The 57,671-nt window shown below is 48.1% G+C and carries 54 protein-coding genes (2 of these 54 only partly in view); 10 read left to right on the top strand and 44 right to left on the bottom strand.

Features of this window, described 5'->3' with window-relative positions:
- The 22 genes from K1558_RS11775 to K1558_RS11670 all read right to left on the bottom strand — a co-directional run.
- Window positions 1-577: the 5' portion of a BtrH N-terminal domain-containing protein gene (locus tag K1558_RS11775; RefSeq protein WP_238651764.1), read on the bottom strand. Its footprint begins 437 nt before the window's first position; the window shows 577 of its 1,014 coding nt (coding positions 1-577); the start codon lies at window positions 575-577; its stop codon lies beyond the left edge, outside the window.
- An 18-nt stretch (window positions 578-595) separates the two neighbouring features.
- On the bottom strand, window positions 596-1,489 hold the full coding sequence (locus tag K1558_RS11770) for a hypothetical protein (protein ID WP_238651763.1): 894 nt from the start codon (window positions 1,487-1,489) through the stop codon (window positions 596-598).
- A gap of 2 nt (window positions 1,490-1,491) precedes the next feature.
- Window positions 1,492-1,746 (bottom strand): phosphopantetheine-binding protein, encoded by a 255-nt coding sequence (locus tag K1558_RS11765; RefSeq protein WP_238651762.1) that lies wholly within the window; start codon window positions 1,744-1,746, stop codon window positions 1,492-1,494.
- Between the two features lie 23 nt (window positions 1,747-1,769).
- A complete protein-coding gene (gene abc-f, locus K1558_RS11760; protein ID WP_238651761.1) occupies window positions 1,770-3,482 on the bottom strand; it encodes a ribosomal protection-like ABC-F family protein in 1,713 nt (570 codons plus the stop codon).
- Between the two features lie 4 nt (window positions 3,483-3,486).
- Window positions 3,487-3,726, bottom strand: coding sequence for an acyl carrier protein (locus K1558_RS11755; RefSeq protein ID WP_238651760.1), 240 nt, complete (start codon window positions 3,724-3,726; stop codon window positions 3,487-3,489).
- Window positions 3,727-3,739: 13 nt separating this feature from the next.
- Complete coding sequence (locus tag K1558_RS11750) at window positions 3,740-5,035, bottom strand: radical SAM protein (RefSeq protein WP_238651759.1); 1,296 nt, start codon at window positions 5,033-5,035, stop codon at window positions 3,740-3,742.
- A complete protein-coding gene (locus K1558_RS11745) occupies window positions 5,036-6,436 on the bottom strand; it encodes a glycosyltransferase (protein ID WP_238651758.1) in 1,401 nt (466 codons plus the stop codon). It abuts the gene before it with no gap.
- A gap of 37 nt (window positions 6,437-6,473) precedes the next feature.
- The gene (locus K1558_RS11740) at window positions 6,474-7,286 is read right to left on the bottom strand and encodes a hypothetical protein (RefSeq protein ID WP_238651757.1); all 813 of its coding nucleotides are present in this window, start codon (window positions 7,284-7,286) and stop codon (window positions 6,474-6,476) included.
- A gap of 5 nt (window positions 7,287-7,291) precedes the next feature.
- Window positions 7,292-8,239: a peptidase U32 family protein gene (locus tag K1558_RS11735; RefSeq protein ID WP_238651756.1), complete on the bottom strand. Its 948-nt coding sequence runs from the start codon at window positions 8,237-8,239 to the stop codon at window positions 7,292-7,294.
- Between the two features lie 15 nt (window positions 8,240-8,254).
- Window positions 8,255-9,157, bottom strand: coding sequence for a glycosyltransferase family 2 protein (locus tag K1558_RS11730; RefSeq protein WP_238651755.1), 903 nt, complete (start codon window positions 9,155-9,157; stop codon window positions 8,255-8,257).
- Window positions 9,150-9,410, bottom strand: a complete 261-nt coding sequence (locus K1558_RS11725; protein ID WP_238651754.1) for an acyl carrier protein — start codon at window positions 9,408-9,410, stop codon at window positions 9,150-9,152. The genes K1558_RS11730 and K1558_RS11725 overlap by 8 nt, the downstream gene beginning before the upstream one ends.
- Window positions 9,411-10,457 carry an HAD-IIIC family phosphatase gene (locus K1558_RS11720; RefSeq protein WP_238651753.1) on the bottom strand — a complete coding sequence of 349 codons (1,047 nt, stop codon included), beginning with the start codon at window positions 10,455-10,457 and terminating at the stop codon, window positions 9,411-9,413. It abuts the gene before it with no gap.
- A 21-nt stretch (window positions 10,458-10,478) separates the two neighbouring features.
- Window positions 10,479-12,437 carry an alpha-amylase family protein gene (locus tag K1558_RS11715; protein WP_238651752.1) on the bottom strand — a complete coding sequence of 653 codons (1,959 nt, stop codon included), beginning with the start codon at window positions 12,435-12,437 and terminating at the stop codon, window positions 10,479-10,481.
- A 44-nt stretch (window positions 12,438-12,481) separates the two neighbouring features.
- Window positions 12,482-13,273, bottom strand: coding sequence for an ABC transporter permease (locus K1558_RS11710; RefSeq protein ID WP_238651751.1), 792 nt, complete (start codon window positions 13,271-13,273; stop codon window positions 12,482-12,484).
- Between the two features lie 5 nt (window positions 13,274-13,278).
- A complete protein-coding gene (locus tag K1558_RS11705; RefSeq protein WP_238651750.1) occupies window positions 13,279-14,073 on the bottom strand; it encodes an ABC transporter permease in 795 nt (264 codons plus the stop codon).
- A 13-nt stretch (window positions 14,074-14,086) separates the two neighbouring features.
- On the bottom strand, window positions 14,087-15,061 hold the full coding sequence (locus K1558_RS11700) for an ABC transporter ATP-binding protein (protein WP_238651834.1): 975 nt from the start codon (window positions 15,059-15,061) through the stop codon (window positions 14,087-14,089).
- Between the two features lie 130 nt (window positions 15,062-15,191).
- On the bottom strand, window positions 15,192-16,109 hold the full coding sequence (locus K1558_RS11695) for an ACP S-malonyltransferase (RefSeq protein ID WP_238651749.1): 918 nt from the start codon (window positions 16,107-16,109) through the stop codon (window positions 15,192-15,194).
- A 72-nt stretch (window positions 16,110-16,181) separates the two neighbouring features.
- On the bottom strand, window positions 16,182-16,754 hold the full coding sequence (locus K1558_RS11690; RefSeq protein WP_238651748.1) for a hypothetical protein: 573 nt from the start codon (window positions 16,752-16,754) through the stop codon (window positions 16,182-16,184).
- 42 nt (window positions 16,755-16,796) lie between these two features.
- The gene (locus tag K1558_RS11685) at window positions 16,797-17,822 is read right to left on the bottom strand and encodes a BtrH N-terminal domain-containing protein (protein ID WP_238651747.1); all 1,026 of its coding nucleotides are present in this window, start codon (window positions 17,820-17,822) and stop codon (window positions 16,797-16,799) included.
- Window positions 17,823-18,533: 711 nt separating this feature from the next.
- Window positions 18,534-19,583, bottom strand: coding sequence for a hypothetical protein (locus K1558_RS11680; protein ID WP_238651746.1), 1,050 nt, complete (start codon window positions 19,581-19,583; stop codon window positions 18,534-18,536).
- Window positions 19,584-20,335: 752 nt separating this feature from the next.
- Window positions 20,336-21,397 (bottom strand): hypothetical protein, encoded by a 1,062-nt coding sequence (locus K1558_RS11675; RefSeq protein ID WP_238651745.1) that lies wholly within the window; start codon window positions 21,395-21,397, stop codon window positions 20,336-20,338.
- Window positions 21,398-21,741: 344 nt separating this feature from the next.
- Window positions 21,742-22,329: a TetR/AcrR family transcriptional regulator gene (locus K1558_RS11670; protein WP_238651744.1), complete on the bottom strand. Its 588-nt coding sequence runs from the start codon at window positions 22,327-22,329 to the stop codon at window positions 21,742-21,744.
- Window positions 22,330-22,470: 141 nt separating this feature from the next.
- Here K1558_RS11670 and K1558_RS11665 point away from each other — a divergent pair, with 141 nt between their 5' ends.
- Entirely contained in the window at window positions 22,471-23,355 is an 885-nt protein-coding gene (locus tag K1558_RS11665; protein WP_238651743.1) for an ABC transporter ATP-binding protein, read from the top strand.
- Window positions 23,352-24,152 (top strand): ABC transporter permease subunit, encoded by an 801-nt coding sequence (locus tag K1558_RS11660; RefSeq protein ID WP_238651742.1) that lies wholly within the window; start codon window positions 23,352-23,354, stop codon window positions 24,150-24,152. Before K1558_RS11665 ends, K1558_RS11660 begins: the two co-directional genes overlap by 4 nt.
- Here K1558_RS11660 and K1558_RS11655 read toward each other — a convergent pair.
- Window positions 24,149-25,036, bottom strand: a complete 888-nt coding sequence (locus K1558_RS11655) for a LysR family transcriptional regulator (RefSeq protein ID WP_274528524.1) — start codon at window positions 25,034-25,036, stop codon at window positions 24,149-24,151. The genes K1558_RS11660 and K1558_RS11655 overlap by 4 nt on opposite strands.
- Before the next feature lie 130 nt (window positions 25,037-25,166).
- On the opposite strand from K1558_RS11655, the gene K1558_RS11650 reads away from it, so the two are divergent.
- Entirely contained in the window at window positions 25,167-26,207 is a 1,041-nt protein-coding gene (locus tag K1558_RS11650) for a YeiH family protein (RefSeq protein WP_238651741.1), read from the top strand.
- A 5-nt stretch (window positions 26,208-26,212) separates the two neighbouring features.
- Here the strand turns inward: K1558_RS11650 and K1558_RS11645 are convergent, their stop codons facing one another.
- Together K1558_RS11645 and K1558_RS11640 are read right to left on the bottom strand one after the other, a co-directional pair.
- Window positions 26,213-28,030, bottom strand: a complete 1,818-nt coding sequence (locus K1558_RS11645; protein ID WP_238651740.1) for an ABC transporter ATP-binding protein — start codon at window positions 28,028-28,030, stop codon at window positions 26,213-26,215.
- Window positions 28,023-29,759, bottom strand: a complete 1,737-nt coding sequence (locus K1558_RS11640) for an ABC transporter ATP-binding protein (RefSeq protein ID WP_238651739.1) — start codon at window positions 29,757-29,759, stop codon at window positions 28,023-28,025. The genes K1558_RS11645 and K1558_RS11640 overlap by 8 nt, the downstream gene beginning before the upstream one ends.
- Before the next feature lie 110 nt (window positions 29,760-29,869).
- Between K1558_RS11640 and K1558_RS11635 the strand changes: the two genes are divergently transcribed.
- Complete coding sequence (locus K1558_RS11635) at window positions 29,870-30,700, top strand: MerR family transcriptional regulator (protein ID WP_238651738.1); 831 nt, start codon at window positions 29,870-29,872, stop codon at window positions 30,698-30,700.
- An 85-nt stretch (window positions 30,701-30,785) separates the two neighbouring features.
- On the opposite strand, the gene K1558_RS11630 is transcribed toward K1558_RS11635, so the two are convergent.
- Window positions 30,786-31,259: a C40 family peptidase gene (locus K1558_RS11630; protein ID WP_238651737.1), complete on the bottom strand. Its 474-nt coding sequence runs from the start codon at window positions 31,257-31,259 to the stop codon at window positions 30,786-30,788.
- A 125-nt stretch (window positions 31,260-31,384) separates the two neighbouring features.
- Window positions 31,385-33,175 (bottom strand): glycoside hydrolase family 2 protein, encoded by a 1,791-nt coding sequence (locus K1558_RS11625; RefSeq protein ID WP_238651736.1) that lies wholly within the window; start codon window positions 33,173-33,175, stop codon window positions 31,385-31,387.
- 135 nt (window positions 33,176-33,310) lie between these two features.
- Here K1558_RS11625 and K1558_RS11620 point away from each other — a divergent pair, with 135 nt between their 5' ends.
- The gene (locus K1558_RS11620) at window positions 33,311-34,090 is read left to right on the top strand and encodes a helix-turn-helix domain-containing protein (RefSeq protein ID WP_238651735.1); all 780 of its coding nucleotides are present in this window, start codon (window positions 33,311-33,313) and stop codon (window positions 34,088-34,090) included.
- A gap of 24 nt (window positions 34,091-34,114) precedes the next feature.
- Here the strand turns inward: K1558_RS11620 and K1558_RS11615 are convergent, their stop codons facing one another.
- Together K1558_RS11615 and K1558_RS11610 are read right to left on the bottom strand one after the other, a co-directional pair.
- Window positions 34,115-34,672 (bottom strand): GNAT family N-acetyltransferase, encoded by a 558-nt coding sequence (locus tag K1558_RS11615; RefSeq protein WP_238651734.1) that lies wholly within the window; start codon window positions 34,670-34,672, stop codon window positions 34,115-34,117.
- A 247-nt stretch (window positions 34,673-34,919) separates the two neighbouring features.
- Window positions 34,920-35,123, bottom strand: coding sequence for a hypothetical protein (locus tag K1558_RS11610; RefSeq protein WP_238651733.1), 204 nt, complete (start codon window positions 35,121-35,123; stop codon window positions 34,920-34,922).
- A 285-nt stretch (window positions 35,124-35,408) separates the two neighbouring features.
- Here K1558_RS11610 and K1558_RS11605 point away from each other — a divergent pair, with 285 nt between their 5' ends.
- Complete coding sequence (locus K1558_RS11605; RefSeq protein ID WP_238651732.1) at window positions 35,409-35,771, top strand: ribosomal protein L7/L12; 363 nt, start codon at window positions 35,409-35,411, stop codon at window positions 35,769-35,771.
- Between the two features lie 365 nt (window positions 35,772-36,136).
- On the opposite strand, the gene K1558_RS11600 is transcribed toward K1558_RS11605, so the two are convergent.
- From K1558_RS11600 to K1558_RS11580, 5 genes are all read right to left on the bottom strand, one after another.
- On the bottom strand, window positions 36,137-36,775 hold the full coding sequence (locus K1558_RS11600) for an ABC-2 transporter permease (RefSeq protein WP_238651731.1): 639 nt from the start codon (window positions 36,773-36,775) through the stop codon (window positions 36,137-36,139).
- Entirely contained in the window at window positions 36,768-37,637 is an 870-nt protein-coding gene (locus tag K1558_RS11595; RefSeq protein ID WP_238651730.1) for an ABC transporter ATP-binding protein, read from the bottom strand. Before K1558_RS11595 ends, K1558_RS11600 begins: the two co-directional genes overlap by 8 nt.
- Window positions 37,634-38,014 carry a GntR family transcriptional regulator gene (locus K1558_RS11590; protein WP_209990105.1) on the bottom strand — a complete coding sequence of 127 codons (381 nt, stop codon included), beginning with the start codon at window positions 38,012-38,014 and terminating at the stop codon, window positions 37,634-37,636. Before K1558_RS11590 ends, K1558_RS11595 begins: the two co-directional genes overlap by 4 nt.
- A 122-nt stretch (window positions 38,015-38,136) precedes the next feature.
- On the bottom strand, window positions 38,137-38,814 hold the full coding sequence (locus K1558_RS11585) for a succinylglutamate desuccinylase/aspartoacylase family protein (RefSeq protein ID WP_238651729.1): 678 nt from the start codon (window positions 38,812-38,814) through the stop codon (window positions 38,137-38,139).
- A 207-nt stretch (window positions 38,815-39,021) separates the two neighbouring features.
- Window positions 39,022-41,574: a diguanylate cyclase domain-containing protein gene (locus K1558_RS11580; RefSeq protein WP_238651728.1), complete on the bottom strand. Its 2,553-nt coding sequence runs from the start codon at window positions 41,572-41,574 to the stop codon at window positions 39,022-39,024.
- Between the two features lie 671 nt (window positions 41,575-42,245).
- On the opposite strand from K1558_RS11580, the gene K1558_RS11575 reads away from it, so the two are divergent.
- Window positions 42,246-43,394, top strand: coding sequence for a C45 family autoproteolytic acyltransferase/hydrolase (locus K1558_RS11575; RefSeq protein WP_238651727.1), 1,149 nt, complete (start codon window positions 42,246-42,248; stop codon window positions 43,392-43,394).
- A gap of 2 nt (window positions 43,395-43,396) precedes the next feature.
- On the opposite strand, the gene K1558_RS11570 is transcribed toward K1558_RS11575, so the two are convergent.
- Window positions 43,397-43,918, bottom strand: a complete 522-nt coding sequence (locus K1558_RS11570; RefSeq protein ID WP_338019690.1) for a GrpB family protein — start codon at window positions 43,916-43,918, stop codon at window positions 43,397-43,399.
- Window positions 43,919-44,015: 97 nt separating this feature from the next.
- On the opposite strand from K1558_RS11570, the gene K1558_RS11565 reads away from it, so the two are divergent.
- The 3 genes from K1558_RS11565 (at window position 44,016) to K1558_RS11555 (ending at window position 45,929) form a co-directional block, all read left to right on the top strand.
- Window positions 44,016-44,186, top strand: coding sequence for a hypothetical protein (locus K1558_RS11565; protein WP_238651725.1), 171 nt, complete (start codon window positions 44,016-44,018; stop codon window positions 44,184-44,186).
- Between the two features lie 143 nt (window positions 44,187-44,329).
- Window positions 44,330-45,139 (top strand): glutamate racemase, encoded by an 810-nt coding sequence (gene murI, locus K1558_RS11560; RefSeq protein WP_238651724.1) that lies wholly within the window; start codon window positions 44,330-44,332, stop codon window positions 45,137-45,139.
- An 85-nt stretch (window positions 45,140-45,224) separates the two neighbouring features.
- On the top strand, window positions 45,225-45,929 hold the full coding sequence (locus tag K1558_RS11555) for a GNAT family N-acetyltransferase (protein ID WP_238651723.1): 705 nt from the start codon (window positions 45,225-45,227) through the stop codon (window positions 45,927-45,929).
- Here K1558_RS11555 and K1558_RS11550 read toward each other — a convergent pair.
- From K1558_RS11550 to K1558_RS11510, 9 genes are all read right to left on the bottom strand, one after another.
- The gene (locus tag K1558_RS11550) at window positions 45,923-47,131 is read right to left on the bottom strand and encodes a response regulator (protein ID WP_238651722.1); all 1,209 of its coding nucleotides are present in this window, start codon (window positions 47,129-47,131) and stop codon (window positions 45,923-45,925) included. The genes K1558_RS11555 and K1558_RS11550 overlap by 7 nt on opposite strands.
- A complete protein-coding gene (locus K1558_RS11545; RefSeq protein WP_238651721.1) occupies window positions 47,131-48,894 on the bottom strand; it encodes a cache domain-containing sensor histidine kinase in 1,764 nt (587 codons plus the stop codon). The genes K1558_RS11550 and K1558_RS11545 overlap by 1 nt, the downstream gene beginning before the upstream one ends.
- A gap of 91 nt (window positions 48,895-48,985) precedes the next feature.
- Window positions 48,986-49,810, bottom strand: coding sequence for a carbohydrate ABC transporter permease (locus tag K1558_RS11540; RefSeq protein ID WP_238651720.1), 825 nt, complete (start codon window positions 49,808-49,810; stop codon window positions 48,986-48,988).
- Between the two features lie 18 nt (window positions 49,811-49,828).
- Complete coding sequence (locus K1558_RS11535; protein WP_238651719.1) at window positions 49,829-50,719, bottom strand: carbohydrate ABC transporter permease; 891 nt, start codon at window positions 50,717-50,719, stop codon at window positions 49,829-49,831.
- Between the two features lie 145 nt (window positions 50,720-50,864).
- The gene (locus tag K1558_RS11530) at window positions 50,865-52,241 is read right to left on the bottom strand and encodes an extracellular solute-binding protein (RefSeq protein ID WP_238651718.1); all 1,377 of its coding nucleotides are present in this window, start codon (window positions 52,239-52,241) and stop codon (window positions 50,865-50,867) included.
- A gap of 102 nt (window positions 52,242-52,343) precedes the next feature.
- Window positions 52,344-52,784, bottom strand: a complete 441-nt coding sequence (locus tag K1558_RS11525) for a GNAT family N-acetyltransferase (protein WP_238651717.1) — start codon at window positions 52,782-52,784, stop codon at window positions 52,344-52,346.
- Window positions 52,785-53,200: 416 nt separating this feature from the next.
- Window positions 53,201-55,408, bottom strand: a complete 2,208-nt coding sequence (locus K1558_RS11520) for a DEAD/DEAH box helicase (RefSeq protein ID WP_238651716.1) — start codon at window positions 55,406-55,408, stop codon at window positions 53,201-53,203.
- Window positions 55,405-56,730, bottom strand: a complete 1,326-nt coding sequence (locus K1558_RS11515) for an ATP-binding protein (RefSeq protein WP_238651715.1) — start codon at window positions 56,728-56,730, stop codon at window positions 55,405-55,407. Before K1558_RS11515 ends, K1558_RS11520 begins: the two co-directional genes overlap by 4 nt.
- 7 nt (window positions 56,731-56,737) lie before the next feature.
- Window positions 56,738-57,671, bottom strand: partial view of a TerB N-terminal domain-containing protein gene (locus K1558_RS11510; RefSeq protein WP_238651714.1) — the 3' portion only. It continues 683 nt past the right edge of the window; 934 of the gene's 1,617 nt are visible here — the last part of the coding sequence; the start codon falls outside the window, past its right edge; it ends in the stop codon at window positions 56,738-56,740.

Raw genomic sequence — 57,671 nt, 5'->3', positions numbered from 1 at the left:
GTGGATCCATAACAACCAATTCGGGCTCCAGGCTGTAGATATTGTTTTTTTGAAAGACTGCCTTGTAGAAATCCTCCACATCCATCTCATGCCTAGCTCCCATTACGAATGCCCGGGTCGAATCTACATAATAGATTTTTTGCAGAGCCTCGGAGCATCCGTACACTACCACATAATGGTTCCACAGCAATCCGTGATAACGAAGATAGTTGCCGTAATGGGGAAAATAATATGGATCTACACTCGCGATAACCGGAGAGCCAAGCATTAATTGTGACTGGCAAGCCCGTAACAGACTGTTCTTGTCCTCCCCGATGTTCAAAGTGCGAAATTGTACTCCGAAATCTTCCTGCAGAATCCTGTAATACGGCTTGGTCACAGGACTGATATTATAGTTCGGGTACCTTCCCAACAGAAAATCTTCCGCAGGAAAATATTCGAACTGAAAATCCCAATATCTCCCTAAAAGATCGCTGAACAAGTCAATCCCATAGTAGCTAAGGCAGGTTCCAAACACACTGGTTATACAATACTGCGCAGGATAATAATTGACTCCATCAAGTTTGATCTCGCTCATACCTCCACCCCCTCCACGCTATAAGGTTGCGAAAGCATGGAACAGACGTTCCTCCGCTTTAATGATTTCCGCAACCCATGCTCCCAATTTATGCAATAGGTTCCCTGTATACATCATTTCATAATCCATGCACCAAACATCTACACAATGATTTATCTCATCCTGTATCGTCCAGTTACAGGCTTGGGACATCCATTCCTCCAAATAACGTCGGTTTCCCTGCCTCTGCTGTGATAAAATATATAATCGGCTGGATATCCATCTTCCCCAGGCGTTCATCCATTCTTCATGTCCGTGTTGGGCAAACAGCTGCAAATCCTCCAGCATGAATTTCATGCCGGCAATACCTTCACCCCGGATTACCTCAGGCTTTCTGGTAACCGTACCCGGTTGCATCCCCTGCAGCCACGCCTTGAATAGCTCAGTCTTCCGTCTATGGGTCTGCCCTGCTTCAAATCTTAACACGTACATCATCAAGGAAGAGTGATGTGTCTGTATTAACCTCTCTATCTCTGAACACGCGTAGGAGGACATATGTAGTTTAGTTCCATTTGCCTCGTAGAAGCTTTTCCACAAGCTCTCGGGATGATAAATGAAATAACGTCCTGTATCGGCAAGCATGCCTATGAAGCATGAATCAGACAGATCATCCTTTGGAAGCGTGGATACCGGGTCTAAAAACCATCCCGCCTCCATTAAGAAATCCCAGTTTTCCAATGTATTGCCCGAAATTGTAAGAATGAACGGCTTGCCTTCTTCATCGCTGTAGATGCCTCGCCAAATAACCTTTTCATATATAAATCCCCAATACTCTCCGGTGATTTCCTTATAGAAATCAATACCGATGCGAGCAAATACGTCATTCAGAATGTCCAGTCTTGTATCAGGTGGAGGAGCAAAGGACCCAAGCATAGTTAGGCCCCAACTCCTTTTTCTCTCAGGCAATGGGCAATACTGGCTACGCTATTGAAAAGCTCAACACTGATATCCTCATCGTCGAAAGTAAACTCATAACATTCTTCAAGTGCTACAATCACATCAATAATAATAATGGAATCGAGATTTAATCCACCACTAAGCAGAAACTCGTCATCCTCAATTTGCTCAATCGTCAAGCTGCTCTCTGATTTTTCAATAATAATCTCTTTAATTTTATTTTCGATTCGCATGCTTGGCCTCCATGTTAGGCATCTTATAGCTCCAGTTCTTTTTTTCTGGACACCAATTGCCGATATTCTTCATCTAACTCGCTGTAGCTTTGACCATCCCGCGATACCTTGTCGATCTTGCCCAGGATTTCAATAATTCTGTTTTCGAGGAGCATTTTTTCTTCGACAACGGATTGTATTTCATTTGCCGGTAGTTGGCGGGATTGCTCATAGCGCTTCACAATAGATCCGCGCTCAAAGACCAGGAAATAATCGCAAATATGCTCCAAAAAATAACGGTCATGGGACACTAATAACATTGTCCCTTTATATTCTGCCAACACCTTCTCCAATTGTTCTATGCTTCGTATATCAAGATGGTTGGTCGGTTCATCCATAATAATCAAGTGTTTATCATTTAAGATTAACTTGGCTAATTTCAATCTTGTTCTCTCACCCAAACTTAGCGAACGGACGGGCCGCTTAAGCATGTCTTCAGTAAATTCCAGACGGGATAATAAAGTGCGTGCCTTTTCAAGCTCAGATCTCTGAGACAGCTCAAGTGTTTCCAAGGGAGTTTGCTCTTCCTTCAAGTCACCAGCTTCTTGGCTGAAATAGGCAATATCCAAGGATGGGCTTATCCAAATCTCACCTTCGTCCAAGTGCTCCATTTGCAGGATTGTTCTGATCAGCGTTGTTTTTCCGCAACCATTTTTCCCGGTAAGAGCAACCTTATCTCCAGCCTTCAAATAAAATGAGCAATGTTCAAAAAGCTTAATCTTTCCAAAGCTTTTAGATATTCTTTTAGCCTCCAGAATCCTGCTCCCGTGCCGCTTCGTTTGTTCCAGATTAAAAACGATCTGCGCCTCATCTTTTGGCCTGTCGATTCCTTCGATCCCGATTTTCTCCAAGCGCTTAATTCTAGATTTGACCTGCCTGTCCATCTTTTTTGCCTTTGTTCTATAAAACTCTTTGGTACCTTTCCTCATATCCGCCATTTTTCCGACCTTACCCGCTTCCACATGGGCCTTTTCAGACCAGGCATCCAACCGCTTGATTTCTTCCTCTATTTTCGCCCGTTTTTTTTCCTGCATATGGTATTGATGTAATTGGGATTGATAGTTCCGCTCCTTTTCTTCTTTATAAAATGAATAATTTCCGGAGTAGATACTGATCTTTCCTTCGTTCAATTCCATGATCTGATTAACCGTTTGATTCAAAAAATAGCGGTTATGCGATATAATAATGACTGCACCTTTGAATTTTCGGATTTCATCGACCAGCCATTCAACTCCCTCGGAATCCATATGATTCGTTGGTTCATCCAGGATTACTATATCCGGCTTGGATATCCAAATCTTCAGCAATGCAATTTTCGTTTTTTCACCGCCGCTTAATCCTTGATAGCGCTGATCTTCCCAATCAATCATATTCTCAATCCCAATCCTGCTCGACAATTGAAAAAGTTGTTCGGCCTGCTCCCGGCTTTCCAGGATGGCCGGCTCGGGCGACATAGACTGAGTATAGGAGGTAGATTGTAACAGATAGCCTATCTTGAGATGAGGCTGATGATAGATGATTGTACCTTTATCCGGAGTTGCTGAACCAAATAGGAGATTAGCCAATGTACTTTTACCGGTTCCATTGTGGCCTACCAAGCCAATTCGATCTTCTGATTTGATATCAAAAGTGATACCGTCCAGAATAATCTTTTCAGCATAGGCTTTTGTAATTCCAATGCAGTTGGCTAAGATCATATTCTTAGTTCTCCCTTCTTACATTGACAATATAATTACAGATTCCTTGTAAACTTCCAAAGTTTTCATCATTAAACTCGTTATCGTGCACCTTAATACCAAAGTTGATTTCTAAAAATTGAAGAATATGAAATAAATCAAAGGATCCTATCCCCAGTTCCTGCAGCTGTTTCTCGTCAGCTTTATCCAACATTTCTGTTTCCAGAAAAAAGGCTTCTGAGACAAATGCTTTTAGCTGATTCATTACCTCCGTCTTCTCAATAAAAGATCTCCTCCATTCTGCGGTTTAGTGCAGAAATCCAGCTTTGTGTCATTTTCTTATGTTTTTCCTCGAAAAACTTGTAAGAATATTCATCCATAATCTTCATTCTTCTCAACTTCTCGACCACAGTCACTTTATCGGTCATTTTACTGGACTCCGTCCTTGGCCGGTCGGTGTACATGCTATAGCGTATAAAGTCAAAGTAATCGCACGTTAAGCTGTTCAACGTCAGATTGAAGTCTTCTTCTGTCTCTCCCGGGAAACCAATCATATAATGGGTGGAAAAGAGGACATGGGGGTATTTTTCTTTAAGATATTCCACTGCTTGGAGAACCTGCTCCAGCGTATAGTGACGTTTCATCCTTTCCAGAACTCTGTTGCTGCCCGATTGAAGCGGTACACAGATCGAAGCTATCCGCCCATCTGCTAATAATCCCTCCATTTTATCCAGATGATTGACCATCCAGAATGGTTCAAAGTTGCGCACGCTGTAATTGACCGGGAGATCAAGAGCCAGAAGCTCCTTCATTAATTCGTAGAAATCGCTATCCATGTCTTTTCCATAAGAGCCTACATCGTCACCTGCTAGGACAATTTCCGTATACCCCTCCTCAGCCCCCCGCATAATCTCTTTAACAATTTGTGCTATCGGCTTACTTTTGATTTTCCCTTTTACAAATCGTACGGCACAAAAGCTGCAAGCTCCACCGCATCCCCTGGCAACATGGACAAAATATGCTTCTTTATAGACCTCCTCAGTTATTCTTCTGAAATACATAGGACGTTCCATTTCTAATTCACTGTATACATTCTCCATTTCCCGTTCAAGTGCAACCAATGTCTTCAGCTTCCTGGTTGCCGTTGCAACCGCTCCCTGCGGATTGGGCTGATCCTGGCTAACTGAGGGGAAATATAACTGATGACCCACCGCTGAGTCATCCCAAGAAAAATCCGTGATTCCCAATATTTCTGCCAGTTTGGTAACATCCCCATGAGAGGATTTGAAGGTAAGAGCGCCTGTCTCATCCAATCGCTCCCTCTCAATTGCAGGTAAGCAACCGCAAATGATTAATCGGGACTCTTCCTTGACTTTGGAACGCAAAAATGAATATTTATCCATGGACTCATTTGCCAAATAACTTGTAACTCCGCAAGTGACTAATATCACCACATCGGCATCGGCAATTACTTCAGTCATTAAATATCCGTTCTGCTGAAGAAAATCATGATAAAGTTGTGCATCCAATAGGTTTTCTGTGCATCCTAAAGAATAAATATGCGCTTGCAGCACTTATATTCCTCCTCCTTCTGCTTCCTCAATGTAATTGATTAACCTTTTACTATGAGCATGGATTTGCGGGACAGCCGCACATAACGTTTCAATAATAAATTTTTTCTGACCAAAATGCTGACAGATTGTCGTATAGGCTTTCTTATTGATTTCTCTAAGCTGTTCGTTGGACATCGCATTGATCTGTAGAATCTTTTCTGCAAGTTGTGCCGGATCACTCTCAATAGTAAATCCGTTTATCCCTTCCTGGATCAATTCTTTATATATTCCATTGGAGTTAGCTATGATTACATTGTTATGACCCTGTGCCATGTACATCGCTTCCATTGGAACAATTGCCCCTGGTTCATTTTCGGACAACAGGCATGTGCAGACTGTGTTTTTCCAGTGCAGTAGCGCATTGATTAATTCAAAATCTTTATATTTCTCAATTAGTAATCCGCGCAATGAATTCGCTTTGAGGTACTCTTGAAGCGCTGAGTATATCCCATTGGTAACAGCCACCGGAAATATATCCTCAGGCAAATATTTACTTGCCCTGAATACCAGATCCAGTCTTTTATAGTCTACCGGTCTTCCCCAGCTAAAAATGACTTGCTTATCTATGGGGATTTGATACTTCTGCAAAAGCCGAATGATCTGTGCATCGCTCAAAGCTTTGAACCGCTCTTCACCAAACAATACACCTCCTTTTGCAGGTATAAACCCGTCTTCCGGGACCATATAATGCATTTTAAACAGATCTTTCATATATTGGGACACATACCCGATCTTTGCATTAGGGCTGAACTTTGTCCATTGGGCAGCGAGATAGTCCATAGATAAAATATTTTCGTTACGCTCTTTATGAAAAGTAGAGAATGCAGAATCATGTGTCATATGAATCGTTCGGATGTCTGCTTTGAAAGCCTTGAGCTGTTTATGGATATATACATGCGTTAAAGCCAGACATGAGGAACCTGTTATTACTAATGTGGCTTGGTGTTTCTCAGCAAGATTCAATGCAACAGTGGCAGCGGAAGCGCTGAACAGCTTCCAGTTCTCCACTGAGCCGATCCAATCCTGTCCGTAGGTATTGTTTACAAGCTTAAAAAAAGCCCCTCCAGTGCTTTCGAGCAACTCTTTAAGTTGATCATAGTTTTCCCGTGAATACGTGGGCACTGCAGTTAGTAACGCCGGCTCACAAGCATAGAGCGTAAGGTTAATAGACAGATTGCAGAATTGATGTCTCATCTCCACGACGGTTTCAATGAAACTTCGGAAATATTTAGCAATCCCCCCGCTCTTATGCTGTATTCCTTCCGTAGTGACCAGAACAATAGCCAAATCAAGTCCATCGCTCCCGGCATTTTCTGAAAGAAACACACTGTTTTTCTTATACATCCTACTGTCGTAGCTCATGATTGCTTCCCCCTGTATTAAAGGATGGTGTTGTAACTTATACAATCATATAGTCATAGTTTCCCATCAGTCCGGCTAAAGCATCTGCGGAGTCCTGCTGACGGTAAACTGCATTCCCGAGAATATACATGCCGCCGTACCGCTGCCTGTCTTGATGCGATGCATCTTGGTACATAAAATTTTTTCTGGACCATTTTTTAGAAAGTTCAATGGATATTGGGCTGCGGCACGCCTCCGTTCCGGAGCACTCTCCTGTAATGGCATGCCATCTTGCTGAATAGCAGGTTCTGCCTATTGAGATTAGGGCATTGTTGGCATAACCCGTTACCTTCATTCCCATACGATGCCATTCCTCAATGAAGGAGGGGGCGCAAATATTCACTTCAAGTTCATAGATATTATAGCGGTTCAGCACTTCAATCTTGGCTTCATGGATAAAAGAAGGCCCTAAGACGGCAGCTGACAGATCAGCTTCTTCTTGTTTCATAATTTCATCGCTCCAGGGTGAATCGATGATTGAACGAGTGAGCAGCCTGCCTAAGACAGGAATGATGTTTCCGTCTTTTATCAAATCTAGACACCTGAATAAAAAACCGTAATCATTAAAAGTTACTTTTAATTTCTTTTCTCCTGCCAAAGAGTAGATGCAGTCATACAAATGCTGCATATTCTGCTCAGGCACGAATGGGGTAATATATCGTATACTGCGGCCTTTTCCAGCTTCTTGTTCCGCCTGAGACAGCATTGCTTCCTGGGTTGCCTTGTATATGCATCCCTCATCTCCGATAACGAACGGATCGGTGCTCACGCTGCCCTCTTCATGTTCTACATACATTCGTTCAATGATCATTAGATTTATCCTCCAATGAGATAAGCATGGTCACTGTATTTACATCTGTTACCGGAGCACCATATTTTGGTCCACCAATTGGGCAGCCCGGCTCTAATCTGCTCATCACCCTCTCCGTTTCTATAATGTTCCAGTGCCGATTTATAATGCCGGATAACCTCAACAGTCCGTTTGTAGTCGCGGTCCCGCCCTACGATTTTCAAAGTATTGACTCCGGATTGCTCTAATCTATGAAGTGAACAGATGGCGCAACCCTTTTCCACGTCAAATATCCTTCCGTTTCCCTGCTTGCCTTCACAACAGGCGGAATATACTCCTTTACAAGAGATGCCGGGATCAAAATCATTAACGGCACCTTCCCCCAAATCATGCAGAAATCCGCAAGCACCGTTAAAAAATGAACATCCCAAATATCCAATTACTTCAATTTCTATAGGGGATCTGGAGCAGAGTGCTTCAATTTCCTCCATACAAATATGATAGGATAGTACCACTCGCTCAACACCGAATTGTTCCAAAAAGAGTATTTGCTGTAAATTCAATGTTTTAAAAAAAACACTGGCATGCAGCTTCACATTGAATCCCTGCTTGCTAGTGATATTTAAAAGTCCCAAATCGCCTATAACCAATGCGTCCACGCCGGCATGTACACCTTTTTCCGCATAGGCCAGGTAATGATTCTCCATGTCTCCACTGATAGCACCATTATAGAAAAATGGGGTATTACATAAATAATTAACTTTAATCCCCCGGTCATGTGCATAATTCACGATGCCCCGTAATTCATCCTCCGGACAGTTCATGTCAGGATAATTAATCGAAGCTTTGCCTCTTCCAGTAAAGGAGTAGGTCCTAAAAACTCCGTCGTCTCCACCCAAGTAGATCTCTTCAGCACCGGCCTCTATAACCTGTCTGGCTGTATCAAATGAAATAGCTGGAGCCATAATCTTCATTTACTTCCCCCTGTTCTAGCCGCTGTAATGCCCCTTATGAAAGAAGGGAACCGCATCTTGGTTGGAGCATACTGTACATCGCACAGTAACTGCATTTGTATTCTCCGCAATGCACCTTTCATATTCATGAATACAGAGTTCACCTTCGACAAAACGTTTCATAAGCTGCATTTCGACAACCGGATGCTTACGTGTTAATTTATCAAAATGTCTTACCGCGTTGTATTCATCCCGCTTATGAAGCATATGATAAGAGGCTATCTCCGGGCAGAAATGGACGGTCTTGCCTTTTAATTTGGCTCTATAGCCCAGTTCCAGATCTTCTAACCTGTCTAAATGTTCATCAAAGCAGCCAATATCTGCAAAAACTTGCTTTCTAGCAGATAAATTTCCTGTTAGAAATAAATACCAGTTAAGGTTTGCCGAATTTATATCTGCTCCGTAGCGGGATAACAATAAAGTATGCATGGGTTCCATATGCCTGTTGTAGTGGGAATAGTTCCGCTCCAATCTGTCCTTGATATTCTGTCTTTGGCGCTCGTTAATCCCTTGATATAATTCCCATCTGATCCCGCAAACGAAATCAGCAGAGGTCTCGTTTAATACCTTTATATGTCTTTCTATGCAATCAGGGGGTAGTATCCTGTCATCGTCCAAAAAAAGGATGATCTCCTGATCCGTCTTCACGCGTTGGATGCAAGTATTTCTGGAAGCCGAGGCACCCTTTGTTGCTGCGTTTTTGATAGAGGTAATCATCAAGTGGCATGACCATTTCCGAATAACTTCGTCAGTATGGTCCGAACTCCCGTCATTGCATATCAGCACATTAAAATCTTTAAATGTTTGCAGAGTCAAAAAATATAAGACGATATCTAAATAAGACGCTTTATTCCTTGTAGTGATTACCACATTAACCATGGATCAGGCCCGTCCCAGAAGCAAAAAAATCACAGAACTTTCCGATATGGTTAATGGCTTCAAACGTCAACTGCTCATCTGGAAAAACCACCTTGAACTCTTCTTCCATTAGAACGACAATATTTAGCATTGCGATTGAATCTGCGCCCAGATCGGAGAAATATACTATCTCCTTCAGAGCATCCGAATCAGACACCAGATCCAGTTCTATCAGCTTTTCATATAAAAAACCTTTGACATCATGCTTGTCCATCTATAACACCTCTTTATCTTCAGAATGAACGATTGTAATCCAGTCCGGTAATAAACGGCTGTCAGGCCTCAAATCCAGATAAAAGTTGGGGTCAAACATCGAATCCTCCTGTTTTTTAAATCCGCATTGCAAAAGTAAATATAAGAATGGTCTGTTGTAGGGTGTTTTTTTGTATTTCACATATATCCGGTTGTGTTGCCCCCTAATCGCTAGCTGCACCCCGTAATCCAGCAAGGCATTGGCAACTCCTTTACCCAGTAACCGACACGACACAATTAATAATTCGACAATGAACCCCTCTGTATAATTAAGAATAAGCACACCCGATACATCGTAAGAACCGTATCTATCTTTCACGTCTGCTAGTAATACTCCATATTGCTCGCTGTCGATCATCCACTTCAGGTCATTATCAGAATAATCTCTCTTATTAAGGTTGAGCTGATTCGTTCGTGTAATCAGTTCTCTGATTCGCTCTATGTGGTTGTAGCGCGCTCTGGATATGGATACTTGCATTTGACAGCTAAGCAGAAAGTCTTTGTTTGTGACGAAGTAACGCTCACGGTCCATTAATCTTTTTTCTTCCAGCCGGTATAAATCTATTCGGTCTATAGTATTCGGATTTAGCTCAGCGAGAAGCACCATGATGTATTCCTTCATGTCTGTCAAATTCCCACTCGGAAATGTCTTTACATCTTCATATGTGTTTTGTACCTCATCCAATTCATAAAGCTGGTCATCCAGGAATAGAACATCTTCCGCTTTAAAATGAAGATTATCTATTATCCGTTTGATGGATTTGCTCTTCGGATTCCAGTTAATCTGCGGATAAATAAAATAATCAATAATATCCAGATCCTTCAGTCTGCTTAAGGCCTGATTTTTATCGTTCTTGCTAACGATGGTTTGCAGAACCTTCTTCTCATGAATGAGCTCTAAAATATCTTTGATACCGTCTCTTAACTTCACACTTGAATCTTCGATAAGCACTCCATCCAGAATCGTGTTATCTAAATCCCATACGATACATTTCAACAACTTGTTCACCCCGCCTCTTCACATGAATCTTTAAATAAATTCGACTTCTATCCAGCGGTACTCCCTACCGGCGTCATCAACAGGAATAAGCACTGTGTCTTTAGCAAACCCTTCATAGTAAGGGTGGTTTGCAACCTGATTCGACCAAGCTTTTGCAATCACTTGTTTAACTTTAAGCCCTGGAGGGAGTGGTATTTCTACAGTAGTACTGCTTACAGAGGCAATCAGGGCTTTTTCCCTGGTATACGTAACCAAACATTGCCCGTTGATTGAGATTGCTGAGTAGAAACCAGACAATGAGCCTGTTGTATATTTCCGATAATACATCTGATCTTTCGGACGAACCACAAGTTGCATGTCTGGTGTTACCGGAGCGTGATTATACACATACCAACTGGAATTCAAACGACGGTAATCTGTCTCGCTAAGAGCTTCAAAACTGAAAAACTTTTCTGAGCAATGAAAACTTGGAATACCTATCACCGGAGCCAGCATACAATAATTCTTGAATTTTTCCGCATGCATCCAGAACCCATCAGTATCAATCAATTTGTTTCGGATCTTCACCGCTTTTGCCGCGCGCTCTAGCCAGATGTTCACATCTTCGCCCCACTCATCATTCAACCGAATGACATCCAGAGGCACACTTGGTTCAATGCAGGTATCCGATATAAAAGCATCCTCTTTTATGGAATGGGCCCATTCATAGATATATGCGTTTACTTTAGAGCGTAGTTGGTCGCCGACTCCCCATCCCTGATCGTATAGGAAGGGCCTGCTTGTGTCTGGCGACAAATAACTGTAATCCAGCTTGATACCATCCCCATTGAGGCAGCCTTCGTTGGCTGAAAGCATAAATCGGATCACATCTCTGAAGTAATCTCTTACAACCGGACAAGTATGGTCAAACATACGAAAGATATCCTGCTGCAGTGTCATATCCGGTGTAATCCCGGGCGGAAGCTCTCCCTCAATTTTAAAGAGCGACAACCACAGCAGAACCCTGTGGCCTCTTCGGTGAAGCTCATCGATGACCTGACGCAACGTCTCCTTGTCCTTAAAAATGCTGGATATGGAAAAGTAATTCCCTGTATTGGCATACCAATAGCCATCGATGAGCACCGTAAAGTCGGTGGAATCTGTCATCTCCTCTATCTTTGTAATATATTTCACAAAACTATCATGTTCTAAGTCAAAACGGTAGACACCGTTCTGCCCAAGCTTATAATATTCGGCTATATCCGAATTAGGGCTAAGTATAGGTTTGTTCCACCAGCTATAAAAAGGAGGGTCAATTGTATAATGCAGAGCTTTAGAGATCTCATAATGCTTCTCCAAAATATCATATGAACGCTGAAGATGATCAAAGAAATAGATGCAAGGCGGCTGATCATCTGGAGTAGCCGGGTGATAACCATTAAATATCATTTTTATCGTTCTTGAGCCATTCTGCTTAAATATAGTTGAATGGACTGGTAACGCACCGGGTAAGGAAAATCCAAACCAAGAGTTCTCTTCCTCTGTTAAATAATGGAGCTTTCCAGCCAAGACTCTTGGTTGTGGAGTCAACCCCCATGTTCTAATCTTATTGTTGCGTTCCTCCGCAATTGGCGAAATATAGCTTTTGGTTTCCACATAACATTTTTCCCAACCGGTCTGATAGTTTTGATAGTCAGCGGTAAAATTCCTTAACAGGCTTAAATTTGCATAAGAATTGTGAAAATAGACAAGTTCCTTGATATATCCTTTTATTCCGGCAATGTAGTAGGAGATTTGATTGTTAATTACTTGAATAACAGCCTGGTAAGGGTGTTTTTCAGACATAAGCACATATTTCCCGATAGAGCTGTCTATAGACAACGTATCAAATCGCATTTGGCGGCCATCAATTACGGGCAGTAGGTTCAAAATAAAATAGGTAATCCCATTTTTAATAATAGTTATTCTTTTCTTCCCTATTAAAGAGTATTCATAGCCATTTCTGCTCAATAGTAAAAGATTATCTATGACGTCCCTCTCCTTGCCATTCTAATTTAACCGCCTGCACTTGAATAACACTTGGAAGCATAGCGGATGAATGATATCGATATCGATAGAAAAACAAGACTGACCAGTAAGTTAATAATGGTAAAGGAGGTAGGGAGTTTCCCTAAAAAAATCGCTGAAGGATAACTCGCAACCATAAAAAGGGGAACAATAAAGGAAAGAATTAGTTGAACGGATTTGGGAAACAAGCCTACAGGGTACTTCATGATTTCACCCATATCTACCATGACGTTAATAAAATTCCCTGTTTTAACTGTCCAAAAAGAAAAGGTGTATAGAATCAGCGAAAGGGAATAATAGACAAGAAAACCACTGATCAGCAATACAAGATAAAGGACCACAGATAAGATGTCAAATTGCATATTCAGCTTGTAAAACGACAAGCCTACCAAATAAATCCCGAAAAGGCCGCTGCCTATTCCTGCAATATTAAAATAGCGAAAAGATAACAAAAACACTGTCGACATCGGTTTTACCAATGCAAAATCAAACTCTCCGTTCTGAATCGCCATCGGAATCCGGATATGATTAAAAAAAACAAACGTCATATAAACGGAAAGGATAATAAACGAAGTTCCAAAAATAAATATCATTTGGTATTTATTAAAGCCGGCAACTTCCGGTGTATTTAAAAAAATCAGCTCTATAAAAAATATCTTCAGGATATTAAACACAAAATCAGTTAAAAGATTGGTTACGAAATTCATTCTAAATTCCAAATCGCGAATGATGCAATTTTTCATGAATACTTTCAATAACAAGTAATAACGCTTGATCACTAAGCTCATCCCCCAAAAGCAGAGTATCTTCTCTCCCCTACAAACCACATTAATCTTCCAGCGAAGAATAATAGTATCACCCAAAAAAACTGAAAGGCCAAATTGGTCATAACGTAATTTCTCTCCAGGTTAGTGGTAAATAAAGTGATTGGAAAATAAATAATATATTTAAAAGGAAGGAATACCAGCAGCTTTTGCAAAAAATCCGGAAAGAAGTCAATAGGGATCATCCCTCCGCTGAGAAACGTTGAGATTAAGCCAAATGCAGTGAATATTTGGGACACTTCCAGAAACCAGAAAGATAACAGTGCCAATAAGTAATAAATAAAAAAACTGATTAAAAGGGCCTGGACTAAAACCAGCGCACCAACTAGCAGCGTAATTGCAGAAATGCCTAAACCCGTAAAAAAGAGTACTGTAACAAGGAGGATGAATGCAGCGATAGTAAAAAGAATTTTTCCGCCAAGTTCACTGACAAGCCAATAAATTTGATGATCCAATGGTTTTGCTAAATATTTAGACAATGTCCCCGACTTGATCTCTTGCGCAATTGCAGGGTAAACACTGGCCTGAATTATTTTGGAAATAACAATAGCGACCAATATATAAGAGAGTATCCTGGGAAGTGAATAACCACGAATCGTATCATATTGATTGACACTGTATATATTGCTCCATAATAAGATCTGCACGGCAAGAGGAATAATTCCAGAAAGAATTCCCATTGCGAAATCGACTCTATAGGCTATTGAGTTCTGCAAGGTAATCTGAAAGAGCTTGGTGTATTTATTCCACTTCATTTTCCTCGCACTCCTATACATTAAAGGTTTCTAAAATAACATCTTCTATAGGGGTATCATTTATAGATATATCTAATATTTTATAGTATTGATGCATTATATTAGATGTAGAGACAACATGATCATTATCCACTTTCAGTTCGATTTCGTATGGAGATTTTATAGATATGATCTCTCCCAGTTGCTCAATGGCATTGACGTCCACCGTTTCGGCAAAGGTAATCTTGAATACTTTGCTTTTAGAAAACATTCGTTTGGTATGCTCAAGACTGCCGTCATAGATAATTGAACCTTTATTGATAACGATTAACCGCTTACACAAGTTATCAATATCATTCATATAATGACTTGTGAGGACGATCGTTACTTTCTTCATTCTGTTATATTCCAATATAAACTCCTGGATTTTCTTTTGTGAGACCAGATCAAGCCCGATCGTAGGTTCATCCAGAAAGATAACTTTAGGATCATGAAGCAAGGAACCGATCAGCTCCATCTTCATTCTTTCTCCAAGTGAGAGAGTTCTTACAGGTACCTTTAACAAGTCTCCCACCCCAAGAATTTCTACTAAGTCATTTAGAATCTTAGTAAACGACTTATTGTCGATCTGATAAATCGCCTTGTTCAGTTCAAAGGATTCGTTAGACGGGAGGTCCCACCACAACTGATTTTTCTGCCCCATAACGATCGAGATTTGCCGCCGAAATTCATTATTACGCTCCCATGGACAATACCCCATCACACTAACTGTTCCCAAGGTGGGATGAAGTATGCCGGACAGCATTTTTAAAGTCGTGGTTTTTCCTGCTCCATTCGGCCCCAGAAAACCGATAACTTCTCCTTCGGCTATATCGAAATTAACCATATTCACTGATGTGGTGTCAAAAAACTCCCTATGAAACAGATTTTTGAGTGTGCCCAACATCCCTTTTTCCTTTTTATAATTGCGATAGGTCTTGGTTAGGTTTTCAACTTTTATAATATTCATCATAAAACAACCTTCACTTTATATTTTTGATTCAAAAAGATTGCAACCCATATAAAACCATTTTCATCAAATAATATATCCCAAAAACCAGTATATGTAAGTGACTAATGGCACAAAATCATTTAATACATTAGCTTAAGTCTTGCCAACAATAAAAACGGCAACTTTTGTTAATGGAGCTGGAGATTTTATATAATTGATTGTCTATGCTGGTATCCGCAACATCTGTAATTCCATATAAAGACAGTTGATGGACCGTACTCATCCATGAAAGATTGCTTACCAGATTACTTACAAGCTCATGCTGAATCTCTGAAGAACTACTGATTATTCTCTGATCGATACACGACATTAAAGGTATTTTGCTATCGCGAATATTTATTGAAGCAAGATAGTTTTTAAATTCACTTTCTGCCCTTCCGAAAAAACTGGTGTGATGGTAAGGGAGTGTGGAATGGAGCTTAAATACTTTCAAAGCCCCCTCTCTTTCCGCATCAGCCATTACAGTATGTACGTCGCACTCTAATCCTGTAATTACATGATTAAAACGGCCGTTCACATTCGCGATTTCTACAGTACAATTGGTGGAGGAGTCATGAATTAGCTTATCCAGCCTGTTTCGGGTGAAACCGATAACTACGGCAACTGCCCCTGTATCTCCCTTTAAAGACTGGGACAATAATCGATAGGCTGTCTGAATTAACTCTATGCCTGTTTTGAATGTATAGGCTCCTGCAAAATGTAGGGCTGAGTATATTCCCAAGCTGCATCCGCACAGAAGTTCTGCCTTTAAACCGATACCTTCATAAAATTTGGCTACGGCACAGCTTAAGGAATAGTTTGCAATTTGATCAAACAATTCAAGCTCGTTATTCATGTTATCGGATAGATTATTCAGTCTGGCTGCTACGTCAAATCCAATAATATCTGATGATGCATTTATTAAACAATTTATGCTCTTATTAAGCGAATCATTACTAACCCTAAAAAGGTCCATTTTTTTTGTCCCGAGTCCCGGAAAAATAAATGAAAACTGATGTTTAGCCACTTCAGACTTCCCTCCAATGCGTGTATCCTATGGTTTTATTCCTTACGGGTGAAATACTATGTACCCCAATTTCTAAAGCATACTCAAAGATATTGAAAGAATATGATAATTAAAATTATCTGGAAGTTGAATTCTTTTAATTTTTCTTTCAAAATCAGTAGCAAAAGAGAGCACATTAATAAAAGCTAGTTCTTGTATAGTGACTACAGTCCCTCCCTCATTGCGTTGTGTCGTACCCTGAATGGCTGCGAACTCCTTGTACATGGGCTCACAAGAAAGATCTGTGACCATTAGCTCTATCATTTCCGTGTAGTCAAATTCATACTCAACTGTAAAATTCACAATCGAGTTCCCCCATTCAGAGCAGCCAAGAACATGCACTTCATTTATACCTTTTATATTTATCTCCACCAGTTGTCCTGTACAAGACACATTATCGTAATGATGATTAAAATCCGGAAGCGCAAAGATATAGGAACCACTCTCATAAATGCTTGCATTTACGATATTCCGCAACAGAAAGTATTCGCCTAACCCTGTTAAATCAGCTTGTATGTTGTTATGATTTTCTAACACAAAACCTTTGTTATTAGCTATAGAGGCAAGGTTTACACATTTAAAATTTCTTTTATTGTTTGATAACATATCCTTAAGACTCATATATTCTTGTGGCACGACGTTACGATTCTAAGATGCTAAAAATAATGTTTGGCACTCTTCTAGTAAATTCTCTTCAAAAGCTGCAGCTAAATATATTTTATCGGCAACCTTATCTACTTTTTTAAAAAAATTATCCATCAAAAGAGACTTTGCTAAAATATTAAGTGTGATTTCCCAATTTAATGCAGAACGGTAGAATTTATCGCCAATTTTGTCCAGTTCTGCAATACCATATTTTGTTTTAATGTAATTAAGCATATATGCAAATCTTAATCTTCCTAATATCACCTGATTTAACCCATCATAAATGGAGGATAATTGCGCTACCTCTGAAGTTTGCGCTTCACCATAATCAGCAGAATTTTGGATATCATTTGCGAATCGCCTCATGCTCTCAAATTGATCACAATTGATCGCTAAAAACAAGTCTTTGACCATAATTATTGCTTCTTGTTTCGTGTACTTTGGCTCTTCGATGAAGATGACACGGCCAAAAAAATGAGTTGCTTGATTTACCAAATCAAAAGAAATTAGTTTGTCTTTTTTATCAAAATAGCAATCTGATATCATCAGCGAACGTTTTACACGATCTATACCTGTAACTACACAGGCATGAGCATTATGTTCTTTATGAAAAAAAAACGTATCCCACTCATTATAGTAACCATCCAGTCCAATAATCGTCGGTGTTCCCAAATGAATTTGATTTTCAATTAAATCATATAATTGATTAACATCATCATTAACATGCATTTTTATATCTGTTTTGTGGTATCTAAATAAAGATTTATATATATTGTTAATCGTGATTGCATTAAATATATTCATTAAATTTTCCTTATTACTCTCTTTGTCATATTTGAATTCCCAACTATCCCAATACATTAATTCAAAATCTTTGTTAATCCATGATGAAATTGAATAAATAATATCATCTATGCAGGTGGGATACCTTCTGTTGTTCTTAGGAAACACTCGTTTTATAGAAAAATCGATCTTCTTTAGCATAAATCCACCTTTATCTACAGTAATATAAAGCACTTCATAATCCATCCGGTAGCGTCGTCAAAGCTTAAATACAAGCGCTCTCATTATTGTAATTGTACTTACATTAGATTTGATTTGATTTGAAAACCGCTGACTCAATAATGTAATTATATGTAACATTAAAACATATATAAGTTATTTTACAATTAAAAATCATATTTCGCAAACTGTGCCAATGTCGTGCTGGAGACCTTGATTCTTCTTGGTGAACTCATAAGCTAGGACGAACAAGCTAAGGAGAACCAATTTGCAAATGCCTAGCCGGCAAGAGCTTGACTGAATGACATTCCGTATATAGCTCACACTTCTCTGTCCCGGAAATTCCAGACAAACTGGCTACTGAGAACGAAGTAAGACTCGTAGGCTATAGCCAGATAATAGCCCGATCCATCCGTGAGAAGACCGATACACTTGAATGTCAGTATCATTCAATCAAGACCGCGCCAGCTCTGAAAATTCAGAATAGGAGAAAGAAAAACGGCTGGCTCAAGACACCGCCAGTGCTGCTACAAGAATTGGTCAATGATTAAATGAAAAAGAGGATACCCCGCAGCAGAAAGGCTAAAGGAGCATCCTCTTTTGTTAATATCTTTGGTCGATATTATCAGCAGTCGATAACCACCACATACTCATGTCATACAGATTCGTGCCGGTAACTTCGAAATGGCAGGTCTCAATTATCCCAAGTCAGCTTTCTGACCAACTAAGACGTTATTTTCACATAAACTCACATAGTGCTGAAATAGCTGCCTTCTCCATTGACTTCATATCAATTAATCTCGTTCTTACCTTTAACAACGAAGAAGAATTTCCGAAAAGTGAGTATTTTAAAAAGATATTTCTACTCTCTAATGCAGAGTTGTATAGATATAAAAATGTATTCCTTAAATGTTCCACAGCCGGGTTTCTTTCAATCAAATCTTCATGAAGAAAGAACTCCAGCCTGTCCAGCAGAACCCATTTATGTTCCCATAAAAAATGAAAAGGTCTTACATTATTGAAACCTGCGTTAGGGTCTCTAATGATTTTTTCAATACAATCCACTAATACATCATATGTATTCAAACCAAACACTTCATTCATGAATTCCTGTTCTCCATCTCTCAACGCTATAGAGTGGGATTCTAAATAGTCATAAAATTTTTGCTTTATACTTGGCATATGAATTGCATACTCCGCATTTTTTCTGTGTTTTATTAGTATAATTCCGTTAAACCGGTCTTGAAGGATATTAGTATTTAGAAAGGCAGCATTCATCTCTTCAAACGTACAATGGCTCTCAATATATTTTCCATTAGAAAAATTACCAGCTATATTAAATTTTCCCTCCAATAAATTATATCCAAAAACCATAACGTCATGTGTAAATGAATCGAATTTATTAAAAGTGTAAGAATTAACTAATTTCGATTCATCAACAAAGAGATAAACATAGGAGCTGTGGTTGATTGCATCAATTAGAAAGTCGACAATGGAATTATTCCATTTGAAATCAATAATCCACCGCTCTACAGAATTAAGATTGATGAAAGGGCAGTTCTGCGGAAGCGTCATACATTTGTAAAACGACATGGTATAGTTCAGCGGAGAGCTGTTCAGATGAATGAAATTTGAATAATACCAATTTTTGAAATCGGGATGAAAGGAGGCAACTGAAAGTGTATTGCCGATAATGGGGAAACCATATATTGGTGGAACCTTAGTGTAAAGTAATTTCAAACTCCTTCCCCCCTTTTTTGGCATATATTCATCATAGTACTTTTTCATAGAGTATTGAATCTTTTTTTGAACTACTTAGGTCATGTCAAAATAGGGCAACCGCAAAAGGCATGAGATAGTGAGGAAAGAACAGGAAGTCTTTGTTTTTTGTTTAATGAAAAATGGTATGCCTTTTTACACGTTTTTGGCCCTCACCCAGTCTTTCGATTATTCCCCTTCGCCCGTTTGGAGAAATCTCGTCGTAGCGTTTGAGAAAGGATTAAATGACCTGTTTCTTCAAAGAAACCCCGGCTTGACAGAAAAACGCTCTTACTCCATGGATCTTGAAGTACACCGTAATACTTCTTTAGCGAGATTGGAATCAAGATTGTGTAGAGTGGATTATGTGACGATCGGAAACCAAAGACAAATTGCTGAAATTCAATGGATGAGGAAGGGCCGGAACAATATCAAGTCAGAGATTCCGATGACTAGAAAATGACGTTATCTGCACCTTGGACTGAAATAACTTCGATGATTTCAAATACCAATTCGTTTTTGCTTATAAATGTCAACTGTGTGACTTTTGTAATAGGCCTCTTAATAATTAGGGATGACAAACGCGAGCATGAGAGTTGGCTAAACATGGCCGAAATTGAACTGACCGCAATGACGATCCAATGTCTGCGCCATATATATTGAAGTTTTTTAGGGCTGGAGAATGGGATAGAATTATTCAAGTGAAGTCATGTGCATATACCTTATTCCCAGATAAAAAGGCATAATTCAGCAGTATCTGTTAGACTACGCCTTTTTACAAATCATACCCGAATAGTGCCCGTTCGCCTCGTATAATGAACCCTTGGAGGAATGGTGGTGAAAATCAAATTATCCAGCATCATCTCTACGACGCAGCGTTCATTTGAGACAATATCATCAAGGCCAATAATAATTTTTTTGATTAGCTCCGAATTTCTCGTCAACTGTGCTTTTAATAACATATTACGAAACATGAGCATGTTCTGCTCAATTTGTTTGTAGTTATTATAAATGATATCTGCATTGTTCATCAATTTGCGGGATTTCATATATTGTATTCTTTTTAGCATCATTACTTTGTGGTCCCATAGTACATGCAGCGGCTTGATATCGTACTTATCTTTATTCTCCAAAAGCAAATCCAAATAATGCTTGATGTCCTCATAAACCTTCATTCCAAATACAAAATCCCTGGGATTGTCCATCATTCTGAATCTTTCCGAAGTATTTTTGGATAGGAGATAGTCATTCAGCGTCTCTGCAACTAAGGCAGTGTCAAAGTGATAGCTTGCTTTGTTGAAAAAACTTAATAAGCGCAGCCCGCCTCTTCCTTCTTCTAAATAATCAGTAGTTGCGTTGATGTTTAGATAAGCTTGCTCTACCTGCTCAAAAGACGCCTTAGTGTAAGAATATTTGCCTGTAAAAGTAAAGTCGGCCACATCGAACATTCGTTCCTCCCGGTTGTATCCAAAAATAAACAATTCGTGAGGAAAAAATTGTTTTTTATGGGCAAGGTTTCCTGAAATACAAGACTCATCAAAGATACCGTAAATATAATTATCAAGGTCAATAGCATCCACGAAAAATTGGCTTAAGTTTGTACTCATGCCGGCGATGGTTTCTCGTTTTAGCGTTTGGTTGTAAAGCCATGGGCAGTCAAAAATTATATTGGACTTGGGCCAGAAGTCGAAGAACAGTCCATGTGTATCGCTCCACAGTTGTATGTAATTGCTGTAAATCCAAGGCAACGTTTCATCATAGTTTGATAAAATTGACAATAAATTGGCGTGCCATGTCCAAGATGTTATGGGGGGACATTTCATCGGCAAAACTTTTTTTATCATGACTATCACTCCTGTATACTTTGAAGAGATTATATTAAATTGCAACACACCTGTATAGATCATATCGTACTATTTGGTTTTTTTTCCAAATAAATATACCTCGGATAGATTGAGTAGAGATGAAAGTCCAGATAACCTTACAGTGTATTATTGATATTGCTCTGTGAACATGCTCTAGTATTGGTTCCCAAATATCGGCGATCTGTCAGCGGCGAAACTGGCGCCATTGGCCTCGTATACCAGACCGTTAGATAACCTTGCCACCTATTAAGGCCAATGTACAAGCTCGGCTTAAGCAACTTCTTCACGAGCACTTCGTTGGCCTGACCGGGAACGGTACCCTCCTACTCTTTCTTCCCGAATATCCCGTAAAAAAACAAATTCCCTAGCTCTTTGCGCATATTAACGGTCAGCTTCTCCGCCATAGACGGGTTACCCATCATCGCTATTAATCCTTGCATATACATCATTATCGCTTCGGCGGATACTCCGCCGTTTATTTGATTCTCCGCCTGTCCCTGCTCAATTAACTTCATGATCTCGGGAATGATTACTTCTCCGGCGTACTGCTCCACATGCTCTTTGAATGCGGGATCCTCGAACATAAAGTTCTTCATGCCCTCACTGTTTAAGGTCTCTTGATTATTTACAGAAAGTTCGTACATCCTCTCCATTTTTTCTTTAAAGGTCAGATCGGAATGAATCATTTGGATGAAATCATTCCCGATGTTATCCATCTCATAATAGAACACTTCCTTAGCCAGCCTTTCCTTGCTTCCAAAAAAGTTGTAGATCGACGCCGGCGACACGCCTGCTTGCTGTGCAATCTCCCGCACACCGATCTCTTTAAAGTTACGGGTCATAATCAGCTTGGTTAACGATTGTAAGATTTGTTCCTTCTTCTGTTGTCTCCGCTTCTCGAAACCGTTCATTATCCAATCCCTGCCTTACTCTTTAAAAGTTATGTAACTGTTTAGTCTAATGTTATATTTTTATTGACTTCAGATCAAGCTGCGAATATTATGTAACTGAAATGATAATTGTTCTATGAATTTGCAGGGAGGTTGAATTTATTGATTAAGGTGGAGTCATTAACCAAGCTATACTCCAACGGTAAGGGCATACGTGATGTCAGCTTCGAGGTACAAGAGGGCGAGGTCTTTGGTTTTCTTGGGCCCAACGGAGCCGGCAAAACAACAACCCTCCGCCATTTGATGGGCTTCATCAATCCATCCAGCGGGAAGGCAAGCATTAACGGCCTGGATTGCCGAAAGGATGCGGCACAAATCCAACAAACGCTCGGATATGTCCCCGGAGAAATCGCCTTTTATGAGAACATGACCGGAGCACAGTTTCTGACATTCATTGATGAATTGCGAGGACGTAAAGATCACGCACGCCGGACCCAATTAATGGACCGGTTCGAACTGGAGACTGACCGGAAAATCAGGAAAATGTCCAAGGGCATGAAGCAAAAAGTGGGCTTAATCGCAGCGTTCATGAACGATCCTGCCGTAATTATTCTGGATGAGCCTACCAGCGGGCTAGATCCGCTTATGCAGAAACGGTTTGTCGAGCTGATCACCCTGGAACGGAGCCGGGGAAAAACCATTCTGATGTCTTCACATATGCTGGATGAGATTGACCAGACCTGTGAACGTGCCGGCATCATCAGAGAAGGTGAAATCGTTGCCGTGGAGAAGATCCATACGCTGAAGGAGGGGCTATTGCAGAGCTTTGTGGTAACGCTGGCCAGTGAAGCAGACCTGGCAATCATCCAATCCAGCGGTCTTGACTATTCTCAAAAAGGACCTCTTACCGTTGAAATCTACGTCAAGCAGAACTACAATGATATGCTTCGCACACTTTCGGATTGCAAGGTGATCCATATGGTCTCGCCCCCGCAGACGCTGGAGCAGATCTTCATGGGCTTCTATGGAAAGGAGCACTCCCTATGATCTCATGGGCCTTATTCAAAGCAAATATAAGAGTCAACCGTTTCATATGGCTGCTCATTACCGCTGTCTATTCCTTCTATTCCGCGGTCCTGCTGAGCATGTTCAATCCGGATAACGTAGACAAGATAAAGGAAATGCTGGATGTGCTGCCTGCCGGGTTAATGAACGCGATGGGGATGAATTTTGGGACCACTCTGCTTACCTTCTTGTCAGGGACACTGTACAGTATTCTGCTCTACCTGTTCCCGCTGATCATATCCATTATTGTCAACCATCGCCTTATAGCTGTACATGTGGATAAAGGCAGCATGTCCTACCTGCTGTCAACGGCCAACTCCAGAACCCGGATCGCTGTAACTCAGGCTGTATATAGCCTAGCTTCAATTACAGCAGTTTTCATGTGGATCACCGGTTTGACACTCGTCATCTCGTCGGCTATGTTTCCCGGATTGCTGGATACCAAACGGTTTATACTTTTGAATCTTTACGCGCTTCTGATGTATTACACCATCAATGGAATCTGCTTCTTTGCTTCCTGCGTGGCTAATGAAGGCAAATACAGCCTTGGGCTTGGGGCCGGTCTCCCTGTAATGTTTGTATTACTGCAAATGCTTGGTGATTCCGCAGAGAAGCTGAGCTGGATTGGGAATATGTCTTTGTTTGCTCTCTTCAGCCCGGAACGGTTATTCGCCGGTGACAGCTTTGCTTATGCTGCGATGGGGATTTTTGCAGGACTTGCTGTCATTCTGTATGCTTCAGGCATCTATTATTTCAATAGAAAAGATCTGCATATCTAAAATGCACTGTCCAGCTTGACCAATCTCTCTACGAACACCTCATTCGCTCTGCTGGGGACATGACCGGTCAGCCGCACAATCGAGAAGTCTCTTTCAAGGCTCAGGCCTTGTACGGGGACTTCCATGAGCTTACCGGTCTCGATCTCCCTGCGGACCACCCACTTCGAGAGAATGGCAATGCCCAGTCCAGCTGCGACAGCCTCCTTCACGCCCTGACTGCTGTTGATCTCATACGAGCGCTTCATTCTTAGACCGGCTTGTGCCAAAAAATGATTGCTGAACGAACGCGTCCCCGAACCGCTCTCACGCAACACCCAGATCAGATCCTGGAGTAAGCCCACCTCCGCTGCACCCGCTCCCGCGAGCGGGTGGTTCTCTGCGGCAACGATGATCAGCTCATCTCTCATAAAGGGCACAACCTGCAAATCTGCCGCCTCGGTGCTTCCCTCAATCAGCCCTACTTCAATCTTGTTCTCCCGCAAAGCCGCGACAATCTCCGTGGAATTGGCAATCGTCATGCCCATCTCCACCTCAGGATATTGCTTGGCGAAGGATGAGAACAGCCGGGGCATTACATATTCACCAATCGTAAAGCTTGCCCCGATATGTAAGCTTCCGCTGACGGTATCATGAAGCCTGGCCAGATCCAGCTTCACCGACTCGTAGAGATTTAGCATTTCCTTCGCCCGTCGATAGAACAGTTCCCCCGCTTCTGTCAGCTTCACCCATTTGGGTGACCGGTTCATGAGCTTTACGCCGAGCTCCTTCTCCAGATTGCGGATCTGCAGGCTGACTCCAGGCTGTGACAGATGCAGCAGCTCTGCTGCCCTAGAGAAGTTCCGCTGCTCCACAACCGTTACATAAACCACCAAGGATTCTAGCATGATAGATCGCTCACCACCTATAAGATAAGTATTTATTATGATACGCATTTAAAATACATATTTCCCTAATCAATCATAACTGAATATAGTTTTTAAAGGAACTAAATTCAACCTATTGGACGTGACTTCGATGAATCTACACTTAGCTATGCACATGGAAGTAAAGAAAAAACAGGGCTTTGCGCTCGGTATCGCCTTGCCTCTCATACTCGCCTTACTCGCCAAATATGTGTCAGCCTTCCCCTTCCTGTGCATCATGGGGCAGTTAGTCATAGCTATTCTGCTCGGAATGATCTGGAGAGCCACGCTTGGCGTTCCAAGTTACTTAACACACGGAATCTCCTTCACTTCCAAAAAACTTCTGCGGTATGGCATCATCCTGCTGGGCATGAGACTTAGCCTGAAGGATATCCTTCAGGCGGGTCCCAAGGTGGTGTTGATCGCCTTGGTTTGTATCGGGTTCACGATCTGTACGGTGCTTGGGCTAGCGAAGCTGTTCAAGGTAGAATCCAGACTGGGAATGCTGACAGCTTGCGGCACCGCGATCTGCGGAGCGGCAGCGGTTGTAGCCATCGCTCCCCAGCTCAAGGCAAGTGACGAGGAGACGGCGATCAGCGCGGCAACCGTTGCGATCTTGGGTACTATTTTCACACTAATGTATACCCTTCTCTACCCTGTCCTTGCCCTGTCGCCACTAGGTTACGGTATCTTCTCGGGCGCAACGCTCCATGAAATCGCTCATGTCATTGCAGCCACCGGGCCGGCCGGACAGCAGGCAGTTGATCTGGCTGTGATTGTCAAATTAACCCGTGTCACCATGCTGGTGCCGGTCGCTGTGATCATCGGAATCTGGGCCAACCGTAAGGAACGGAAGGCGAACCCCGAGACCGTAAAATCCGACTGGAAGTCCATACCGGTTCCGTGGTTCATCCTGGGCTTCCTGCTGATGAGCACCGTCAATACGCTTCATATTATCCCTGACGCAATCACGGATAAGCTTGTATTAGCTGCTTATTTCCTCATTGCTATGGCAATGGCCGGACTGGGTCTGAATGTAGATATGGCTGCTTTTAAGCGCATGGGCCTGGGGGCCTTCGGAGCCGGATTAATCGGGTCGGTCCTGTTATCCGGGTTAGGCTTCCTGCTGGTGAAGATCTTGAAGCTTAATTGACGAACTCATTCCCATTCAAAAGCTCCCGTATACAGCTGATAATATATCCCCTTCTCTGAGATTAACTGCTGGTGATCGCCTCGCTCCTTAATCTGGCCCTTGTCCATGACCATGATAGCATCGGAATTCCGGACCGTGGACAGGCGGTGGGCAATGACGAACACGGTTCTGTGATCCATCAGATTGTCCATCCCCTTCTGCACCAGCGCTTCGGTCCGCGTATCAATGGATGAAGTCGCTTCATCCAGGATCATCACCGGCGGATTGGCAATGGCCGACCTGGCGATCGCCAGCAGCTGGCTCTGGCCCTGCGACAGCCCGTTCCCGCTCCCGTCCAGCCGGGTCTGATACCCCTCCGGCAAACGTTCAATGAAGCTCGCGGCATAAGACAGCTTGGCAGCCTGCTCCACCTCTTCGTCACTGGCCCCCAGCCGTCCATAACGGATATTATCGGCCACCGTGCCGGAGAACAGATGTGTGTCTTGCAGAACGATACCCAGAGACTGGCGCAGGTCCGCTTTGCGGATACGCTGTATGTTGATACCATCATAGATAATTTCGCCTTCTGTGATATCGTAGAAACGGTTGAGCAGGTTGGCCACGGTTGTTTTGCCGGCACCTGTAGCGCCTACAAAAGCCAGCTTCTGCCCAGGCTTCGCATATAAAGTAATCTCCTGCAGCACCTGCTTCTTGCCGTCATACGTGAAGCTCACCTCCTTGAATTCCACCTTCCCGGCCAGCGGCACTGTGGAACCATCCTCCAGCCTCCATACCCAGCCTGTCCCCTGCTGGTCATGCTCCAGGGTAACACGGCCCTCGTCTTCTTCCGGCTGTTCGTCCATCAGGTTGAAGATCCGCTGTGCCCCGGCAAGCGCCACCACGAACATATTCACCTGGGAGGAGATTTCGGCGATCGGCATGGTGAAGTTGCGGGACAGGCTCAGGAATGCGGCAATGCTGCCCAGGGTCAAGCCTGCATCCCAGCCGGAGATGGCCATCGCTCCCCCCGCAATAGCTACAAGCACATAGATCAAGGTCGCCAGATTGGCGTTCACCGGCATCAGAATATTGGAATATTTGTTGGCTGTCGTGGAGCTGTCGAACAGTTCACGGTTCAGGTGCGCGAACTGTTCGATCGAGTGTTGCTCACGGCCGAACACCTGCACCACCTTTTGCCCGTGAATCATCTCTTCGATGTATCCGTCCAGTGCGCCAATGGATTCCTGCTGCCGGAAAAAGTGATGTGTCGCCTTTCCCCCAACCTTCTTGGTAATCCATAGCATCACTAATGCGCCTGACACGACCACAATCGTCAGCGGGACATCCATATACAGCATCGTGCCCAGCACAACAATGACCGTCACAGCCGTCGATAACAATTGCGGTAATCCGTCGGTGAGCATCATATTCAGTGTATCTACGTCATTGGTGTAATGACTCATGATGTCACCGTGGTCCTTGCGGTCGAAGTACTTCACCGGCAGCTTCTGCATATGGGCGAACAGATGGTCACGGATTCTTTTCATAATGAGCTGGGAGACCGTAATCATCAGCCGCTTGGAGATAAATGTGCTGAGCACTCCGGCGGCATATATGACAGCCAGTATGGCGAGTGCCTGGAACAAGGCGTCAAATACCGGATGCTGATCGCCCAGAAGCGGCGTGATGAAGTCATCAATGAGCAGGCGCAGAAACGCTGCGGAAGCTACAGAAACGGCGGAACTCACCAGAACCAGCACCAAAGCCAGCGAAGTTCTGACTTTGAACAGCTTGAAATAGGCCAGGAGGCGCTTAATGGTCCGGCCATAATGAATGTTATCCATGATATACCTCGGCCCCCTTCGTCTGTGTATGATAAGCTTCCTGATAAATCGTACTTCGGTTCAAAAGCTCCTGATGGGTCCCGATATCCGCCACTTCCCCATCCTCCAGCACAATGATCTGGTCCGCATCCTCTACCGATGCAATCCGCTGGGCAATGATAATCTTGGTCGTATCCGGGATACTCTCCCTGAAGACTTTACGGATAAGGGCATCGGTACGTGTATCTACCGCACTGGTCGAGTCATCCAGGATGAGAATCTTAGGCTGCTTGAGCAGCGCTCTGGCAATACATAACCGCTGCTTCTGCCCGCCGGATACATTCGTTCCCCCTTGATCGAGCCGGGTATCATACCCGTCAGGGAAGGCCGTGATGAATTCATGGGCCTGTGCGGCCTTGCAGGCTTCGATCAGCTCTTCTTCGGTAGCCGCTTCATTCCCCCAGCGCAGATTGTCCTTGATGGTGCCGGCGAACAGTACATTTTTCTGAAGTACCATAGCGACCTGGCTCCGCAGCACCTGCAGATCATAGTCCTTCACATTCGTTCCGCTGACGAGCACTTCGCCTTCGGTCACATCATAGAGCCGCGGTATGAGCTGCACTAATGTGGACTTGGCACTGCCCGATCCGCCAATAATGCCAACCGTCTGTCCCGAGCGGATATGAAGGCTGATCCCGGATAGCGCATCCTTCTTAGCCTTACTGAAGTACCGGAAGGACACATTACGGAACTCCACCTCTCCTGTATGCAGTTCGGTGACCGGGGAGTCCGGACTTGTAATGTCCGGCTGTTCATCCAGCAGGTCATGGATACGTCTGGCAGACGCGCGGGCGATAGCGACCATCACAATCACAAGTCCCAGCGTCATCAGACTCATCAGGATTTGCATGGAGTAGGCGAACACACTGGTCAGCTCACCGGTTGTCATATTACCGCCCACCACCAGCTTGGCTCCTACCCAGGAGATGATCAGCATCACTCCATACAGAATCACCTGCATAAGCGGCATCTCATAGGCCAGGATGCGCTCCGCTTTGGCCATCTGCGTAAAGATCCTCAGCGACACTTCCTGGAACTTGGAGATCTCATGCTCCTCCCGCACATAAGACTTGACCACCCGGATGCCACGGACATTCTCCTGAACAACCTTATTCAGGGTATCGTAGCTGTCGAAGGCGCGTTCAAAGACCGGGAAGGCGTACTTCAGGATGAGCATCACCCCAGCCGCCAGCACCGGAACAACGACGATGAACCACGCAGCAATAGCGGGACTGACCCTGTAGGTCATGATCGTGGCAAATATAATCATCACCGGGCTGCGGAACGCAATCCGGATAATCATCAGAAAGGCATTCTGCACATGGGTGATGTCTGTAGTCAGCCGGGTGACGATCCCCGAGGTCGAGAATTTGTCCATATTAGAAAAAGACAGCCGCTGTACATGCCGGAACAGATCTTCGCGCAGATTCTTACCAAAGCCGGACATCGCAATAGCCGAGTGCTTACCGGCAAGTGCGCCAAATACAAGGGATACCAGCGCGAAGAGGATCAGAATCAGGCCATACTTCACAATCTGGTTCATCTCTCCCCCGGTAATGCCCTGATCAATTAAATCAGCCATGAACAAGGGAATCAGCACTTCCATGGCAACCTCTCCAAGCAGAAATAAGGGAGTCAGCCAGGTATCCTTCTTATACTCCCGCACACTTTGCAGCAACTTCCTGATCATAAGCATTCTCCTTCTTTGTAACGAACAAGTTGATGAACGATAAGAACAGAGGTTATTATAAACTGTATAGAAACTATACAGTCAACCCGTTAATTCTGAAGGAGATTAGGATGCCTAAGCTTGAGAACGATTTGATGTCCATTAGCGCTTTTTCTAAGCTGTCCCGTGTACCGCGCAAAACGCTCATTTTCTATGATCAGATCGGCTTATTCAAGCCCGCCTTCGTAGCCGCCAACGGCTACAGGTATTACACCCGCAGCCAGTTCGATACGATAGGCGTGATCTATATTTTCAAGGAGCTGGGCATGTCGCTGGAGGACATCCGGGCGTATCTGGAGCACCGTTCTCCGGCAAGCACCCTTGCGCTTCTGCGGAAGCAGGAGGAGGCTGTTCAGCAGCAGATGGCCAAGCTTACCCTGGCCAGGCAGATGATCACTCAACGTGCGGAAAATATTGAGCACTCTCTGAATGTGGACACCAGCCGGCGGTATGTGATCCGCCAGGAGCGCAAGCCGCTCCTGCGGAGCTACCGTGTTCACGAATCCAGGCGGGAAATAAGCGAGGAGCTGTGGGATGATTTCCAGGAACGTCTGCATAAGGAGAATGCACCGGCAGGCTATCCCGGCGGGGCTATTGTCGGTAAGGAGGATCTGCTGAGAGGGGACGGGGATATGATCTCCTATATGTTCAGCTTCATCACTACACAGCATCACGAACAAGAATATATGCCGGAGGGCTACTATCTTGTGTCTTACACCCGGGCTCATTATGAGGATACCGAGAAGATATATCCGCAGATTTTTGATTATATTGAGCAGAATCATTATGTCATTAAGGGAGATGCTTACGAGGAATTCCTGCTGGATGAGATCGTTATGAAGCAGCCGGAGGACTATTTGGTGCGGGTGATGGTGCATATCGAGGAGCCAGTCAGGTCATAAGTCTATAGTAAAAAGCGGCGACTCACCCTGGTAGATTCCAGGACAATGTCGCCGCTTGAGTGAACATATTCGATTGGAGGCCGGATTAATTGCCAGTCATCTTCTGATACATGCTCTCAGAGATGGTTCTTCTGGCAGTAACATAGCGGTCCTTATAGTAACCTGATGACAGGCTGGTGATGGTCACACCCTTATTGCTGGAGGAATGAGCAAATTTGTTGTCGCCGACATAGATGCCTGCATGGGAGACGCCGTTGCCTCCGGTCTCGAAGAACACCAGATCCCCTGGACGCAAATCGGACTTGGCAACATAATCGCCTGCTGTAGATTGAGACTTGGAGGTTCTCGGAAGGTCCAGATCGAACTTACCAAATATGTATAGGATAAACCCGGAACAGTCAAACCCTTCAGATGCCTTGGTGCCCCCCCATTTGTATGGAGTTCCCATGACCTCATTGATCTCTTGATCCAGCCTGGAGCCGTCGTCCGCAGATGCCCTCTCAGATCCAAACGATAGCAAAATTACAATACTTAGGAGCCATACGATTCCTTTCTTCAAACAGAACTCAGTCTCCTTTCTTGCCGGCTCATGCTGCCTGACATTTATTAATTTTTTGTAACTATTATGAATGATAGTGTAATATCTTCCGTTCGTCAACCCCTTCTATGATTTTTTGAAAGAGTTTACATGCCCAGCTTCAGGTTAATCTCCCTAATCCGCGTAAGCGGCACCTTCGGCTCGCGCTCTGCTGTCAGTATGCCGTTGACCTCATCCTGGACGTCGGTAATCTGTGTGTAGCAGTACCCGGAGATGAATGGAATGCCCTGAATCGCCTTGGTCAAGCTGCCGAACCGCTCCAGAAATGCCTCCTCGCTATCCACCTGATGTCCGTAGCCCCAGCCGTGTTCGCTTTTGAAGGCAATGCCTCCGTACTCGCTGATGATGATCGGCTGCCCCTTATATTTGTACCCTTCAGCAAAAGCAAACTTCCACTCATTATAAGTGCCGCTGCCGCCGGTAATAGAGTCTTTATCCTTGTAAGTTTCATATAACGCTTCGCCCCGCTCGACATAATCATGCAGGGTCAGAATGTCGGACACGGTATGCTCCCAGCCGTCATTCGTAATCACCGGGCGGTAGGGATCGATAGATTTGGTCAAATAATAGATGCCCTCCGTGAAGGTCTGCTGCCGGACGTCATGAAGGATATTCTGCACTCCCCACGATTCGTTAAAAGGCACCCAGGTGATGATACACGGATGGTTATACTGCTGCCGCACGACCTCCAGCCATTCGCCAGTGAACCGCTCCAGCGCCTCGTCGTTATATTCATAAGCAGCCGCCATCTCCGACCAGACCAATAACCCTTTGACGTCACACCAGTACAGGAACCGGGCGTCCTCCACCTTCATATGCTTGCGCACACCGCTCCAGCCCATCTCCATAACCGCCTCAATATCTTGAATCAGCGCTTCCTCTGACGGCGGGGTCAGATGACTATCGGTCCAGTAGCCCTGGTCCAGGATCAGTCTCTGGTACAGCGGGATATTATTCAGCAGAATCTGTCCGTCCTTGATCGAGATATTACGCATGCCGAAATAAGAACCTACCCGGTCAATCTCCTGTTCACCCGCATACAGCACGAACTCAATGTCAAAAAGATTCGGATTCTCCGGCGACCACAGGTTCTGCAGCCAAGGCCCGTTAATGCCGCCCGTCATGCTGATTTCCACAGTCATCGAAGCTCTGTCTACAGGCAGACTAAGCTTATTTACCCGTTCGCCTTGAAACGTAATTTCGGTCTCCAGCCGGAGGTCCTGGGCTTCTCTCAAGCCCTGCAGGCTGTAGTCCAAGCGGAGCATTTGGCGGTTAATGTCGGGGGTCATTTTCACAGAATCCAGACGGGTAGCGTGGACTTGCTCCAGCCAGACGCTTTTCCAGATGCCGGTGGTCTGCACATAGAACGAATCGTGGTTCCGGCCCGCCCAGCGCTGCTTGCCCCGGGGCTGCAGACAGCTATCGCTGTCGGTGACCATCAGGACGATCTCATTACCACCCTCCGGGCGAAGCAGATCGGTAATATCGAAGGAGAACCTGGCATACGCTCCCTCATGCTCTCCGGCATAGCCGCCGTTTACCCAGCAGACCGCCTGATAGTCCACGCCTTCAAAATGCAGCACCGTCCGCTTCCCGGCCGCCGCTGGTGACAGGTCCAGCTGCTTGCGGTACCAGATCCGCGGGTGAAAGGTCTCATCGACAATGCCACTGGCTGCTGTCTCGTAAGTGAAGGGTACATTGATGGTATGTGTAGCCGGAAAATGGTCCATCCAGCGCGCCGCAACGCCTGCGTGACCATCATCGAAGCTGAAGTCCCATTCTCCGTTCAAATCCAGCCACTGGCTGCGGACAAATTGGGGTCTCGGGTAGTTAGGAGTATAGAATTTCGTAGCTGCTTTCGTCGTTGTTCCAGTCATTTTAGAATTAACCCTCTTTCTCATTACTGAAGTATTCTCCATATTCACTACCACAGAGTACTCCCTTGTCCCGGGAAAGAAAATGATTTATCCTATCTAATGACTGATCTATCATCCGAAAAGGCGGAATTGGTTATGATTACCCTGAAGCGGTGCGGTGCGAATGTCATACATCCCGAGGGCATGACAATAGACCGCCCGGAGGGCTCCGGCGATTACGTCTTTGTGTTCTTTCGGAGCAAAATGGAGCTGAGGCTTCAATCACGGAGTGTATATGCTGAACCGAATACTTACATCATCTATAACAGAGACAGCCACTATTACTACAAGGATGCGGAGCTTCCGCTGGTGCATGACTGGTTCCATTTTGAGCTGGAGGGTGCGGATGCCTGGTTTGACCGCTTGAAGCTTCCGCTGGATACCTTGATGAAGGCCCATGACCCGCTCTATATCACCAGAAAAGTGAATGAGCTGCACTGGGAGAATCTGCAGAACGGCACCTTCCGCCTGGAGATACTCGACTCCATTCTGCGCGGCCTGTTCATGAAGCTTAGTGATATGCGGCATCATGTGGAAGCCAGCCAGCCGGTCAGCAAATACTATGATGCGTTCCTGAACCTAAGAAATGAGGTGCTCAGCTCCCCCTCCACCTGGTATTCTGTCGAAGGCCTGGCGGAGCGGATGAACATGAGCACCTCCTACTTCCAGCAAATCTATAAGCAGATCTTCGGCATCCCGGTGGTCAGCGATATCATCCTTAACCGGCTGGGCCATGCCTCCTATTTACTGAAGAATACTACCTATACCGTCAGCCAGATCTCCGCCATTTGCGGCTATGAGAACGATGTCCATTTCATGCGGCAGTTCAAGAAGTTCATAGGTCAAACGCCCAGTGAGTATCGAGGAAAGGGCTGATGGCGAAGGAAGAGCGGACCAGGGTTATTGGCTTGGATGAGCAGGATTAATGATTCCGTAATACACCAAATCTTCATAGGAGTTCATCTTTTGTACTTGATCTTTCAGTGTACCTTCATAGGTCATTCCGCATTTCTGCATAATTCTGCCTGAGGCCGGGTTGGAGGCGAAATGCCGGGCATAGATCTTGTGATACTTCTTCTCTGCAAAAGCGAATTCAATAACCGCCCGGGCAGCCTCGGTTCCGTAACCGTGCCCCCAATGGGCTTCACCGATCCAATACCCGATTTCCCCGTTATGATGGGACGGATGATTGGATAACCCAATCGCTCCATATAACCGGCCGTCTGTCTTGTCAGTGATTGCGAAGTCATACATCTTATCCTGATCAAAATTCTGTTCAAGATTCGCGATCCAGTCCACCGCACACTCCAGCGGGTACGGATACGGAAGGGTCAAAGTACTCTTGTAAATGTTGTAATTGTTACAATGATAGCTGACATCTGTTGCATCCGATGGCTTGAATAAGCGCAGCCGTAACCGCTCTGTCTCAATCACCCGCTCAGCCAGGTGATATATCATTTCGACCCTCTCCCTATCATTTGGAGATGTTTTTTTAGGTTGAACTTAAAAATAGACTGAAAGGGAAAAGTGGCGGAGGAGAATTTTGGAACTGTAGGAGCGGTAGCGTCCGCCTTTGTATTTGGATTTCAACCATGAAAGGTGGTATTAATCAGGAAATCCAAATACAACAGCGGCCGGAGGGCCAAACATTCTCTGGAGTCACGGCAGTCCCATAGCAGAAAAAACATAAGTTCAATCTATTCCGTTAAAAGATCCACATGATCACAACAATAATCAAAGCAATAACACCTACTGCAATTAACAGATCAGAGATCTGCCGCCAGAATCCCAAAGGCCCTTCACGATGAAGCTTCTGTTCATTGACGTCATGGTTGGCTTTGTGGCCGCCGGGATCATTCGAATAGATAGAGGGTCCAGGGTGTCCACCGCCAGTAGGGAATTCAGTCATCAGAATCACCTCCCTTTTCATAATTATACACCATTTCATCTCATTTTTGGTAAATAGGAAAACTATTGACGGAAGAGGCGAACACAGGATGGCCGATATACATGATAGGATGTCAGCGGGAAAACGGCTTGCAGGTAGCCCTTGCGGATGTTGACATCTGCTGCATTGAACGCAGTTCCGGCCACCTTAATCAGAATCTAATCTGGAAACAATCAACAATCCGTACTGAAGTGTTCATTCTTTTCATGCGCGGGTAGTAGATTATTAGGAAAGGAGTTAACGTCTATGGATCAAATTCAAACCTCTGATATCATCGCTGTACTGGCTCTGGTGCTGGCGTTATTGCTGATGCTGAGCGTATTTAGTCTCAAGCGGCGGGTAAATGAGCTGGAAGCCCGCCTGATGCAACGAGATGCATACGGAGGAATGGCTGCTCCGCCAGCCAGTAACAGAACCGGCGATGCACCGGTTCCGATGTTCGTGCAGAACCCGGAAATGCCGCCGGATCTGGAACGGAGAATCCGCCTGCTGATGGCCGAAGGCAAGAAGATTCAGGCCATTAAGGTGATGCGCGAAGCGCGCAATCTGACGCTCAAGGAAGCGAAGGACTTCATCGATAATCTGGAGCGGGGTGGGAACTTCCGTTAGGTGCTTTAGGACAAAACAACAAGAATGACCTCAGACTGCCACTGTATAGTGGAAGCTGAGGTCATTTTTGTGATGCGACTGCTATATAACAACGAAGTTAGTGATTGTATTTCATGCAATAGAATGTGCAAAGCTCGCCGTAAAATGAGATTCTATTGTATTTCATACAGCAGAAAGTTGAGTTTTAGGTGAAAAAGGGCCTTTTTTCGATATTCAAATGTACGGAATACAATAGATCATTTTGAAGGCTTTTTTACAGTATTCTAATGTACATAATGCAGTTGCTATCGTTCCAGCGCCTGCTGCATCCGATGGACTGCTGGGGTTCGGCGCTGAATATTCATTCCGCTGCTCTAGGTGCTCTATTAGATGTCCTTGCTCATATATATCCGCGTGGAAATTAGACAGGAGGCATAAATAATGATCAGGTAGGCGAGCCCGCCGATCACGTAGAGCAGCATACTATCTGTTTTGCCGTCCTGAACCCATTGAGCGAGAGCCGGAAACTCTTTGTTCAAGCTTCCAAATGTAGTGAAACACAGCATAATGGCCATCATAAAGATGAAATTGACGAACTGCATGCCTTTTTGCCCTAACCAGTAATACAACGGGAGATAGAATGCGGCCAGCAGCGGAATGACCGCCGTAATCAGCCCCAACTCTCTCCAGCGCAGCGGTTCATCCAGCTTGCCCATCGTTACCGCGGCATAATACATCAGTAGAGTACAGAGCAGGCTGAACAGTGAAAGCGGAATGATCGTCAGATATTTGGCTTGAATCAGCCGTTGCCGGGGAACAGGCAGAGTGGCCAGGAATTTCTGATTGTTATGCTGCATATCAATCGTACAAGCGTTAATTAGGAGCAATAGTGCCGGCAACAACGAGAATACCGTATAGGCTTGTGCATTGGAATATAACATAAGCACAAAATAGGGAATCAGCAGCAAAGCGAACTTCCGGGTAAGCATGAAGTCTTTGCGGATTAGCGCAATGGAATTATGCATGGGCTTCGTCCCCTTTTACCGTATAATACATAATCTCTTCCAGTGTAGGTGTCTCGCAGAGTGCCGTGTCCTTGAAGTAACGCTCGCCCTCCGCCCGGTTGCTGATCAGGCCCTCGAACCCCAGCCCGTTCTCCCGCAGCCCCACGAACCACCGCCGGACATCCCGGTCGAGCAGCTCCTTCCCGCCTTTGACCAGCAGATAGTGCTCACTGAGACTCTCCTTCATCTCGTTGAAGACAATCCGTCCTTCATTAATGAATATAATATAGTCGGCAATCCGGTCCAGATCGGTAGTGTTGTGAGTAGAGAACAGAATCGACTTCTTCTCGTCCTGGATATGCTCACTTAGCAGCTCCAGCATCTCACGTCGGAAGATCGGATCAAGTCCCGAAGTAGGTTCATCCATGATCAGCAGATCGGCGCCATGGGATAAGGCTACAGCGAGCGAAAATTTGATCTTCATCCCCTTGGACAGATCCTTGATTCTCTTGCCCGGAGACAGCTTGAACAGCTCCTGAAGCTTAAGATATGTATCATTGTTCCACGCGGGATAGAATGGAGCGATAATATTCTTCATCTGCTTCACGGTCATATTCTCATAGTAGAAGCTCTCATCCGAGACGTAACCGATCCGCCCCCGGATCGCCGCCTGCTCCTGCCGGTTGTTCTGGCCGAAGACCAGGATATCCCCGTGATCCTGCGCGATTAAGCCCATTATCATCTTGATTAACGAGGTCTTACCCGCTCCGTTCGGGCCGATCAGCCCGGTAATGAACCCTTCCTTGATGGATAGCGAAATATCCTTCAGCTCAAACCGGTCGTAGCTCTTGGTCACATGATCTAACTGGATGACATTACTCATTCCTGTTCCTCCTCATAGAGCAGCTTCAGCATCTCTGCCAGTTCGGCATACTCCATTCCCAACTGTCTGCTCTCGTCAATAATCTCCTTCAGCTTGCCTTCCACCATCCGCAGCCTCTGCTCCCGGATATATTCCTGATCCGCCCCGGAGACAAACGATCCCTTACCGACAATCGAGTTAATCAGTCCCTCCCGCTCCAGCTCCTCATAAGCCCGCTTCGTGGTGATGACACTAATTTGCAGCTCCTTCGCCAGCAAGCGGATCGACGGGAGCGGTGTACCCGAGACCAGCTCGCCTTGCAGGATCATCTGGCGGACCTGTCCGACAATCTGGGCATAGATCGGTTCGCCGGATGTACTTGATATCAGAATGTTCATTCAGCAGTATCAGCTTCCTTTGTGTTCTTTGTATTTAATGTATATATCTAATATATACACTATAACCACACCTGTCAATTTCAGAATTCAGCTCAGCGAAGAAAAAGCGGGCGGCAGGCGCCTTATATCAGCCCTGCCGCCCGCAGGAATTGCCGGACGATCTCACTCTGCATCTGTATTCTAAAAGAATAATCCAGACTCCAGCAGGTCTCCACCGTAACCGCTCTGGCGCCGAGCAGGCGCTGACAGGCCATCCGGAACGTTCCGGCACGTTCCCGGTGCCGCAGGTTGAAGTGGTAAGCCTGATTGGAGATGGACAGGTTCGTCCGCCTGATGATCTGCTTCGCCACTCCCCCTGCCCGGCTGGCCGGGCTCATAATCAGGCTCTGGCCGACCCGCTGCGGATTGAGCTGAGACAGCCCGTTCGCTTCATGCAGATCCAGCACCCAGGAGGGGCGGTAGCGCAAGACAAGCTGCCATAACGCCGCTGACAGCGGATGTCTGGCAGAGCTGCCGGGACCGCGCGGGAAGGTACGGTTCAGATCGGGCTGTCCGCGAATTCCTTTGCGCCGCGCGGTCTGGTTCACCAGCGGAACGATGATCAGCTTGCCCTGGCGAAGCCTCATGTCTCCGCGGCTGAACCGGCTGGCGATGCCCTGGGCAGCGCGGCTGCTTGCCGGCTCATTGCCATGAACACCCGAGATGATCATGAATACAGGTCCCGGAGTCCCGCTGTTGATGACGTAATAAGCCGTAGCATAAGGAGTTCCTGCGGCCAGCGTATGCTTCTCTACAGACACTGCGGTACACCTCCAATCTTGGAAATGTGGACCATGTGGACGATGAATACAAGAGGCTCGACAACAGCAAGGGTTACTCTGTAATGTATGCATAGGATCTGCAGGGGATTGGACGAATAGGACAGGAATTCTGCAAGCCAAATAACTCCGCAAAAATCAAAAAAGCCGGAGCGTCCTCGGCAGACCTCCGGCTTCTGGCTGAATATGTTAAATGCTATAGAACGACACCTGGTTCTTTCCGTCAGACTTGGCCTGGTAGAGCGCACTCTCCGCTTTGGCAATGAAGTCGGACGGCCGGTCAGAAGGAACAGGCACCTTCAGCAGGCCGCCTATGCTAACGGTCACTACGCCCTCCTCTTCAAACCGGTCACGGGGAATCTGCAGATCATAGACACCCTGACGGACCGCTTCTGCCAGCTCAGATGCCAGATCAGCAGAAGCTCCAGCCATCGTCAGAATAAAGTTCGCACCGCTGAACCGGGCTACGAACCCGCCATAGCTGATTCCGATAATATTCAGTACGTCGGCTACTGACTGGATGCACAGATCCCCGCCCTTTAAGCCGTGTACGGCATTATAGGCATGGAAGTCATCGATATCGATGGACAGCAGCAGCAGCGGCTCCTGCAGATTCATCTGATCGTTCCAGCGCTGGTCCAGTTCATTCTCCAGTGCCTGCCGGTTCGGCAGATCGGTCAGGGAATCGGTGGTCAAATAGCTCTGCATCTGCGTTGCTGCGTCAACATAGGCTTCCCGCTTCGCTTCAGTCGCAGCTCCGGTGCTAAGGACAGCCATAACCGACGGCTTGCCGCCATGAATAACGGAGGCCAGGCTGAAGCGCAATTCCAACATCCGGCCCTTCCCGCTCAAGAATTGGCCCTCACCCGACACAAACTGGGTAACATTCTGGCTTATTTCCATAAAATGCTGCTGCAGGTTAGAGCGTGAGGTCCCCTGGACATAATCCATGAACGGCTGCCCGACCAGCGAGCTCCCCTTCTCTTCGGCCAGCAGATCCTGTGCCTGCTTATTGCAATAGGTGATGACCTCATTAGTAATCATCAGGAATGCCACCGGCGATAGCTCCATCAGCTGCAAATAACGCTGTTCATTATGCCGGAGACTGCGGGCATTCTGGAGCGCCTGCTCTTCGGCCTGGCGGAGCTGGTTCTCCGTCTGGGCGCGCAAGATCGATTTGAGCTGGGGCAGAATGTTGAGATGCTGCTCCTTCCACGGAAGGGAGGTGGATTGGACGACCTGCCGCCACTTCTCGAACGACTTGCGGGGGGACAGCCGCACTCCGTCATCCTCCTGGATGACCGCCTTAGCCGGATCTCCCGCCCAGTCTACAATCTCAACCACTTCCGGGCGGAACCAGATCATGTAATTCTGGTGGCCCGGAGTCATGGCAAGATAAATGACCCCTGAAGCCTTATCCTTGTAAGCTCTGGCGGATTCATATTCCAGACTGAGCCTGGAGCTGCTATAGGTGTAATCCTTCGCCTTGCCGGACAGCCAGCCGGCAAGCTCCCGCACCTGCTCCCGTGAAGGGGTAGCTCCGAACAGCATGAGCTTGTCCTGATAACAGACCGCTGCGCCGGAAGCCTCCATCATATCAAGCAGGGCCTGCTCCTCCTCTACCAGCTGCTCAATCACGCGGGATGAGCTGGTATGTCCGGTAAAAATATCAACGATCCGCATTGCCTTGGTCCGGACCTCCAGCTCCGTCTGATAGTTATCCAACTGCTCGCGCTGGTACAGCTCGCTGGAGAAAAAAGCCCCCAGGAAGTTGCACAGATTGCGGATGCGGTGAGGCACATACCTAGGGGAGTAGTGGTGACAGGTGATCAGTCCCCATAGCTTATTGTTATTAATCAGGGAGATAGTCGTAGTCGCACCGACCCCCATATTTTGTAAATATTCGATATGCAGCGGAGACACACTGCGGAGAATGGACAAGCTGAGGTTCAGCGGTCTGCCGGTCAGCGGCTGAAGTGTAGGGGTGATAGGCACGGGGAGATAGTTCACATCCACGATGGTCCGCAGCCAGTTGCGCAGATACAGCTCACGCGCCTGCTTCGGAATATCGGAGGCCGGATAATGATGCCCCAGGAAGGGCTCCAATCCCACTTCCTTGGCTTCGGCAATCACTTTACCGTTCCATTGTTCATCGAATTCATAGATCATGACCCGGTCATAGCCGAGCATCTCCTTCACCTGCTCGGCAGCAGCCTGGCTGGCTTCCAGCCGGTTCGAGGTATGCTTCAGGCGGCCGAAGAACGTGCGGATCCAGTCGTAATCATTGGCACTGTCGCTCTGGCTGATCGAAGCAGGCTCCAGCTCGACAATCATCAGGCCTTCACTTTCGTGAATGATGCAGAAGAAATCCTCCGGCTCTCCTCTCACTTCAATCTGTATGACTGTATATTGTAAATCTGCAGTTTCTTTCGCGTCAACACTGCGTACAAGCAGCATTGCCAGTTGTCCGGGGCCTATCAGCTCCGCCATAGGTGTTCCCAGCAGAGCCTCAGGAGCGGAACCGAGCAGGATATCCGTATTCCGGCTGGCCTGAACAATCCGGTTGTCCTGGTCTTGTGTTACTGCGAGCAATACGCCATGAGGCTGAATGAGGCCGGGGATATGGATCGGTTCCTTCTCGCAGTTCGTCAGATCCACAGTCTCCTTAGGTCCCAGCCCTGTCTCGTTCAACAAGGTCCGGTTGAGCGGTTGATTCTCGTTTTGTGCTTTGAATTCTGCCATATGTGCGGGTCCTCCAATGATGTATTTGATTCAAAAGCATGGTTTTGGCGTAGACTCATTCTAACGCACTTTGTGCCGGAATAACAATCAGACCGGGCAGATTGATCGGATATATGGGATTTATTTCGTGTTAGAGGAATCCTGATCAGGTATAATTGATATAGATCGGGCATAATCTTAGGAGGCTGCCAGGGAACTGTAGTGCCCCTGCAGCCCATGATTCGAGGTGACCAAGATGAGACGATACAGACGTTCCGGCAGAGATCTGGTTTCTTTGCTTCTGGGTGTATTTTCCATACTGATCATTGCCTTCTATGTGATCCGGTATCTCCTGCAGACCGTATCCTTTGCCCCATAGAGTCTTGAACATTGCCATGCAAAAAGGAGCATTTGGGGGAAATGCTCCTCTTCGGCTTACATATACCAACTGTTAAGCTGCACTTCCAGACGATTGTAATCCGGAAGGTATACTAATAATTTACCTTAAAAATGACATTAATACAAGTATTTCCTTCTATTCCAGCGCAAATGTGACCAAATCGTGGATGGGTCGTTCCGCCGGGCTGCACGGGTAAGAATACCGGACCAGCCTGACTTTGCCGGTTAAGGGATGGGCCCGTTATAATGGACCTACTCTGCGCAGAGACTAACCTTTTGGAAGGAACTTATACATGGACACACATCCCCCTCTTCAACGCAAGGCTGTACGCTATTCACATCTCGTTACAGAAGGCACCCATTATGAGGTAGGCCGTGCCTTAGGAGCCCATCACAAGCATCACCCGGCAATGCTCGCCTTCATGTCTTCGCCTTTCATGGGAGCTGCCCCGCTCCTGCCGTCTGCGGCTGAGAAGGCCATGGAGAGCTTTCAGAAATACTGCCCCGGCTTGAATGAAGAAATTCAGGGCTTCGCCGACGAGACGGGTATTGCAGCAGCAGATGTCGTATTCTACTACGCTTATTTCCAGCCCTCCGGCCATTGTACGCAAGCAGCCTATCGGACCGGTGCAGCTTCAGGCAAGAGAAGCCATACGTATCACATGCGCAACTATGATTTTGGCTGGGAGGATGAGCCTTATAATCAGCTGCTGCTCAGCACCACCCGGGTGAAGGGCAAACCGGCCCATATCGGCTTTGCGCTCCAGTTGTTCGGACGATACGACGGGATGAATGAGGAGGGACTTACCGTGACAACAACTTCGGGTAGAATGCGGCCGGAGATGAGCGGCGAGGGCTTTGTTTTCCCGGGTGTAGTCCGCACCCTGCTTGATCATTGTGCCACGACAGAAGAGGCCGTGTCGCTGATGCGGGATATGCCCATATCGGATTACAGGAACTTCTTAATATCCGATGCCGCTGGCAACGTTGCGCTTATTGAAACAGCAGGTATGGATAAAGAAATTCAGACTAGCCCCGCTGGCAGCGCGGGCCAGTTAATCCTCTCCGCCAACCACTATACCCTGCCTTCTATGCAGGCACACAATCAGCAGGTGATGGAGAATTCACGGAAGAGATATGAGGTCTTACAATCAGCGCTTGCTGGCGGCAGCATGACTAACAACCCTGTTGACGCTATGAAAGCGGCCGCAGGGCTGGAGTATCCGCAAGGAATCTGCTGTCATCATTACAATGAGGGTTTTGGAACCTTGTGGTCCATGGTCTGCGACAATACGGCCCGTGAGGCGCATATCTGCTTCGGTTCCCCGCAGCTTAACGGCTGGAGGACATTCGGGTTCCATGATCCGGCCGGGCTAAGGGAATATGAAGCGGTGCTGCCGGATAGACCATCCGCTGCGGGCTTTTGGGACCATGTACGTTAGCCTTATTCTTCTCCCGCCTTCTGCAAAATAGACTGCACGAACGCGGTCTTGCCTTCACAATACGCATCGATATCGTAGCGGTGCTGCCTGGCGAGCCGCTGCTTGACCGCCTGATACTCTCTACGTGCAGACGGATGGGCGCGTAAGTAATCCCGGAACACGATATGCTCCAGGTAACCCTTGCCGTCCTGAGGACATACGTAGAGGTGATACTTCATGAATCCGTCGTCCTGTTTGCTCCTGAAGGCTTCCCTGCCCTCAATGCCCAGGTTGCCCTGATGCATATATCCGAACGACTCCAATCTGCGGATAATCTCCGGCAATTGGTCATAGCTCTCCATCACCAGATCAATATCAATCACCGGCTTGGCCCACAAGCCTTCGACAGAGGTGCTGCCGACATGCTCCGCGCCGATGATCAGGTCACCAACAATCTCCAGCATCCGGGTCTCAATCCGGAGATATTCCTCCTTCCAGGCCGGGTCATAGGGAACGACTTCAACGACTTTCGTCTTCTCTGCGATGATTCTTCGCCTCCTTCAGCGGGTAACTACTCCGTACCTCCGGGATAAAAGACACCCCGCCACCTCATACTAACCCATAGAGACGGAGGTGAACAGTGTGCCCAAAAATAACGCAGACGCGAAGTATGACCGCGCGGATAACCGTGCCGACAGCAAGCATAATCAGCAGAATCATGCCAGTATCACTGAAATCCCACAGATGGTGACTCCGAATAAAGCGGCAGTAGTCGTGCCGAGCTTAAACGGCGTAACCAAGAACGAAACCTGATTCCCGCTTCCCGATGCTTCTTAGACCAGGCTTCCCCTTTATTAAGGGCGGCAGCCTGGTCTTTTGCCGGGCAGAGCAGTTATACTATAGAACGAAATGATAGATAATAGAGAGAACCCATTCATCCAGAAAAGAGTGAACGTATGACAATAGGATTTTTTGACTCGGGAATCGGCGGGTTAACCGTGCTGCATCAGGCGCTGAAGCTCCTGCCGCAGGAGGATTATCTCTTCTACGCAGATACCGACCATGTCCCCTATGGTGAGAAAACAAAAGAGGAAGTCCGGACTTATATCCTCCAAGCGGTGGAATTCATTGCCCGGCAAAATATTAAAGCCCTGGTCATCGCCTGTAATACCGCTACCAGTATCGTAATCGAGGAGCTTAGAAGCCGGTATGACTTCCCGGTGCTGGGCATCGAGCCGGCCGTGAAGCCTGCGGTTGAACAATCAGCGGGCGAGCAGCAAAGAGTGCTTGTGTTAGCTACTCGCCTGACGCTTCAGGAGAAGAAATACCACGACCTGGTCCACCGCATCGACCCCGGAGAGAGAGTAGACAGTCTGCCTCTGCCCGGGCTGGTCCAGTATGCGGAGCAACTTGAGTTCAGCGAAGAGAAGGTCATCCCCTATCTCCAGAAGGAGCTGGCTCATCTGAACCTTGCGCGCTACAGCACCGTGGTCCTTGGCTGTACCCATTTCCCCTACTTTGAGGATAGCCTGCGGAAGGTATTCCCTCCCGGGGTGAAGTTTATCTCCGGCAGCCGCGGCACGGCCAGACACTTGAAGCAGCTGCTTGCAGCCAGAGGCGGGATGAATCAGTGTACGGGGAATATCCGCTTTTACCGGTCAGGTATAGAGGTAGACGATTCCGCACTTTTATCTAAATATAATGATCTCTTCAAACGGCTGGATGAAATGGAAGAGGCGGCTGCACATACGGAACAGGAGAACTGAGGGGGAACATCACATCATTAGTCACTACGAAGCTATAACGGGAAGATTACGTCAGAACCCGCTGAAGAATATAACGCTGCTCAAAATGCTGACTGCCTATCATAACCAAATAGACAGTGTATTGATTGAACAGGATCAGGACTGGGGCGTGCTGCTGCTCATGCCTGCCGGAACCTTCGGCTACGACCAACGGACCTATCCCGAAGCAGACACGGTTGTCCTTATGGACTACAGCAGTCCTGCAGTCTTCCCTGCCCTGCTGAAGCACATACCAAGGGATGCGAGGCTGGTCTTCAAGCTGCAGGAGCAGGCGTACCGGCAGGCGCTGGAGCCCTATTTCACGCTGCGCCGGGTCCGCAGCCTCTACTCCTATTCCACAGACGGCGGTCCGGGATTCAGCATAGATGAGGCCTGCATCCTCAGTGAGTCTATTGATGGACGGCTGCTGCCGCTGTGGATGGCGAACGACTATACTATGGAAGAGCTAATGCAGTATTTTGCGGAAGGCGCCTTTTCAGTCTCATTATTTGACGGGGATACGCCCCTCAGTACATGTATTGTATACCGTAATGAGGAGCGGGTCTGGGAGATTGGTGCCGTCCATACCGCTGAAGGGGCAAGACAACGGGGACTGGCGAGACGCGTCGTCCGCACAGCTGTATCCCATACTCTGCAAAGGGGATACATCCCCCGCTATCAGGTATTGGAGAGTAATCTCGCTTCGATCCGCCTGGCCGAGTCTATCGGTCTTACCCGTGCAGTCACGCTGGAGCACTGGCTCAATTATTGAGGCGGCGTCCCTTTGCTCAGCAGTATGCTGATATTCTCCTGCTGGCGGTATTCGGTTGGCGTAAGCCCGTATTTCTTGCGGAACATCTGGGTGAAATGGCGCATGTCCTGATACCCTACCCGCTCCGCAATATCCGCCAGCCTCAGCCCGGGATTGAGCAGCAGCAGCTTCGCCTGCTCCAGCCGGAGAGCGGTGACGTACTCCTTGTACCCCTGCCCTGTCTTAAGCTTGAACAGCTGGCTGAAGTACGCCGGATTCAGGAAGACCACCGAAGCGATTCTCTCCAGCGACAGCTCCTCATAGTAATGCTCCTTAATATATTGCAGCGCCACCTCTATGGCCTTCTCCCCGCTCCCCTTCGCCGGCGCAAGCGGCAGCCCCTTGAAGGCGGAAGCCTCCCGCATCCGCTTCACGATCTGCGGTACCTCATGGAAGTCACAGCTAAGTCCGGAATGGATAATCTGAAAAGGAATCCGCAAAACATGCGGCAGATGCTTCTTCACCTCTGCCAGGAACTGCTCCAGCCGGACATTCTCGCCGGGCGTGATAAGGCCCAGCAGATGCTGCTGATCATAGCTGACCACGAAGCCCCGCCCATGCTGCTCAATCAGCTCGGAGAGGACATTCTCAACGATGAAATGCTCCAGCCGGACACTTCGTTCCCCGGGCTCCAGCTGTACCATGACCAGATAGAACTGGCCGTAATCCTCAATAAAAGGCGTAAGCTCCAGATTCCCCGTATCCAGGCCCGAGGCCAGCCGCTGGAATACCCCTTCACGGAGGAAGCGCAGGCTGGCCTTCAGCCGCTCGCTCTGCTGCGACAGCTGGTGATCATGCTGAATTTCTGTTGTCAGGCTGCCGATCAGCTCGGTCAGCTTGGTTTTGCCGATCGGCTTCAGCAGGTAGTCCCGCGCCCCCAGCCGCACCGCCTCCTGGGCATACGAGAATTGGCTGTGGGCGGAGATCACGATCCATTTCACATACGGATACCGTCGCTTTGAAACCTTCATGAATTCAAGGCCGTTCATGCCCGGCATCAGAATATCGGTCAGCACGATATGGATGTGCTGCTCTTCCATAATCTTCGCAGCCTCTTCCGCGCGCTCGGCTACGAAGACCTGATGCTCCGGGCAAATCTGGCGGATCGTGCGCCGGACCCCTTCACGGATGACCCGTTCGTCATCAGCGATCAGAATATTCATTATAGCTGTCCTCCTTCTGCCGGAACCGGCAGCACGATGGCCACCCGGGTGCCTTCGCCGGGGAAGCTCTCGATCTGCAGGCCGTATTCTTCCCCGAACATGAACTGCAGGCGGCGGTGCAGGTTCAGCAGCCCGATTCCGCTTTTACCGCTCACGCCTGCACTGTCCCCCGCCAGGGAGGCCTGCAGCCGGCTGAGCTGCTCCGCATCCATTCCGGTTCCGTTATCCTCCACAATCAGCTTCAGCATCCGGCCTTCTTCACGGGTATACACCTTCAGAATACCCTGACGGCCCAGGGATTCCAGCCCATGCTTGACGGCATTCTCAATCACCGGCTGGACGGTCATCTTCGGCACCCGGATATGCAGCCAGCGTTCGTCCACACCCGTAATGATCATCAGCCGCCCCTCCAGCCGGATCGAGATGATCTTCAGATAATGCCCAATCTGCTCCAGCTCTTCGCGCAGGCTGACATCGGCCCCGTCCTCCCACTGGCTGCTGTAGCGGAACATCGAGGACAGGGAGAGCACCAGCTCGCCAAGCTGCTCATTGCCCTCCTCATCCAGCATCCAGTAGATCATATCCAGCGTGTTGTAGAGAAAATGCGGGTTCACCTGGGACTGCAAAGCGTGCAGCTCCGCATTCTTTTCGCTGACCGAAGAGAGCTTGACCCGCTCTATCAGCTCCTCGATCCGCCGGACCATCCGGTTGAAGGAGGCGACCAGGATATTAATCTCCTGATAAGAGGATACGTTAACCAGCCCGCGGAAATTACCGACCTCCACCTGCCGCATCTCGCGGATCAGCTTCTTCAGCGGCGAGGAGATGGTCTGCGACACAACCGAGGCAATCAGCGTGGAGACCAGGATCAGCGCCGAGATGACAATCAGCAGATACCGCTTCATCTCCACCAGCTCTACATTCAGATCCTTGTCCGGGGTAATGCTCATGATCCACCAGCCCGAGAAGCTTAGCTTCGAGGCCACAACCAGCTGTCCGCCCTTCTGCTGAACCATCATATCCTCCTCTGAGGGAGGTTTAGGTAACGCTGCTGCATCCGGCTGCGGGTCAGTGGCCGAGGTGACGAACCGTCCGTCCGGGGACATCAGATAGACCTGGCTATGCGCGCCGAGCTTCAGATTCTCCAGAGCCTCCAGCACCGGCTGCGGGTCGGTCTCATACAGCACGATGCCAATCGGCTTATGCTCATTCAGATCATAGAGCTGCCGCCCGAAGGCGAAGACCGGACTGTCCTCCACCTGGTCGATCAGGGAGTGTGCGTACACCCCGAGCCAGACCATTTTGCCCGAAGAAGCCTGAAGCTGCCTGTACCAGTCCTCCTGCGCATATTCAGGGTCTACCACATTCATGGAATTGCCGTAATTATAGATTTTGCCCTTGTCCGTAATGACATGAATGCCCACCAGATCGTCCCGTGAATAAAAAATCGAGCCGATAATGTTCGTCACCGTCTGCTCATTGATATACGCCACCGCCGGCCCGTCCGTCTTCTCGTTAATCAGGCGGATCATCTCAAAGTTATTGCTGAGCGATTTGGACAAAGCGTCATACCCTTTATAGAGAAGCGTGAACAATCCTGCGGTCTGGGCGACATTCTTGCGTGACAACTCGCTGATCTTTTCATGCAGCTGATCCGTAGTCCGGTTATAGTACAGCAGGCTGACAATAAGCAGAATACTGGACATGCAAAAAAGAAACAGCAAGAACAACCGATGATGAATGGAATGAAAGCCGATCTTCATAGACTCTCCCCTTTCCCGCACCCTGCTCTGCCGTTTCCTATTATAGATCCTTTCCATTTTTATGCAATGAAAGAATTTGTTAGTCTGCGGCTTACCCCTTGACCGCTCCGGCCACCATCCCTTTGGTAATCTGATTCGACAGGAAGAAGTAGATCAGAATCACCGGTAGTGCCCCCATCACCAGGAAGGCCCCGATATTGCCGTAATTGACCGAATACTGGCTGACGAAGGTGTAGACGCCAAACGGCAGGGTCTTCAGCTTTTCCGAGGAGATGAACGTGGCGGCCAGGATATACTCATTCCAGATGTTGATGAAGGTCAGAATGCACACGGTCATTACCGGCGGCACGGACACCGGCAGGATGATGCTGCGGAAGATCCGGTACACGCTTGCCCCGTCGATGAACGCCGACTCTTCGATCTCATGTGGAATGGCTCTCATGAAGCCGCTCAATATGAACACGGCAATGGGAGTTGAGAACGCGATGTACGGCAGAATCAGCGACAAGTGAGTATTGAGGATCGTCATATTTTTGAAAATAATCATCAGCGGCAGCAGCGTGGCCTGCATCGGGATCATCATCCCCATCAGGAAGATAGTCATCACCACATTGCCGTACTTCCAGCGGAACCGGGAGATGGCATAGGCCGTCATTGAGGCCAGGATGATGACACACAGCATCGTAACTCCGGTAACAAACACACTGTTCGAGAGATACTTCAGATAGCTGCCTGAGGTGTAGGCCTCATAGTAGTTGTGCCACTGTAATTTATGGGGCAGAGAAAAGAAGCTTCCATCCAGAATCTCCTCATTGGTCTTCAGCGAATATAACAGCAGCCACAGCAGCGGGTAGAGCTGGGTGATCACAGGAATGGCAAAAAGAAGATACACGATTCCTTTTTTGAGCTTACGCATGGTCCGCGCACTCCTTTGCTAGTTGAATTTGCGCTCCAGCCGGTTGAAGATCGTGTTAATGATCCCGGTGAAGAGCAGACAGACGACAACCAGGAACGTGGCAATCGCGCTGCCGTAGCCGTATTTGAAGGACAGGAACGAGCTGTTGTACATGTGGGTGGAGATAACATCTGTAGCATGTGCGGGCCCGCCGCCAGTCATGACCATGACCAGATCGAAGGCCTGCAGGGAGCCGATAAAGGCCAGAATGATGGATATTTTGAAAATGGGCACGATCAGCGGAAGGGTGATATAACGGTCGGCCTTGAAGCCGTCTGCCCCGTCGATTTTGGCCGCTTCGTACAGCTCATCAGGGATGTTCTGTACCCCGGTATACTGGATCAGCAGATGGTAGCCGAAGTATTGCCACAGGGACACCAGATACAGAGCATACATGGCGATAGCAGGCTCCGTCAGCCAGTTGTGGGTCCAGCTCTCCAGGCCCAGGGAGACGAGCACACCGTTCAGCATTCCTCCCATGGAGGTGGGATTGTAGATCGTTTTCCAGAGTTGTCCGATAATGACGACCGACAGGATCACTGGCGTGAAGTAGATCGACACCAGCGTATTTCCCTTGCGCACATAGCGGTTCAGCAGAATGGCCATGCCCAGACAGAGCGGAATCTCCAGCATCGAGGCGACCGCATACAGCAGGGTTCTCCGCACAGAGGGCCAGAACACCGGATCATGCCAGAACATCTCCTTGAAATTGCCGAAGCCGACAAACTGCGAAGAAGTCAAGCCGTCCCATTTCAGCAAGCCTGTAAAGAATGAAACCAGAATCGGAACGAATACCAGGCACACATACAACAGCAGACATGGCACGATGAAGGCAGCGATTGTGCGTGCCGGCACCTTAAGGACTTTCATCTTTCCCGCCTCCTATCTAGCAGATTCTTTATCTGTTAATTAGATTAATCATTAATGTCATTAATTTATAAAATGAGCATGACAAACCCGATGCGAAGCAAGCAGGGAGGCGGCTTCGCATCGGGAAGCATGCTATAGGACAGGCTTATTTGTTGGCTTCAAAAGCAGCCTGGTGCTCCTTCGCTACCGCAGCGGAATCCATCTTCTGCACGAACAGGTTCTGAATGCTGCTAAGGTGGACTTGGGCTGTAGCCGGGTTCATTGTGTTATCGAAGGCCAGGTCTCCGCCCTTCACCTGGTTGAACAGTCCGGCAATATTAACCGCCAGATCGGAGTAACCGGCTGCCTTAAGGTCTCCGTCTACCTTTTGGCCGATCCCTACCGCATTCTTCAGCTCGAATTGCTTCTTGGGATACTGGGTGCCGAAGAAGTTCAGGAAGTCCTTGGCTTCCGGCAGATGCTCGCTGTTCGCCGATATGGCGAAGGCGCTGCCGGGGGCAAGCATGAATTCGTTGGGGTCGCCCTTGCCGTTAACGGTCGGGAACTGGAAGGCCCCTACCTTACCCGCTACAGCGGAGGCGTCAATCGCGCCGGTCTCCCAGGAGCCGATGCACCACATGGCAGCTTTGCCTGTTCTGAAGATGTTGCCGCCGGCTGTAGCATCAATCGAGGTTGCGCCATCCGGGAATGCGCCTGCCTGAACCAGCGCCTGGAAGGCATCTACCGCTTCAATGAAGGCCGGGTCTTCGAAGGTCTTTTTGCCGTCGATGACATCCTTCAGGAAGCCGGGGCCGCCGTTGGTGCGGAGCAGAATGTTCATGAACAGGAACGAACCGGTCCAGGAATCCTTCTCGCCGATGGCCAGCGGCGTAATGCCTTTATCCTTCAGGATCTTGACATCCTTCAGCATCTCCTCAAAGGTCGTCGGCGGAGCGGCGATTCCGGCCTGGGCGAACAGGTCTTTGTTGTAGTACACCACTTCAATGTTGTTGCCGTCCGGGATAGCGTATACATTATTGTCGAAGCTGTAGTAATCCAGCAGCCCCTTCTGGTAGGTATCCTTCAGGCCATTCTGCTCCAGCATGTCGTTCAGCGGAGCGAGCAGGCCGGCATCGACGAACGGCTTCATCTGGGCCGCCGGGTTAACGATGGTGATGTCCGGCACCTCCTTGGACGCCGCCTGTGTCTTCAGCTTCACCTTCTGCTGGTCGGTGTTCAGCGTATCCAGCTCAATTGTGACATTCGGATGCTCCTTCATGTACGCGTCGGTCAGCTCACGGATCATTTTGTAGTTGGGTGTCGCCGGGTCGGGATAGATGTTCTGGAAAGTAAGCGTTACCTTTTTGTCGCTTGGCGCGTCAGTAGCTTTGGCATTCCCGCTTCCGGTGGCGGCGTTCGTTGCGGCGTTGTCCTTCTTGTCCGCGCCTGTGTTGCTGTTCGAATTCCCGCATGCGGCAAGGCTTAGCGCCATCACTGCGGTGAATGCGACGGTGGCTGTCTGCTTCATTTTTCTGTTGACCATAAATGAATGCCCCCTCTAACGTGATAAGTTAATTATCAGCGTGAGGAGCGGTTCGGGCAAGGTAGGAACTGCAGGAGAAAGGTTTGTTTTTTCTAGGTATGGTTATAATTGGAGCCGTTTCTCCAGTAACTGTTCATCGTCTTGAACATAATGGCAATGCTCATATAGGCTGATGGCGGCGGCGTTCCTTCTTCCGGTTAATATGCGAATGTGTGTCACTCCGCGTTCCCGGAGGTTCTCTTCCAGACAGTCCATAATGGTGAGGGCCACCCCTTTTCTACGGGCAGCTTGTTCTACGTAAAGTTCACTGATTTCACCGAAAGGCTCATCATAGCAGAAGGAATAGAGGCTCTGGGCGCAGCCAAAACCTACGATAGCACCGTTCAGCTCCGCTACGGCTATCAGCTCGTTACGGTTGGTATGTAAATGCTCAATGATCTTCGCTGGAGGCCTTAGTGCGCCGCCGTTAAATTCCTGATTCAGTCTGGACAGCGCTTCAGCATCGGTTGCGGTTGCGAGTCTTGCGTGTGGAGCGGAGCTCATTATTCTGTCACCTCGTTTAGGGTTGTTAAAAAGGGCAGCCGGGTCCCAATAGGATCGACTGTCGCATACATTCGCTCCACGCGCCTTCAGCGAGCCTATTGTATACTGTTTTCCACATACATTTGGCCCCATGCGCCTTCAGTGAGCCCAATGTATGCTGTTTTCCACATACATTCTGACCCATGCGCCTTAAGCGAGTCTATTGTATACTGTTTTCCACATACATTTGACCCCTACGCCTTCAGCGAGCCCAATGTATGCTGTTTTTCACATACATTAGACCCACACACCCGCCGCTCGCCCATTGTCTTCGGTTTTTCATATGCACACCTTATCCACGTCAGAAGAGAATCATAATTCCCTAAACAACAAGCAAAGCCCTCTCTACGATCCACGCAAAAGAGGGCTAAACTGTTCTACGTCTGTGCAGGCGGCTGCCTCCACTGCTTGATTACATTGAGCAGGCCGGGAACATCCAGCCCGTCGAGCGAAAAAGCCTTACGCAGCAGGTCATGCGGGATGAACTCATCGTATTTGCCGAGATACGGGGCTTCATCCGGGCCAAGCAGCGCCAAGGCATCTGTAGCTGCTGTGGCTTCGGCGATGATCGCCTCCTCCAGCTCTTCGGCTTCTGTCTTGCCTGCAACGACCATATAATACGGCTCCATCGGCATGACAGAGCGCAGGTCCAGCGGACCCTTCAGATTGTTCTTCAGCAGGCGTTCCAGGGTTCGGAACTGGCGGCTGCCGGCCCACGGCAGGATGAACATCGAGTCTCCTCCGGCCGGCAGCACCGGACGAGTTAAGAGGCCGCTCTCCTTCGCGAGTCTCCGGGCCCGTTCCAGTCTGGCGGCAGCGCTTGGCGCAAGGTAAGGATACAGCACCGTAGAGCCAAGCACCTCCCGGATCTTGGTCATAATCCGGGTATGAACATCGCCACCCGCACCCAGCCATAAGGTGTCTACTTTGCCGCGTGAGCCTTTGACATAGACGGCCTTGTGGCGGTTGTCGACCTCTTCCACCTTCCAGAGCTTACCCGCCAGGGTGAAGCAGTAGCCGGGCGGCGGTACAGTAGTAATCGATCCGATCTCCTCGGTGCCGTTATAGACGACATGCTCTTCGTCATCCTTGAACACGGCGTAGAAACGGAAATTGTTGACGATCTTCTCTCCGGCCAAGCCGATTAAGAGGCTGCCCTCATCCATCTTCTCAATATGCCCCATACCCAGCATATATTCCAAGAAGGCATCATAGTCCGCAGGCTCAATGCTCCGGAAGGACGGCAGGCTCAGCACCGCCTCCTTCAGCTCCTCCGGCTCCGCTTCCCCCATACTCTTCAGGATGCTCATCGTCTGATGGTATAACAGCCCTACCGGCAGCTGGCGCACAGCCAGCGGTTCCACCCATTTCTCGCGCACATACAGCTCAATCACGGCAATGGCCCGCAGCAGCGTCCACGGCATCCGCGCGGGCAGCTGCGCCTCTTCGTCCTCCTCCTCGGGCGTGACAAAGACCATCTCCGAGGCGGCATCCCCGCGCCGCCCCGAACGGCCCAGCCGCTGCACGAAGCTCGCGCAGCTGTAGGGCGCGCCGAGCTGCAGCACCCGGTCCAGCTCGCCCAGATCAATGCCAAGCTCCAGCGTCAGCGTCGCCGCCGCCACAGCTGGCCCCGCGCCCTGCTTGAGCGCGGCCTCCGTCTCCTCGCGCAGCATCGCGGAGATGCTTCCATGATGCACATGGAAGACATCCCGCTCGCTGCGCTTGGCGGCAATGCGCCGCATCTCCAGAATCGCCTCTTCGGCGTCGGAGCGGCTATTCGTGAAGATCAACGCTTTCTTGACATGCGTGTGATCGTAGATGAACCCGTAATACGCCTGTCGCGCCTGCTCCAGGTGCTCGGCCTCCTGCTCATTCCGTGCATCCGGGAATGAGAAATGCTCCACGCTCAGCCGCAGCTTGCGCCCGCCCTGCGGAGCGCTGACCTCCACGCTCTCGCGCGATCCTGCCGCCAGCCACTCCGTGACGGAGGCGTAGTCGCTCAAGGTCGCCGAGAGGCCGACGCGCCGCGGATAACAGCCCGCCATCCGCGAGATCCTCGCCAGCTGGCTCAGCACCTGAATACCGCGGTCGGCACCCATGAACGCATGGACTTCATCAATGATGATGAAGCGCAGGTCATGGAACAGCGCCGGAATCGCATTCGGGCGGTTCATCAGCAGGCCCTCCAGCGATTCCGGGGTGATCTGCAGCACCCCGGAAGGGTTCTGCATCAGCTTCGTCTTATCCGCCTGCGGCACATCCCCGTGCCAGTGCCAGACTGGGATGTTGCCCTCGCGCAGCAGATCGTTCAGGCGTGCGAACTGGTCGTTAATCAGCGCTTTCAGCGGCGCGATATACAGAATGCCAACGGAGGCGGAGGGGCGCTCATACAGCTCTGTCAGCGCCGGGAAGAACGCTGCCTCCGTCTTGCCTGAAGCGGTCCCCGAGGCAATCAGCAGATGATGCGGCGTGTCGAACAGCACGCGGCAGGCATCGACCTGCGCCTCGCGCAGCGTATCCCAGCGGTTCTTGTAGATGAATTCCTTAATGAACGGTGCCAGCCGGTAGAACGGGTTATCGCTCATAGGTCGAACTCCGCCAGGAATCCATCCAGTTCATTCTCATTGTCCTTCGGCTCAGCAGGGCGCGAAGTCCGTTCCCCGACCAGCTTCTCAAAGGATACATCCTGATGCTGGTGCAGCGTATGAAGCAGGTCCATGAAGTCGCGCACCACCTCGCGTGCGGTAAGCAGCTCATCCGCGCCGAGCCGGTTGACCGCTTCTTCCATGAAATGCACAAGCTGTTCCTGAGTCAACGCCGCTTCATATCCATAATGCAGGGCGTGAATGTCCCGCAGCTTCTGGAGCAGAATCAGAATCTCCTCATGGGAGAGCATGTCCAGCGCAATAATCGGCCCGGTGAAGTTGTTCCGCCCGGCTTCAGCATACCTGCCAGCCACCAGCCGGGAGCGCAAGGCCTCATAGCTGAACAAGCCGCGCCGGGGGTCCTCTACGAACTGCGGGGTCCCGCCGATGAAGATGCCAAGCCGTTCCGCCTTGCCCTGCATTGTATCGTTGAACATCGTCAGCAGCTTCTCGTAATTGCTCTGACGGGAGATGCTGTTGGTAATCTTGTAGAGGTTGACCCCTTCATCGATGAACAGCAGCAGACCCTTATAGCCGATCGCTCCGGTGAATTCGGCCCACAGCTTCATATAGTCATACCAATTGTCATCGTCAATGATAACGCCGACTCCCAGCGCCTTCCGCGCATCCGTCCGGGTCGGGAACTCCCCGCGCAGCCAGCGCAGCGCATCCTGCTTCAGCCCGTCATCCGCCAGCAGGTGCCCGTTCCAGTAGGAAGCCAGCACCTTGGCGAAGTCGAAGCCATGCACCAGCCCGCGCATCCCGGAGGCTACAGTATAGATGCGCTGCTCAACAAGGCCGCCCAGCTCAGGCGCACCTTGCCCGTAGCCCTCCTCCTGCATTACGGCCTGCTGGAGCGTCATAATCCACTTCTGCAGCATAATCTCCAGCGCCCCGCCATCCGGGCGGGTCTTGGTAGAGAGGTGGCTCATCAGCTCACGGTAGGTGGCCAGCCCCTGCCCCTTCGTGCCGACCAGGCGCCGCTCCGGCGACAGGTCGGCGTCGGCGACCACAAAATCGCGGTCCATCGCGTAGTTGCGGATGATCTGGAGCAGGAAGCTTTTGCCGCTGCCGAATTTGCCTGTAATCAGCTTGAAGGCGGCTCCGCCCTCGGCGATATTGTCCATATCACGGAGAATCGCTTCCACCTCCGGCCGGCGGCCAACAGCGATGTGCTCCAGGCCAATCCGCGGCACAACCCCCGCTGTCAGGGAATTCACGAGTGCGGTGGTCATCCGCTTCGGTATTTTGAGTGAGTTCATTGCGTGTTCACCTCTTTAGATAGTCAAGCATCATTATACATTCTTCCGTCAGCTCGTCGCCGTCGATAATCAGGTCGCCCAGACTGTCCATGGCCAGCTCATTAATCTCATCATATAGCAGTTCAGCCATCGTTCCGGCTCCCGCCGCCAGCCGTCCAGCCTTCGCTGCGCCGTCTGGCTCGGCAAGTGCAAGCACAATCTCCCGCTGCAGCGGACTCAGCAGAGAAGCGAAGATCACCCAATCATCCGCTTCATTATCCGCGGCAGATAGGCTGGCCTCCACCACCCCTTGTCCTTCCGATATATTCCAAGCTTCCGCGCTAACTCCTTCATTATTCCGAGCCTCCGCTTCAGCCTCTTCATTATTCCAGGCTTCAACTCTTACCTCTTCATTATGCCGGATTTCTGCTCCCGCTCCTTCACCCTCCAGCTCCTCAGACTCTTCCACCGTCAGCAGCGAGCGAACAACCTCAGAGTCATTCGCCAGCTGTGCCAGCTTCTGCGGATCAATCACCACCGCCGGTCCCTTCTCTTCCTGCTCTGCTTTGCGGAATTCACGTTCCAGGAACCGGGTAATCAGCTCGTCCATATCCGCGTCTACCTTAATATCCTTCAGCCTTCCCCGGTATCCCAGAAGCGCGCGCAGCTTGTTCTCCGTCAGCCGGAACAGGCGGGTAATCAGGCTGCGCAGCGGAGGCGACTTGCTGATCCGCACGACAGGCACAAGAACAGAATAGCCATACAGCGAGATATCGTATACGGCGCTGCGGAACAAATACCGCTCACGCATCACCGGCGGGCCAGGAGGGAACATCGTAATCAGATTGGAGCCGTGCTTCCGCGACACATAGGCATCAATTAAGGCCACCACCTGGGGAATATACTTCTCTGCGGCCGCTTTTCCTTCACCGGTATAGAACTTTGACTTACTGATATCATAA

The sequence above is a fragment of the Paenibacillus piscarius genome (assembly GCF_022234545.1).
In the GTDB taxonomy this organism is placed as follows: domain Bacteria; phylum Bacillota; class Bacilli; order Paenibacillales; family Paenibacillaceae; genus Paenibacillus_AQ; species Paenibacillus_AQ piscarius.
Note: the sequence above shows the minus strand (reverse complement) of the source record. Positions and strands in the feature narration are given on the sequence as shown.

What these genes read in the sequence shown, in the direction of transcription:
- K1558_RS11770 (WP_238651763.1), bottom strand. Translation starts at nt 1,489, where the DNA reads ATGCTTGGGTCCTTTGCTCCTCCACCTGATACAAGACTGGACATTCTG.
- K1558_RS11765 (WP_238651762.1), bottom strand. Translation starts at nt 1,746, where the DNA reads ATGCGAATCGAAAATAAAATTAAAGAGATTATTATTGAAAAATCAGAG.
- abc-f (WP_238651761.1), bottom strand. Translation starts at nt 3,482, where the DNA reads ATGATCTTAGCCAACTGCATTGGAATTACAAAAGCCTATGCTGAAAAG.
- K1558_RS11755 (WP_238651760.1), bottom strand. Translation starts at nt 3,726, where the DNA reads ATGAATCAGCTAAAAGCATTTGTCTCAGAAGCCTTTTTTCTGGAAACA.
- K1558_RS11745 (WP_238651758.1), bottom strand. Translation starts at nt 6,436, where the DNA reads ATGAGCTACGACAGTAGGATGTATAAGAAAAACAGTGTGTTTCTTTCA.
- K1558_RS11740 (WP_238651757.1), bottom strand. Translation starts at nt 7,286, where the DNA reads ATGATCATTGAACGAATGTATGTAGAACATGAAGAGGGCAGCGTGAGC.
- K1558_RS11735 (WP_238651756.1), bottom strand. Translation starts at nt 8,239, where the DNA reads ATGAAGATTATGGCTCCAGCTATTTCATTTGATACAGCCAGACAGGTT.
- K1558_RS11730 (WP_238651755.1), bottom strand. Translation starts at nt 9,157, where the DNA reads ATGGTTAATGTGGTAATCACTACAAGGAATAAAGCGTCTTATTTAGAT.
- K1558_RS11725 (WP_238651754.1), bottom strand. Translation starts at nt 9,410, where the DNA reads ATGGACAAGCATGATGTCAAAGGTTTTTTATATGAAAAGCTGATAGAA.
- K1558_RS11705 (WP_238651750.1), bottom strand. Translation starts at nt 14,073, where the DNA reads ATGAAGTGGAATAAATACACCAAGCTCTTTCAGATTACCTTGCAGAAC.
- K1558_RS11700 (WP_238651834.1), bottom strand. Translation starts at nt 15,061, where the DNA reads ATGAATATTATAAAAGTTGAAAACCTAACCAAGACCTATCGCAATTAT.
- K1558_RS11690 (WP_238651748.1), bottom strand. Translation starts at nt 16,754, where the DNA reads ATGTTATCAAACAATAAAAGAAATTTTAAATGTGTAAACCTTGCCTCT.
- K1558_RS11685 (WP_238651747.1), bottom strand. Translation starts at nt 17,822, where the DNA reads ATGGATTATGAAGTGCTTTATATTACTGTAGATAAAGGTGGATTTATG.
- K1558_RS11680 (WP_238651746.1), bottom strand. Translation starts at nt 19,583, where the DNA reads ATGAAAAAGTACTATGATGAATATATGCCAAAAAAGGGGGGAAGGAGT.
- K1558_RS11675 (WP_238651745.1), bottom strand. Translation starts at nt 21,397, where the DNA reads ATGATAAAAAAAGTTTTGCCGATGAAATGTCCCCCCATAACATCTTGG.
- K1558_RS11670 (WP_238651744.1), bottom strand. Translation starts at nt 22,329, where the DNA reads ATGAACGGTTTCGAGAAGCGGAGACAACAGAAGAAGGAACAAATCTTA.
- K1558_RS11660 (WP_238651742.1), top strand. Translation starts at nt 23,352, where the DNA reads ATGATCTCATGGGCCTTATTCAAAGCAAATATAAGAGTCAACCGTTTC.
- K1558_RS11655 (WP_274528524.1), bottom strand. Translation starts at nt 25,036, where the DNA reads ATGCTAGAATCCTTGGTGGTTTATGTAACGGTTGTGGAGCAGCGGAAC.
- K1558_RS11650 (WP_238651741.1), top strand. Translation starts at nt 25,167, where the DNA reads ATGAATCTACACTTAGCTATGCACATGGAAGTAAAGAAAAAACAGGGC.
- K1558_RS11645 (WP_238651740.1), bottom strand. Translation starts at nt 28,030, where the DNA reads ATGGATAACATTCATTATGGCCGGACCATTAAGCGCCTCCTGGCCTAT.
- K1558_RS11640 (WP_238651739.1), bottom strand. Translation starts at nt 29,759, where the DNA reads ATGATCAGGAAGTTGCTGCAAAGTGTGCGGGAGTATAAGAAGGATACC.
- K1558_RS11635 (WP_238651738.1), top strand. Translation starts at nt 29,870, where the DNA reads ATGCCTAAGCTTGAGAACGATTTGATGTCCATTAGCGCTTTTTCTAAG.
- K1558_RS11625 (WP_238651736.1), bottom strand. Translation starts at nt 33,175, where the DNA reads ATGACTGGAACAACGACGAAAGCAGCTACGAAATTCTATACTCCTAAC.
- K1558_RS11620 (WP_238651735.1), top strand. Translation starts at nt 33,311, where the DNA reads ATGATTACCCTGAAGCGGTGCGGTGCGAATGTCATACATCCCGAGGGC.
- K1558_RS11615 (WP_238651734.1), bottom strand. Translation starts at nt 34,672, where the DNA reads ATGATATATCACCTGGCTGAGCGGGTGATTGAGACAGAGCGGTTACGG.
- K1558_RS11610 (WP_238651733.1), bottom strand. Translation starts at nt 35,123, where the DNA reads ATGACTGAATTCCCTACTGGCGGTGGACACCCTGGACCCTCTATCTAT.
- K1558_RS11605 (WP_238651732.1), top strand. Translation starts at nt 35,409, where the DNA reads ATGGATCAAATTCAAACCTCTGATATCATCGCTGTACTGGCTCTGGTG.
- K1558_RS11600 (WP_238651731.1), bottom strand. Translation starts at nt 36,775, where the DNA reads ATGCATAATTCCATTGCGCTAATCCGCAAAGACTTCATGCTTACCCGG.
- K1558_RS11595 (WP_238651730.1), bottom strand. Translation starts at nt 37,637, where the DNA reads ATGAGTAATGTCATCCAGTTAGATCATGTGACCAAGAGCTACGACCGG.
- K1558_RS11590 (WP_209990105.1), bottom strand. Translation starts at nt 38,014, where the DNA reads ATGAACATTCTGATATCAAGTACATCCGGCGAACCGATCTATGCCCAG.
- K1558_RS11580 (WP_238651728.1), bottom strand. Translation starts at nt 41,574, where the DNA reads ATGGCAGAATTCAAAGCACAAAACGAGAATCAACCGCTCAACCGGACC.
- K1558_RS11575 (WP_238651727.1), top strand. Translation starts at nt 42,246, where the DNA reads ATGGACACACATCCCCCTCTTCAACGCAAGGCTGTACGCTATTCACAT.
- murI (WP_238651724.1), top strand. Translation starts at nt 44,330, where the DNA reads ATGACAATAGGATTTTTTGACTCGGGAATCGGCGGGTTAACCGTGCTG.
- K1558_RS11555 (WP_238651723.1), top strand. Translation starts at nt 45,225, where the DNA reads ATGCTGACTGCCTATCATAACCAAATAGACAGTGTATTGATTGAACAG.
- K1558_RS11550 (WP_238651722.1), bottom strand. Translation starts at nt 47,131, where the DNA reads ATGAATATTCTGATCGCTGATGACGAACGGGTCATCCGTGAAGGGGTC.
- K1558_RS11545 (WP_238651721.1), bottom strand. Translation starts at nt 48,894, where the DNA reads ATGAAGATCGGCTTTCATTCCATTCATCATCGGTTGTTCTTGCTGTTT.
- K1558_RS11540 (WP_238651720.1), bottom strand. Translation starts at nt 49,810, where the DNA reads ATGCGTAAGCTCAAAAAAGGAATCGTGTATCTTCTTTTTGCCATTCCT.
- K1558_RS11535 (WP_238651719.1), bottom strand. Translation starts at nt 50,719, where the DNA reads ATGAAAGTCCTTAAGGTGCCGGCACGCACAATCGCTGCCTTCATCGTG.
- K1558_RS11530 (WP_238651718.1), bottom strand. Translation starts at nt 52,241, where the DNA reads ATGGTCAACAGAAAAATGAAGCAGACAGCCACCGTCGCATTCACCGCA.
- K1558_RS11525 (WP_238651717.1), bottom strand. Translation starts at nt 52,784, where the DNA reads ATGAGCTCCGCTCCACACGCAAGACTCGCAACCGCAACCGATGCTGAA.
- K1558_RS11520 (WP_238651716.1), bottom strand. Translation starts at nt 55,408, where the DNA reads ATGAGCGATAACCCGTTCTACCGGCTGGCACCGTTCATTAAGGAATTC.
- K1558_RS11515 (WP_238651715.1), bottom strand. Translation starts at nt 56,730, where the DNA reads ATGAACTCACTCAAAATACCGAAGCGGATGACCACCGCACTCGTGAAT.